Here is a 45,131-nt window from a genome sequence, read left to right as displayed (position 1 = left end):
GGCGTATTTCTGAACACCAAAATGGATATGAAAGAACGACAAAACCCTATCGACCTTTTAAACTTATCTATTATGAGTCTTTTCCAGATCGGAAGGAGGCACGAAATCGCGAGAAGTATCTAAAATCGGCAGCGGGGAAAAGATTTCTAAAATCGATGTAAAGGTAAGTGTTGGTTCGACCCTGCCTGACTGCATCTCGATTGATGATTATCAATGATTATGAAGTAAAGTTAAGTTTTTGATTGAGAACAAGTTGGGAACGGCAGGCAGGTCCAGTCCAGGGTATAATAATCCTTTTAAGTCATTGATTTGCAATGCTTTAAAATTTGGATACAAACCCAAGTGTAAACATTTCCCTTTCTAAAAAATTGCTTTGAAGTGTCTGGTATTCTTTTGTCGAACTTATTGATTAAAGAGGTAAGACTTATTGTGAGAAGAGCTGAGAGATTTGAAACAAATCAAACAAAATTAAGGACATTCATCTGATTTTGCAGCAATTGTCCAGGTATCATTTTTGATCCAGCCTTCTCTTGAATCAACTCGAATTTTAAACCAGCCTTGACTCTGAACGGGATTCTCCTCTACGGTATATTCTGTGGGTTCATATTCACCCTCCGTTACATTTATGATCTCACTGCCAAAAGTATCCGGTTCACTCATCAGGGGTACCAATGGGTTGTCAATTGTCAGTATGCATCCGGATAACTGGTCGATATTGTTGGGTTCAGAGCTGTTGGTTGAAGGTTCATTATCATTTGTAGGTTCGGGTTCAGATGTAGATTGGTGATTACTTGTAGTTTCCCGACCATTCGCAGTTTGTGAATCAGATGGTGAATAGGTATCTGACGGGGAATTTAGGTATGTATATGTTGGAATTGCTATTAATGCAAAACCTAAAAGAAAAGCGATGATTCGAACAGGTTTATTCGTTGTTTTTGCGGATACTTCAGCCCCAAAAAGCTTGAAACGTCCGCCTAACAAAGCTAAAAACAGAAGAATAGCTCCAAAAACAAAAAAGGCTATGTCGAGACTTGCTGGCATAATTACTTTCCGTATTTATGGCATATTCGGTTCTGAAAACATAGGATAGAGAAGAGTACTTATCAAAAATATTTACATTTAGCAGCATATATATGATTATGGAGGGTATAAGACTGATGATTGGAATGGTTTTAACAATTTCAACAGTCGAATCATCTTTACGGACTGAAGATTTATAGATTAGGGCATATTTTATGTCAATTAATTTTCAATGCATATACGAGAAGAAGTAAATAATTTCACATGAATAGCGAGGAGTTTATCAGTGATTGTGTAGGGAATTGTTTTAAAGCTATTCAGAATGCTCCAAATAGCTTGCGAAAAGCTGATCCTATCAACATTCCCGACAAATCTGTGCTAATAGGAATAGATGGGAAGAAAGTAAAAATCCTGAAGAAGGATGATACAATTCAAAAAAAGCGATTAAATATATTCTTAAAATTTTTGCAAGAGATCTTATCGAAATACAACCTGCAATTTCACTTCCGGTTCATCCTCAATACATTCGATGAGGACAAAGAAAGCGAATATCCTTTGTTTCAATTCTCCAGGCGGTACAGTTCCCGCAATCATTTGGTGATTCCCGATCCGCACCTTGTTTCTAAATATCTTGGTATGAGAGTAAATAACCTGCAAAGTTTCGAGGAGAAAATTCCTAAAATCGTGTTTCGCGGTTCTGATACCGGGACTTTCCCTGATGTTACCTCCAATGAACGAATATATTTCTGCAAATTATTCAAAGAGGATGACAATTATGATTTTAAAATCTCACGATTCTTTGCCTATACGCCGGATCTCCTGACGCGTCATAATATTGACATCAATGATATCAGGGGAAATTATATGTCTCAAGAAGAGCAATCCGGGTACAGGTACATCGGTGATATCGACGGGAATACTATTGCGTGGGACCGCAATTGCTGGGCACTTCCGCTAAACTCCGTATTGATTAAGTTTCAAAGAGAGAAAGAGCAAAAATATGAAACGTGGTATTCAAACTATCTTTATAAAAAACAGATCGTGCCGGTTTGCAGTGATAAGCGAGAAGTTGATGCGTTACGTGGCAGGGAACATGAGATTATCAGTAGACAGAAAGAGTTTTCAGAATTTCTTCTATCCGGGGATATAAGCCGGGAGTATTTTAAGAGAGTTTTATGCTTATACAATGAAAAGTATCATTCATAAATCGAAACTTGAACAATCTTAACACCCGGTGAATCCTATCAAAGCCAGTGGCCTATTGTTTACACCATGTTTGATGATAAGGACTGGAATGGCTTTTTGTTGTTTTACTTAGGGTTAAGAGACAAACTCTTCGTTTGTACGATATTCTGTTTTCCACTTCATCTTCTCTTCTTTTTCCTGGAGCTCTTTCATCTGTTCACGCCTGTTGAAAATAATACCAATGATCAACAGGAGAGTCACAACAGCACCTGAAATTAAAATCAAAATTTCCATTCCTACCTCTTATTCTAGGATATAATTTTTAAATCAATACATATTTTAAATGATAACTTATTCCAAAACTCAAAGGCAGTTTGAATAGTTTCGAAAGAATAAGGGAGCTGCTGAATGCGTCAGGTACCATCTCCTCGATTTCTGAGCTCATTCCGCCTCATCGGCATTTGGTCAATTCTGCCAAACAGGTCTTCATTCGATAAGAATTTACTCTGTCTGAGTTTTACTCCACCGTCAAGGCCTATCAAAAGAATTTCAAAAGATCCCTCACTCTTCTTGTATTTTGAGTATAAATTACCGGATTGAATCCATCCACTGTTTTCAATGTCATTACGCTTGATTTGATTTGGTAATATGGTATAGATGACGAGTTTTCGGTCCTCCAGCCCCTCTTGGTCAGAATGGAGTTCCTCAATCTGCTTTTGATAAATGTTGCTGCTTGTATCGTCCGTTAAAATCAAAATCAGGCGATCTTCCCATTGATGAGATGAGAGATCCTGTGAATGGGCATTCATAGTTATGGCAAAGATAGTGATAAAAAGTAGAAGTAGTGTTTTCATACTTCTTCTACAAAATATTCAATGCGAACGTTTCTGGTTAGTCATATGGGGAGGAGAGTAACTGGTGAATGAGGTCTGCCGTGGTGACCTGGTAAAATTCGTTGTCTGCCTGATTTATTGTCGTTAATTCTCCCTCTGATGTCACGGCTGTAGAATCTCCTTCCTACACAACTTTTCCATTGGTTGTATCCCACAAAAGTCCATAAATGCGGACATTTTTTCTTCAGACGTATACACACATCAATCAATATAGTTGGTTTCGGTATCGACTTCACAGTTCAGGTTTCCCATATGAATTTTTAGTATGTAGCGAGTTTCAATAGATTCACCAATCTTTTTCAATTGTGTATTATCTGCTATTTCGCTTGTGTTATAATTGTTCATAACCTCCTGGTACTCACGGATCAAACCATGGTTATTAAGATCATTAGATACCTGCCGATCAGACCGATAACAAGTATACAGATGAAATTCGTTTTCATGATGACAGTTTTGATTTTTGATTCAATCCCAACTCAATAGAAAGGTCTGCGGATTTTAGAGAGTTTTCAAGCACATGTTTGTGTGAGGAGGATCTACAGCCAGTCGGTTAATGTCAATTTTTAATACAGGCTGTTGGACTAAGGATTTACTTATTCTAATAAAACGTCATATATTAGATTATAATTTTGTGTAATCCAATGGGTTGGAATATGGAAAGAATCAATCATTATAAATTACCAGTATTACCTCCCGAGGAAGAAATTTCTCCTCCTTTAAAACTAATCACCGATGCTTATCACGCTCTGGGAGAGCTCAAAGGGAGAATGTTTCAGGATGTTATTAATCCAACCTTAATTGTAGGTCCTCTTTTAAATAAAGAAGCAGTTGCGAGTTCAAAAATTGAGGGCACACAAACCACAGTAGAAGAGGTGTTAAGGTATGAAGCAGAAGAAAAAAAACAGGAAGATTCTGACATACGAGAAGTTTTAAATTATAGAGAGGCAATCTATCAATCTGTTGATTTTCTTGAAAAGAAACCTACAGGAGAACATCTTATAAAAGAATTGCACAAGGCTTTATTGACTTCAGTGAGAGGAAAAGAAAAAGATCCAGGACATTTTCGCCGAACATCTGTCCATCTTGGCAAACCTGGCAGTACTGCAGAAGAAGCTTTTTATATACCACCAAAACCAGATGAGATAACTGGACTAATGAAGAATTGGATAGAGTTTCTTCATAATAAAAGCTGGGATGTAATGGTAAAAGTTGCAATAACACACTACCAATTTGAAGCTATTCATCCATTTATGGATGGAAATGGTCGGGTTGGCCGACTTTTGATTCCTATTATACTTTATGAGCAAAATGTAATACCCTATCCATATTTTTATATAAGTGAATATTTTGAACAGCATCGCGATGATTATTATGATGCACTTAGACTGGTTGATCAAAAAAGAGACTGGAACTCATGGATTCAATTTTTTTTGATTGCTGTTCGTGAGACGGCCATTCAAATACAGAAAAAAGTTGTCAGTATGTATGAATTGTATTCAAACGTGAAAGAGCAGAGTACGAAGATGAACTCCCAGTATGCACAACTATTTGTTGATTTATTATTTGAACGGCCAATTATTTCTTCGAAGGATATCACGAGAAAATTAGATCAACCGAGTAAACAGACGATTTACAATTTGATCGATAAATTTGAAGAAGCGGAGATTATTTCAGAAATAACAGGCAATAAAAGAAATAAAGTTTATGCCTTTGCTAAATTGTTGGATATTGTTAAGTAATTGATTTAATTTCAGTTATTGGGTAAAATCTATGATCCGCGAAGTCTCCAAAAGACGTTGAGGACCTCTTGTAAAATCAAATCATTCAACCAACCACCTCTCCACCAAATCAAACAAACCCTGAACCAAGAGTGCCAACAGTGCAGCAGGAATCGCACCTTCTAAAATCAGGGGGACACTATCCAAGCGAATTCCTGTCAGAATGGGCTGACCATACCCGCCTGCGCCAATTAATGCACCAAGTGTAGCTGTCCCAACATTAATTACAGCGGAGGTTTTGATGCCGGCCAGGATGGAGGGAACCGCCATCGGAAGTTCAATTTTTCGAAGGATGAGTGAATCAGGCAAGCCCAATGCTTTAGCGGATTCTCGAATCGGTTCAGAGATCGTTTTAATTCCTGAATGTGTGTTCCGGACAATAGGGAGGAGGCTATACAAAAATAAAGCAGCGATGGCTGGAAAGGCACCAATTCCAAAAAGTGGAATCATAAAGACCAGCAGTGCCAGGGATGGAATGGTTTGCAAAATTCCAACCGCACCCAACACGGCTGTTTCCAATACCTGGACTTTCACGGCTAATACGCCAATTGGAATGGCTATGATGATGGCGAGGCCAAGTGAAATGCCCACGAGATAAAGATGGTCGAGAGTATGCCGCCATAAACGGTCCCAAAAACCTTCCACGGATATTTGCGATTTAATCTGGCTGGTTTCAGCTAAAAAACGGGAAGCAACAACAGCATCATCCATACCATCCAATTTAACCTCACCGTTCATTTGAACCATCTCGTCTCTTGAAATCTCTCCCTCGAAACGGGTGATAGACGGTACTACCTCTTTATCTATATCTGACCGGTAGAGAAAAACGGCTTCATATTCAGGGAAGAAACTTTTGTCATCCTCCAGGACTTTCAGATCGTAATAATCAATTTCAGCATCAGTAGAGTAGAGGTCAATTACGTCGATATTCCCGGCATCGAGTCCGCGGTAGGCGAGGTCGTGATCGAGTCCCCTCACTTGCTGCGGCTGAAGCTGGTACACCTGCTGAAGTCCAATCCAGCCGTCTTCACGATCCATGAATTCGTTACTGAACCCAAATGACAGTTCGGGATGGTTCTGCAAATCTGAAATGGATTCTATGTCCAACTTTTCAGCCTGTTCCTGTTTCATGCCAAGGGCATAGGTATTGTTGAATCCAAACGGTTCACTCATTTTAATTCCAAACTCGTTCAAAACAGCAATCAGGTCTTCACGGTTTTCAATCTCCCTTTCGCCCAGGATCTCTTCAATGATCGTTCCGGTATAATCCGGGTAAACATCGATTTCATTACCTACCAGAGCATTCCATAAAATTCGCGTTCCCCCAAGCTGTTTATAGATCGCGGTTTCATATCCGTCGGATTCGATCGACTGTTTGAGGATTTCGCCGAGAATTACGGACTCTGTAAATGTTTTTGTACCAATTCTTACCGGCTCGTCGGTTTGAACACGGCCAAAACTGGAATTAGTGAATATGCAAAATGAAAGAAGCAGAAGAATCAGAAAGCGCATCTTAATACTCCTCCAGCGGACTTCGTTGTGCCTGCACAAACTGTTTTACAAACTCATTTGCCGGATGTTCGATAATCTCTTTGATAGATCCCGTCTGAATGATTTCCCCTGCTTTCATGAGTGCAATTTCATCGCCAAGGAATGCGGCTTCGCCCAGGTCGTGGGTAACCAGGAGCACGGTTTTGTTGAGCTCCCTGAAGATCGAGCGTAGATCGTTTTGCAACTCATACCGTACCAACGGGTCGATGGACCCGAGCGGTTCGTCCATCAGCAGAATGGGCGGATCGAGCATAAGGGCTCGCATCAGGCTGATTCGTTGTGCCTGTCCGCCTGATAAATTCTCAGGTTTACGATTTAGCATCGATGGATTCATATTGGTGAGCTCTGAAAGCTCTTGGATACGCTCATTTTCTTTCGCCTTATCCCAGCCAAGGTAATGAGTAACCAACGTGAGATTTTCCCTTGCGGTTAGATGCGGAAAAAGTCCCCCGCTTTGAATTACGTATCCCATTTTTCTTCGGAGTGCCAGTGCATTCTTGCTAGCCATTACTTTGCCATCAATTTGTATCTCACCTGAATCGGGTTGAATCAATCCCATGATAATTCGAAGAAACGTGGATTTCCCACATCCACTGGGGCCGATCAACGAAACGGTTTTTCCTTTCTCGATGGAGAGAGAGACATCATCCAGTACTTTTTGGTCGTAGGATTTAGAAATGTAGCGAGTTTGAATCATGCATGGAATGTACAAGATCCGCGAAGTTTCCAAAACTTCGCGGATCTATTTAAAGCTTCAAATTCAGTATTGATTGTAAGGAAATTGTGAAATGCGGTTCATATAAGTAGAGAATAAACACATTTACGGCTAACATCACAAAATGGAGGGAAAAGTAATTCCTTTTATACGCAATCAAATCTATCATGTATATCATCATGCAAACGGAGATGATTTACTTTTTAGAGAGGCAGAGAACTGCAATTATTTTCTTGGAAAAATTGAGAAGTACATTTATCCGATATCCAAAATTTACGCATACTGTTTGATGCCCAATCATTTTCATTTTTTATTGAGGATTAAAACCAGGGAGGAGTTAAAGGACTTCTTTTTCGAAAGCAAAAAAACGCGAAGTTCAGGTAGACTTCGCGGATCTCTTCGTTAATAATCAAAGGCGGAGCGGAAAGTCAGAAACTCGTTGATATTGTTCATATCCATAACTCCAACCACTTCTCCGTTCTCAAGCACGGGAAAGAAGTTCCGATTTCTGCGGTTTAGCTTCTGATAGGCACTCGATAATTCGGCATTGGCCTCGAGGGTTACAACTGAGGTGTCCATCACGTTTTGAATAGATGTTTGCTCACCGGTTTTTTGTAGGGCGTTGGAGAGATCATCCATATATAAAATACCTACAATCTCATCATCATCATCAACCACCAGGAAGTCCTGCTCGGTACTGGCAAGAATTTTATCCACAGCCGATTTTAAAGTATCATCGGGCTTCAGTAAAGAGTATTCGGTGATCATAGCATCACGAATTTTGTAACCTCTCATCAATTCGATTTGCTGAATCATAATGTTTTCTGAATGCGCACCAAACCAGATAAAAACGGCTATCACAGCCATCAGTATTCCATAAAAAAGTCCATACAAAAAGAATAGCAGAGCCAGGAATTTTCCAACTGAGGCGGCAATCTGTGTGGCTTTGATTCTCCCGATTTTCATAGTGAGCAGGGCACGAAAAATTCTTCCGCCGTCCATCGGAAAAGCGGGAATCAGGTTGAACAGAACCAGCGCAATATTGGCTGTTAACAGATAGAAAAGAAAATTGCCCGGGGTAATCATTGAGAGCTCTTCCTGTAACGTCTCCGGGTCCATCGAGGTAAATGTTTCGGTGGGGACAAAAATCGCCAAAATAATTGCAATTACAACATTTACCGCGGGGCCCGCTATAGCAACCAGGAACTCTTCTTTGGGATTTTCAGGGATTTTTTTGAGGCTGGCCAACCCCCCGATGGGTAACAACGTAATGCTGCGAGTGGGTATGCCGAATTTTCGGGCGGTAAGTGCATGCCCAAATTCATGCAGGACTACACACAAAAACAGCCCTATGATAAACAGTGAATACCAGAAAAGGTCAACTAAGGTGCCGTCTCTTGAGAATACTAGGAATCCAATAAATAAGAAAAGAAGCCAAAATGTCCAGTGGACCTGAACCTGGATTCCTGCAAATCGTCCGATTTTTAATGATGAACTCATATCACATTCCTACTTTTCTAAGTTCTATGATAAAGTCTATAAATAACAAGACCTTCTTTAAAATAGTAAATTTTCAGGCTGATTATGGAATGTACACTACAGTTCTGCTCATTAAGAGATATTTTTATCTTTTTTTAAAGATCACTGTCACCTCTCTTTTTGAATGCTTATCTTTATTTAGAATAGATTTAAATAAAATAGAGACTATGTTTCCGCTTACAACTACAAAGCCCGGCGAAAAAGTGCACATTTGTTCACTGTCTTGCAGCATGGAAGAGGCAAAACGGTTGCGCGAATTAGGATGTGTAGAGGGAATTTGTGCTGCTATTGTTTCTAATCAGTCAAATGTTATTCTCCAGGTGGGGGAAACAAAATTGGCAATCAACGGGAATTTGGCACGAACAATTTTGGTAAAGACTACTTAGAAATCGATGAAAACACTTTCAGATGTAAAAAAGAAAAGCTCTGCAATAGTCAAGGGAGTAAAGGGATCTGATACATTACGATTGCTCGAGATGGGATTTACACCCGGTTCGAAAGTGGAAGTTGTACGAGCAGCACCATTAGGGTTTCCCATTGAAGTGAAAGTGAGAGGATACCTCGTATCACTGCGGAAATCAGAGGCGGAGTGCATTGAAATTAAATAGACTATATAAGTGAGTAGGGAAAAGACGATTGCATTAGTTGGAAATCCCAATACGGGTAAATCTACACTATTTAACGGGTTAACAGGGCTCAAACAGAAAATTGCGAACTATCCCGGTGTAACAGTTGAAAGGAAGGTTGGTTATGCCAAAATTGGCGGAGAGAAGTACAGGATCGTTGATCTTCCGGGTTCATACAGTCTGAACCCTAAGCAGATTGATGAACGAATTACTTACCAGGTTTTAGCCGGTACATACGAGCATGAGCCTGCACCGGATCTTATTGTTGTATTAGTCGATGCCAGTAACCTCGATCGAAATCTGTACCTAACATCACAGGTTATGGATTTGGGAATCCCCGTGATTGTGGTGCTGAGTATGATAGATGTGGCTCAAGATCGCGGAATTAATGTAGATGCCGATCGTATTTCGAAAGTGCTCGGAGTTCCCGTAATACCGATGGTAGCCAAAGAGGAGAGAGAGGTTCAAAAACTCCGTGATTATATTTCAGGTCATAAAGTTGATCCCCCGAAACCGCTACAGTGGAGTCCCTCAGAGCCGCTTCAAAAGGCGATTGAAACCCTTATTAATAAATGGATCAAGCCAAACACTAATCTGCCCGAGCGGGTGTGGACCATAGAAGCTCTTCGATTTATCGGGGATGACCAGGCAATCAATTTGATTAACGACATAAAAAAGCAGCATCAACTTCGTGAGATCGTTGAAGAAGCGCGTAGATTGCTTGAAGAATCCGGAAAAAACTATGCCGCCGAGGAGGTGCTGAGCCGTTACGACTACATTGAGAAGTGTACCAGTGGTTCAGTTACAGAATCGAGTGAGAAAATTGAAACAATATCCGATAAAATTGACGCGGTTGTTACCCATAAAATATTTGGGCCAATCATATTTGTAATGATTTTGCTGTTGATGTTTCAGTCGATTTTTTCGTGGGCTGAACCGTTTATGAATCTCATAGACCTCCTTTTCATTGAAACGGGAACATGGGTATCTAAAACACTTCCGGAGGGTATTTTGAATGATCTTTTGGTGGAGGGAGTGATTGCCGGCTTGGGCGGTGTTGTGATATTTCTGCCTCAAATTATGTTCCTGTTTTTCTTTATTTCCATACTTGAAGGTACAGGTTATATGGCACGCGCTGCATTTGTGATGGATGGATTTATGACCCGGATAGGTCTGCATGGGCGATCTGTTGTCCCGTTAATGTCTGGCTTTGCCTGTGCCATTCCGGGGATAATGGCTACGCGCACCATTGAAAACTGGCGAGACCGAATCATTACAATTATGGTCCTTCCCTTTATGGCATGTTCAGCGAGGCTGCCGGTTTATGCCATTATGATTGCGGCCTTTATTCCCAATGAGTCTTTTCTCGGAATTTTTACCTTGCAGGGCCTGACATTTTTTGGGCTTTATTTCTTGGGTATCGTTACGGCTATAATCGCAGCCCGTGTTATGAAGCAGATTATTAAATCTGATATACCTTCACCATTTATCATGGAGCTTCCCAGTTACAAGATGCCAAAATGGTCAGGAGTTTTTTATAACGTGTTCGATCGAGGGCGCGTGTTTGTAACGGAGGCTGGTAAGATTATTCTTGGTATCTCCATTGTACTCTGGTTCCTGGCATCATTTCCCCGGATGGAATCACAAAATAATTTTGTAGCTGAACAAAGTGTCGAAAATGTAAATGAGTATTCACCGGATCAAACTGAACAGCAGCAAGCTTCCAATAAGCTACGACAAAGTTATGCGGGGCAATTCGGACAGTTTATTGAGCCGGTTATTAAACCCCTGGGATTCGATTGGAAAATCGGTATCGGCTTAATTACCTCATTTGCGGCTCGGGAAGTTATGGTGGGCACTTTAAATACTATATACAGTGTGCAACATGAGGGCGATGAACAGATGGCACTCCGTGAAAAGCTTAGGAGTGATGTGGATAGTGAAACCGGCGAGCCAATTTATACCGTCTGGACGGCATTGTCTCTCATGGTTTTCTTTGCGCTCGCAATGCAATGTATGAGCACAATAGCCATTGTAAAAAGGGAAACAAATTCGTGGAAATGGCCCGCCGTTATGTTTACTTATATGACCGCACTGGCATACATTTGTTCTATGTTGGTATACCAGGTAGGTTCAGCAATTAGCTAAACTTTCTCTTTGCCTTCGAGTAGGTTTCTTTCAGATCCGCTGTAGCTTTTTCAAGACCCTTTTTGATGTCTTCCCAGGCATCCTCGCCGGCATCTTCCAACTCTTCCAGCTTAGCCCTGGCTTTGCTCTGTTTAACCTTTAACTCATCAAGATATTTTTGGGAATCAATTTTACCTTCAGCTTGCTTTTGTTTAATTCTGGCTCTGAGTTTGTCAGCCTCAGCTTTCCATTCATCCAATTGTGCTCTAATCTTCTCTTTATACGCTTCTTTGTTGCTCATGATTTGTTTTATTTATTTAATGTCGATTCACTATTAAATAAAACATTTTAAACATACTATACGTTCATCTGTTTGTTACTTAGAGATTTAGAGTCCCTAATTTTTCACATGTTCAATTGGTGCATATAAAAAAAGAGGACATGGAAATGAATCCATATCCTCTGAAATTGTTCGAATAAAACGGGTTCAATTCGTTTTGTTGAACTCCATTTTTAATGTCTATTACTCTATCTATTCAGGGATCGTTACATTGGTTTGAACATCTTCAATAATGGTTCTCATTGTCATTGCACCCTCTTCCAGCATTTTCTGCAGACGTTCCATTTGTGGCTTAACAGCTCTCTCCAGGATACGTTTTTGGAGGCCGGATGCATTTTCCATCTGCTCTTCAAGATCCTTCATGCTTTGTTGTGCTTCAGCCATATCCTCGGCAGACATAGATCCGGAAATTCCCTCAATCTTCATCTCCATCATGAATGGAATCAACATACCGTCTATGTTTCGAATGTCGGACATCAGCATGTCGGCTGAACCGGTATACTCTCCGTCGTAACTGATATCAAAATTCATCCGCACGGGAATGTAATCTTCAGTATCAATATACATGCGTCCGCTTTGCGGTTCCGCTTGTTCTTGCTGTTGCTGTGCTTGAGGATTGGTTACCATATCGTCATAAAGAGCTCTTACATCCTCAATGAAGAGTACGTGAGCCTCACGCCCGTTAACTGTTTCCGTTCCCTCGTAGGTAGCATTTTCGACAAGTGCATCATAGCTCTCGTGGAAATTATAATAGTTTGAAGCAGGTGTATTAGATCCTGAATCCACAGCCTCTAATGTTGGGAAACCATCTGTTTCGACTTTTCGGTAATACGTTGTGTCGGGTTCTGTTTCAAGGAATCCCTCCATGCGGGTTACCATCATCATGGTTTCAATATCTTCGATTGAGTTGGTGTACTGCTCAATCATATCATCAAGAATGTCCTGGGCAGATTGCGCAAAAAGTGAAGATGAACAGACTAAAAGAAAGATCGCTAAAATAAATTGGAACTTGATTGTTTTCATATCCTGAAAGTTTAATTAGTTGTATTAAGGCAAAAATGTTATTTCTTTTGGTGGGAAACAACAGGGCTTTATTAAATAAGCGTAATTATTATCAAAAACGGCCCAACTTGTTCATCATAAAATAATCTGAAATTCAATCTTTTGAAAAGCCATCAACTCTCAAAAAACAAAAGTTTGATTGATTTTAATTGAAACTTTAGAGCTGGCATTCTAAGCGTAAAGCAGTTGTAATCGCTTTTTTGTTACATAAATAAATAAGTTTAATTGATTAAAAATATTTACAAGAAAATTGATTTATAACGAATAACCTTAGATATTTAGTTTATGGATTGTTAATTGTATTCAGTCCGTATAACCAAAACATCTTATTTGAGGAGCACGGTAATGAGGCCTGATGCTCCTTTTTTTATTGATAACACACTTCAATCAGAAAAATTACTTTCTAAACTCTTTGTACAGTTCGAGTAGTTCGCTCATCATCATAGCTGTGGCTCCCCAAAGCGGAACTTCATGGATTGTCCAAAATGGAACATGAAAACTGGCATGAGCAAGATTCCACTCTTCTGTTTTAAAATTCTCGCCATTCATCAAATTCTGAACGGGAATTGAGAATGCTTCTTGAACTTCAGCCGGATCGGGTATTAATTCAGGTTCTTCATCCAGGAAACCCACATAGGGAGTGATCTGATTATCTGTACGGTGTAAATAAAGCGGTGTAATACTACAAGCGATCTGAACGTTGTCTCGCCCAACACCAATCTCTTCTTCGGTTTCCCGTAATGCAGTTTCTTCCGGAGTTTCTGATCCTTCTCGTCGACCCCCCGGGAAGCTGATCTGGCCGGCGTGGCGTATGCTTTTTGTCCTGAGAGTCAGAATAACGTGAAGTTGATTTTCATTGTCAGGAAAAAGCGGAATCAATACGCTGCTGGGATGAGCTGTATCGGACTTCTTCTGCGGTAGCACAACATCAGGGTCGAGCGGCTCAGGAGACATCTTCATTTGAGCCTGCCGGCCGGGAAGTTCTTGCCGGGACCGTTCAATCAGGAACTGATGAAAGGGATGGAACGCCATTTAATAATCAATTTTATCTTCTTTTTTTATCCACTTCTCAAAAACCCGAATCGCCTTCTTTCGTTCAGCAGATTTCATAGAAATGGTACGGTCATCCGGTGGAACATTCAGCTCCTCATAGATAAAGTGATCATCGAAACCGGCTTCGGCGGCATCTTCTCGTGAAGCAGCATAATAGACCTTATTTGGGCGTGCCCAGTAGATGGCACCAATGCACATTGGGCAGGGCTCACAGGAGGTGTAAATATCGCAATCCGTTAGTTGGAAATCGTTCAGTTCATCACACGCTTTTCGAATGGCTACAATTTCGGCATGTGCTGTGGGGTCATTATCTGATGTGACTCGGTTGTGCCCTTCTGCTATTATGGCTCCGTCTTTTACAATTACACAACCAAATGGACCACCGTGGTTTTGCTCCATTCCAAACTCCGCCAGTTCAATGGCCCGATCTAAAAACTTCGTTTCCATAGCTCACTACCAATACTAATCCAATGAATTATTTTCAACCTGTATAAAATAAGATTAAATGAGCAGGAACAGAATCAAAAAAGAGATATGATTGAACCGTTAAAATTTTGGGTGATAGATGAGGTTCTTGTAAGCGGAAACCATCGTCTGTTGGCGTGCTCCGGAAAAGTACATCATGAAAACGACAAGATTCGCAAAATTTACTTTCAAATATTGATTTTCATCATATTTCCTGGCTGATAACACCACATCCTTCGGGATAATTTTGAAGTGAGCCTCCCTCTGAATTTTTTGAATCAGATCGTAATCTTCCATAATCATGAAATCATCTCGAAACCCGACAATCTTTTCAAATAAATTCCGTGTGATGAACAGAGTTTGATCACCGCCGCGACACATGATCCGATCGAACCGGGTAAACCAGGAATTCGCTTTCAGCAGGAATCGATCGGAATCAAACCGAAACCGATAGCACCCGGCCCTGTACCCATTTTTTAAAGCAACAGAGAGGTCCTCGAGGTAGGTTGTGGGAGGGAAGGAGTCGGCATGAACAACGTAGAGAAGATCTCCCGAAGAATGCTGAACTCCCATATTCATTTGCGTGGCACGTCCTTTTTGTTCGGAGACAAGGCAGCACTCATTATTTTCCTGAACAATTTAAACGGTTCGGTCATTACTTCCGCCAACCACAATTATGATTTCAAGCAGTCGATCGTCTCCATACGTTTCCAAATGACTGAGAAGTTTCCCAATCGTTTTCTCTTCATTATACGTAGGTATTATCAGACTAACTTGCATAGGTATCTTGTTCCTATGTGGCTGTTTATGATCCGCATCGGGTGAATGAACAACTGGATAAAACCACTGAGAACTATTTGTCAAGGACAACAGTGTAAGACGCATCAGAAAACACAGCAAAAGTTGCAAAGTTTATGAGCTGGTTCAGGGGAGATTTTGGCGGAATGGGGGTGCCAAAGTTATCATGAAAAAGTATGAGATAATCCCACAAGATGCTGATCCCTCACTTGAATTAAGAGAATAAGACTGGACTCTGAACTTAGATAATTTCCAGGATTTATGATGAAGGAATGCCACAAAAGCACGAGAACACTAAAGTTTTTTGTGCTTTTGTGTTCTCGTGGCGAAAAAAATGAGTAACCCTATCAAAATTGAATGCTACAAAACAGTCATAAAAACTGTATTTTTTGCATTTGAATTGAATTACTCGAATTAACAGATATAAATTATGTCTCTATTAGTTGTTGGATCTGTCGCCTATGACGGAATTGAAACACCGTTTGGAAAAGTCGACAAAATTCTGGGCGGCTCCGCTACCTATATTTCACTCACCTCATCCTATTTTCAAAAGAATGTGAACCTTGTTGGTGTAGTAGGAAAAGACTTCAGTCAGGATGATATCGATCTGTTTAAAAGCAAAGATATCGATCTCCAGGGGTTACAGATGGATGAAAGCGGGAATACATTTTTTTGGAAGGGCAAGTATCATTATGATCTGAACAACCGAGATACTTTGGATACACAGCTGAATGTTTTTGAGCATTTTAACCCGAAGATTCCCGAGTCTTACAGGGATGCCAAATTCATAGCACTTGGCAATATCGAACCAAGCCTCCAGGCAAAAGTATTGGAACAGGTGAACAGCCCTGATTTGGTGGTCATGGATACCATGAATTTTTGGATTGAGGGGACCCTTGATGCACTGAAACAGACATTGAAAAATGTAGATCTTTTAGTGATAAACGATTCTGAAGCTCGAGAACTTGCCGATGAACCAAATCTCATTAAATCGGCTGATCTTATTCGGAAAATGGGCCCGGATTTTCTGATAATCAAGAAAGGAGAGCATGGAGCACTCCTATTTACAGACGATGAGATATTTTCAGCTCCAGCATATCCAATCGTTGATATTTTTGACCCAACCGGTGCCGGCGACTCATTTATGGGGGGACTCCTCGGATGGCTCTCCTATACAAACGATCTATCTCCACAGAACTTCCGCCGAGCTGTAATCTTTGGATCAGTAATGGCCAGTTTTTGTGTGGAAGAGTTTGGTCCGGATCGTTTAAGAGACCTGACTGAAAAAGAGATTTACGATCGCTACAGGGAGTTCCGTGAGTTGAGTGAGATTCCTGAAGTGGGTTAATTATGCCTCAGCTGAATACACTTTTCCTGGCCTCTGGTAATCCTCATAAAATCGGGGAGTTACAACAGATTTTAGAGCCGTTGGGTATTCATTTGAAATCGACCCTGGACTATCCGGATGCTCCGGAAGTGGAGGAAGATCAACCCGACCTGAAAGGAAATGCGCTGAAAAAAGCACGATTTTGGTATCATAAAACAGGACTTCCCTCCATTGCAGATGATACCGGGTTAGAAGTTGAAGCCCTGGATGGTGCTCCCGGAGTTTACTCTGCAAGATACGCCGGCGATAATGCCACCTACCAGGATAATGTGGATAAACTGTTGGAGGAGATGGAGGGAGAAAAAAATCGGGCGGCTCAATTCCGAACGGTTATAGCTTATATCACCAATGAGGAAGAACATCTTTTCGAAGGGGTCTGTAAAGGAATAATTCTAACCGAAGAAAAAGGCACAAAGGGATTTGGTTACGATCCTGTTTTTCAACCAGAAGGATACAATGAAACCTTCGCTGAACTTGATGCTGAAGAGAAGAACAAAATCAGCCATCGAGGAAGGGCCTTGGAGAAATTTTTAGAATTCTTAAAGTGAGAGGCTGTAGCCACGGAGGCACGGAAAAGCACAGAATTTTTTGTGTTGTAGAAGTTCTCAACGATTAGTATACGACTCTTTTTATATCGAGTTTACTTTTTCAGAAGTTCAGAATCAGTCCAACCTTGCATCCGGAGCATTTCAGATAGTTGAGAGTTTGTGCCATATCTTCATCTGCAATTCCATTCTTAGCTTTGATCTCAAGTATTACCATATCAAATACAACAAAATCGGCAAAAAATTTATGAGAAAGAATCGTGTCTTTGTAGCTTATTATGAATTCTTTTTCCCTTTCAAAATCAATTCTGTTTTTTCTGAATTCATATTCAAGTGCATCCTTGTAAACAATTTCAAGGAATCCAAAACCTAATTGTTTATGTAATTCAATGCCTTCCCAATTAGTTTATTTATCTAATAAATTTTCTGTGGCAATTCCGTGTTTCCGTGGCAAACAAAACCACTATATAGTTGTATGAACTGTTTTCCGCCAATTCCTTACAATAAATCCCTCTGCGCCTTTGTGCATTTGCGGTAAATTCCTTTTGATTCAAGAAAGGAATTCTTTTTCTTTCCTTCGCAATCGTTCAAACTGAATTGACTGATGGTATGGGATTTACGCTGATTGACGGTATTGTTATCGTTGTTTACTTGATTGTTGTTGCCGTTTTTGGGATATGGTCGGCAGGAACACAAAAAACAACGACCGATTATTTTTTAGGCGGACGTGAGATGCCTTGGTGGGCAATCCTTTTTTCTGTTGTTGCCACTGAAACAAGTACACTTACTTTTATCAGTATTCCGGCCGTTGCGTACGGCGGAAATCTCACCTTTTTACAGCTTACTTTCGGGTATATTATCGGGCGTGTCATTGTTGCGTTCTGGTTCCTGCCCGGGTACGTTCACGGAGAGCTGGCTACAGCCTATCAATATCTTGAAAAACGGTTCGGGTCCGGTATGAGAAAAGCTGCCAGTTCAACATTTATCATCACTCGGTTGCTGGCCGATGGGGTTCGTCTTTTTGCAACAGCCATTCCGCTTGCAATTATATTTCGCTTTGCCGGTGTTTTTGAGGGCTGGGGTGACATGCAGATCTACTTGCTGGCTATTTCAGTCATTGCCGTGATCACGCTTATTTATACCTTTTTGGGTGGAATAAAAGCCGTTATCTGGATGGATGTGGTCCAGATGTTCATCTATATAGGCGGAGCACTGTTCGCACTTTTTCTGTTATTCGGCAAGCTTTCAGTTCCAATGTCGGAAGCTTTTTCGATGTTGGGAGAGGCAGGTAAATTTACAATGTTCAATTTTGGTTTCGATTTGAGCTGGAGTGAATTCATCGCCGATCCCTACGTTTTTTGGGTAGCTATTATCGGTGGTGCGATTTTCTCAATCGCCTCTCACGGTACCGATCAATTAATCGTACAACGACTGCTGGCAACCGGATCGCTCAAATCGAGTCAAAAAGCTTTAATATGGAGCGGAATTGTTGCAAGCATGCAATTTGGGCTTTTCCTTTTTATTGGTTTGATATTGTTTGTTTTCTACGAAGGTCAAACAGCAATGGAGATCGGGCTGTCAACTACAGATGAAGTTTTTGCACGTTTCATTGTCGATCATATGCCGGTCGGGATTGCGGGGCTTATTGTAGCTTCCTTGTTTGCAGCCGCGATGAGTAGTTTGAGCTCTTCACTCAATGCGTTGGCTTCATCCACTACTTATGATATTATCAAACCCATTTCGGGAGCTGACTGGGATGATGCCAGGGAGCTTTGGGTCTCGCGTATGGTTACGATAGGATGGGGAGTTGTGCTTACGGGTTCGGCATTCTTATTTACATGGCTCCAATTAAGTGGAGGAGATCGGCCTGCAATAGTTGAGCTGGGACTTGGTATTGCGTCGTATACATATGGCGGGCTCTTAGGGATTTTTGTGCTCGGTAGACTTTTTCCAAAGCCCGGAAGAAAGGATGCGATGATTGGTTTCTTCACCGGGCTGATATCCCTCCTTTTTGTGGTTGAGGGAGCCCTGCAGCAATTCCTCCCGGGAGAAGGTCTTACAATTGCATGGCCACTCTATACAGCCGTTGGCGGTTTTATTGTGATCGCAGTAGCCAATTTATCTTATGTAGTGAGATCAAAATTTTTAAGTTAAAATAGGTCCTGGCGGATTAAATGAGTTCTAATCCCTTTCTTGGTTTTATTTTACTGACCCATCAAAATCCCAAACAGATTCTTCGGTTGATTGATCGGCTGAATTTTATGTTTGATCAACCGCCTATCGTTTGTCACCATGACTTCGGACAATCCAAACTGCCGTTAAGTTCCGTCCCGCAAAACCTATCTTTTGTTAGCCCGCATGTAAAAACAGAATGGGGAAAATGGTCTTTGGTCGAGGCAACTTTAAAAGCTATTAAACAACTTTATTCAGCCTATGATCCAGACTGGTTTATTCTATTGAGTGGAACTGACTACCCCATTAAGCCCGGCCGGGAGCTTCTTAGTGACCTGAGAAATACGAAATTTGATGCTCATATATCTTCAAAGAAACTTGTAAGAGAAGAGATAGACAATCCTTTAGATGCTGGACATTTTGTTCGATACAACTCATTTGTTTTTGAGTATCCTTCAATTTTTCATCTGGTTCAATCTATTCGGAAACGAAAATGGGTAACTGAAAGAGTTAGAGTTAAAAATCCAAAATTCATTCGATACCTCATTCCGTTTTCAGACACATTTCATTGCTACAAAGGCAGTCAATGGTTTTCTGCGAGCCGAAAGGCTGCAGAATATATTTTAGATTTTGATGCTTCCAGTAAGTGGGTAAAAAATTTCTACAAAGGAGTTGATTGTCCGGATGAATCCTATTTTCACATTATCCTGAATAATAATTCTGACATGAAAATCAGTACTGAAAACTGGCGGTATGAAGATTGGGAAGGTATGGGTGCTCACCCAAAAGAATTGGGAGCAGAAGATTTGCAAAAAATGATTGAATCAAACTGCCATTTTGCACGAAAGTTTAATATGCGAAAAAAACCAGATGTTCTCGACCGGCTCGACGAGATAATCGGTTACGAAGCATAGTACAAAAACGACAAGTGAACTCTATTTAATCGGCAGAAAAGATTCTATGTAAAATTTTTCTGGCGATTTCTTGTTTTGTGCCTGAATAAGATTCCTCGGTCTCTTCACTCAAGAGAAGGATTCTATTCTCATCCGATCCAAATGCAGAACTTTCTCCTGCTAAATCATTAGCACAGATCCAGTCAAGGTTCTTTTTTTGGAGCTTCTTCTGAGCATTCTGCCTGAGATTTTCTGTTTCCATTGCAAAGCCGATCAGAACCTGCCCCTCATTTTTACGATTTCCAAGCCATTCAAGGATATCCGGGTTCCGTGTTAATTTTAATTCAGTATCAGCCTGCTCTTTCTTTACTTTTTGTTGCTGAAAGGTTGAGGGTTTGAAATCAGAAACGGCTGCTGCCATGATTATTACATCCGCATTTGCATCTTCTTTGATCAGATTGAAGAGCTCATCTGCCGATACAAAGGTTTTTGATGGTATACGGTCAGGTATCTCAATAGAAATGGGACCGTGAAGAAGGGTTACATTGGCTCCGAGAACCCGGGCCGCTTCGGCCATTGCTAATCCCATTTTTCCGCTGCTGGGATTCGATATAAATCGAATCGGATCCAAAAATTCGCGCGTTGGTCCGGCACTAACTACTACTTTTTTACCTGTCAAAGGCCCCTGGATTCGGTGCTTTTTGATGATACGCTGGGATTCCTCCAGGATAGTTTCTGGTTCGGGAAGTCGCCCTTTTGATTCCATTCCACTCGCCAGGTATCCCTCCTCAGGTTCCAAAATGTAGCAACCGCGTGATTTTGCCTTGTTTAAATTCTCAGATACAGCAGGACTTTCATACATTTCACCATCCATCGTAGGACAGATCAATAATGGACACCGTGCAGCGAGTACGGTGGAAGTTAGCATGTTATCAGATTGTCCCTGCACAATTTTGGAGAGTGTATTGGCAGTACATGGAGCAATAATAAAAAGATCGGCCCAGTCCCCCCAGTGGATATGTTTTGTCCAGTCCTCACCGGGATCATCATCATTGAAAACCTCAACGGCGACAGGGTTTTGGCTGAGGGCGGCAAATGTTTCTGTACCTACAAATCGGGTGGCGGAAGGGGTCATGGTAACCCGAACTTCAGCCCCCGCTTTTTGAAATTCACGCAAAAGGTACACCGCTTTATAAGCGGCAATACCACCGGTAACGCCAAGTATAATGCGTTTACCGGTGAGCATGATTAGATCTCTTCTTTAGGATATCGGTAGGTTACTTTCCCTTCCAGCATTTCATTTACAGAGCGCTGGGTAGCGTGGGGGAGTTGTTCAAAAGCTTTCGAAATGCGTTCTTGCTCTTCGTTGAAGGTAAACTCGTCTTCATCCTCAAATCCTTCAAAATATTTGAGTTTCTCATCAAGTTCGAGTTTTTCCTGGGCGGCAACTTGCCGGGCTCTTTTCGACATCACAACGATCTTCTCGTATTTGTTGCCCTTCTTTTCACCCAGTTTCTCTAAATCCAGTGTTCTAATCGGCATATTTATGTTTGTTTTATAAAGTTGGTAACAAGTTCTTTGATTTGGCTGTATGCTTTTTCTAGATCATCATTAATAATAATATGATCGAATCGATTGGCATAAGCCATCTCTTTTTTGGCGCGTTCTAAACGGGTTTGAATGTCTTGTTGAGCATCGGTTGCCCGTTTTTGTAATCGTTCTTTCAGAATCTCAATGGATGGAGGCTGTATAAAAATTGCCAGCGCATCCTTTTCAAATATCTTCTTCACATTTAATGCGCCAAGTACATCAATGTCAAGCAAAATAAAATATCCTTTTTCCAGTTCTTTTTCAACGTTTTTGCGAAGGGTTCCGTATAGTGTTCCGTCATAGACCTCTTCCCACTCAAGGAAGTCTCCGTTATCGATCTTTTCTTTGAACTCTTCCTTTGATATATAGTGATAATTTACTCCGTCTTTTTCACCTTTTCGGGGGGGGCGTGTGGTAGCGCTGACCGAAAACCGGATCTGGTCAAAATCATCCAAGATGCGTCTTGCCATCGTTGTTTTACCTCCGCCGCTGGGAGCAACCAATACCAGGATTTTACCTTTCTTACTCAATGTTCTGAACCTGTTCCCGAATTTTTTCCAATTTTTCTTTACCAAGAACGATGTGGTGCGCAATTGTTGAATCGTTCGATTTGGCCCCAATTGTATTCAACTCCCGGTTAATCTCTTGCGAGAGGAAGTTCAACCGGCGTCCAACCGGTTCGGCATTCTCAAGAGCTTCCAGGAAAAATTTGAGGTGAGACTGCAAACGAATAATTTCCTCATTTACATCCATCTTGTCGATCAACAGGGCAACCTCCATTTCGAGGCGTTCAGGATCGATTTTTTCTTCATCAATCATTGAACTGATGCGGGTTTGTAGTTTTTCCCGAACTTCAGGCCCGCGTTTTTTTGAAAGTTCTTTAACTGTTTCAACAATTTCGGAGATTCCCTGAATCAACTCCGTCAAATCGTTTCTGAGCTCTTCACCCTCTTGTTGCCTCATTTCATTCAAAAGAATGAGTGATTTATCCAGTGCTTCTTGTGTACAGTTCCAGATATTTTCAATATGCTCCTCATCTACTTGCTGGCTCTCAAAAATGTCATCAAACCGTAACAGATCGTCGAGTTGAACCGGGCCTTCTATACCGGCCAGTGTTTTTACCTTTTTCAGCATATCGGTGTATGCTGTTATAAGTTGTGCATTGTAGGTGATATTGGGAGAGAGCTGATCCGTTTTTTCGACATTAACACTGACGTGTGCCTTTCCGCGCGACATTTTTTTCTGGATTTCCTCTTTGATGTCGAATTCATACTCCTGGATACTCTGCGGCATGCGAATTGAAATATCGAGGTAGCGACTGTTAAGGGTTTTGATCTCAACAGTAACCTGGAAGCCGTTGGAAGAGGATTCCCCGCGGCCAAAACCTGTCATTGATTTGATCATAGGGCTTGGTTAGTTGAAAAATTAGTCGTTCAAAATAAGAAAGCTTGATTACGAAACCTTATCAAAAATAAATTAGATTTTCATTGGTTGTGTTGTGAATGATTTAAAATCTCTTGGATTCATTGTTGAAAGGAGACTAAGAATTTCATCCAGATGCTGAAAATTTCTGAGTATCATTGAATCAAAGAGATTACACTCGCAGCAAGTTTTTCGGCCTCGTCTTTTGTTTTAGCTTCACTGTAAACTCTGACGATAGGCTCCGTATTCGATTTTCGGAAATGAACCCATCCTTCCTCAAAGTCAATTTTCACACCGTCGGTTCGGTTGACCTTCTCATTTTTGTAGGCTTCGGCAACTTCATTGAGTAGTTCATCAGCATCTACACCAAGATTTTTCAGCTCAATTTTTTGTTTGCTCATTTCGTAATCCGGTAGTGAGTTTCTATAACCGGATGCGCTGATCTCCCGCTCGGCAAGCAGTTGGAGAATCATTGCAGATCCCACTAATGAATCTCGTCCGGGATGGAGGTCCGGATTGATCACACCGCCATTACCTTCCCCGCTTATCACGGCACCTTCTTTCTGCATCACTTTTACAACATTAATCTCCCCAACTGCGGCACGATGGCACGTTTGATTGTATTTTTGGGTAATATCGTTAGCTGCCCGGGAGGAAGATAAATTTGTAGCGGTGTCGCCGAGATTTTTACTAAGCATAAAATCAAAGGCGGCAACCTGAGTATACTCTTCGCCAAAGAACTTGCCGTTTTCATCAACTAGTGCGAGGCGGTCGCCATCCGGGTCTGTGACGATACCAAGATCACAATTATTCTGTTTTACATACGTGCAGATGTCATGCAAATTTTCGGGAAGGGGTTCAGGATTGTGTGGAAATATTCCATTTGGTTCACAATGAATTCTTTCAACTTTTACCCCCAAAGCTTCCAGCATTTTTGGTAAAGCTATAGATGCCCCGCCATTTACGGCATCAACAGCAACTTTGTAATTGTTCTCTTTAATTTTTTCCGCATCAATGTATGGCAGGTCCAGTATTTTCTGAATATGATAATTTGTGATTTCATCATCTTTTGAGATGCTTCCGATCTTATTGTATTTCTGATATGTAAAGGTACCTTTTTTTGCGAGATCAAGAACTTGTTCGCCTTGTTCAGCATCCAGGAATTCACTTTTATGATTCAGCAATTTCAGCGCATTCCATTCCTCTGGGTTGTGGCTTGCGGTCAAAATAATTCCACCGGCTGCATTGTGCTTTAAAACGCCCATTGCTACAGTAGGAGTTGGAGTGATGCCCGCTTTCACAACATTGCAGCCCGTACTTTGGAGCGTGGCGCAAACAATATCTTCACAGATTTGCCCGGTTACCCGAGAGTCTCGGCCCACAACCACAGTACCTCCATCAAGCCAGGTTCCGTAAGCTGCTGTAAAATTGACAAGATTTTCTGGTGTCAGATGAGTCCCAAAGATACCCCGAATACCGGAGACAGAGATCATTAATGCCATTATGAGTGAGTTTTAAAATTTTTTGTTGGTAGTAAATGTTTTAAAATTTTTTTATCAGCAATCAGCAATCAGCAATCAGCAATCAGCAATCAGCAATCAGCAATCAGCAATCAGCAATCAGCAATCAGCAATCAGCAATCAGCAATCGCCAATCTACTTACTTTTCCATTGCGTCTCAGTTTCTCCGGCTTCTCGATTTTCAAACCGGGCCATCACGAAAAGAAGATCCGAAAGCCGATTCAGGTAAATGATAATTTCATCCGAAACAGGATTCTCAAGTTTTAATGCAACTGTATGGCGTTCCGCACGTCTGCAAACCGTTCGTGCCTGATGTAAAGTGGCACCTGCCGGCGCTCCCCCGGGCAGTATAAAGGCTGTAAGTTGTGGCAACTGCTCGTCCAGCTCATCAATCCAGTCTTCTAATTTTTGTATCTCTTTAGTCCCGATACGGTCAATTTTCGCTTTTTTGGAAGGCAGAGTTGCGAGGTCGGCTCCCAGCACAAAAAGCTGATTTTGCAGCTCTGTTAAAATTTCTTCTCCGCGTTTGCTGAGTGAATAGGTAAGTATAATCCCCAGAATAGAATTCAACTCATCGATGGTTCCATAGGCCTTAATCCTAAGGCTGTTTTTTCCAATGCTGGCTCCACCAAAGAGAGAGGTTGTTCCCTGGTCACCTTTTTTAGTGTAAATTTTCATAAGTAAATATTTTTTTTGAAGGTAAGAAGCTTGTCGGAGTTTATCAGTTCTTTATATGAAAAGATTCGCCGGTAATTTCAAAACGAATAAGTTGGTGTTCCTTCGATTTAAGACTCCTTTTAAATAACTCATTTTCCCCTTTAGGACAACCGATTTTAAGGTTAACAGTTTCCAGGTAGGACGATTCAAGGTCAATCCAGGTAAATTCGTTTTTCCATTTTTCAATCAACGACTGTTGCGGATAATCATATTCCAACTCATATGTTTTAATGGGTACCAGTGTATTTAACGTTGCAGATTCAATCGATTGCTGAGCTGAAGTTTGATATGCATCAATCAATCCTGCCTTTCCAAGTTTAGTTCCGCCGTAGTATCGAACCACAATTAAAATCACATTCATCAGGTTGTGAGATTTCAAAGTATTCAGAATTGGAAGTCCGGCTGTACCATTTGGTTCACCATCATCCGAAGAATATTCAATAGGTTCATTCGGATTCAACAGATAGGCATAACAATGGTGGGTTGCTGTAGGATGCTCTTTTTTGATTGAGTCTAAGTATTCCTCCGCTTCAGTAATGGTAGCGGCGGGGCACAAAAAACCCAAAAATTTTGAACTTTTTATACGATAATCTGAAGAAAATTTTGATAGTACAGTATTCAAATGAAGGGTGTTTGAAAGTGAATGTACGCTAATAATTTAGACCTTTTCTGAATAGGCTCGAAATAGATTTCCAATCATAATTATCTTGCCTTTTACGGCAAAACAAACGAATTTACATACAATGATTTGGAACTGAAATAATGTTCATCTTGTTTTTTCCAACGATTTAAAGAAATCTTCAGACACTAATCAATTCTATATATGCCATCTTTTATTGAAGCGCTAAAATCACAAGTTGGCCGAAAGTTTCTAACAGGGATTACCGGACTATTGCTCGTCTTTTTTATCATTTTTCATCTGATGGGAAATCTTGCCATTTTTGGTGAACCAAATGCAATGAACGAGTACTCTAAATTCTTGCACAGTTTAGGGCCACTCCTATGGGTTGCAAGAGCTGGGCTTATCATAGCTTTTATACTCCATGCGTGGATTGGTATCTCAATATGGTGGAATAAAAGAAAAGCACGGCCTCAAAAATATAAAGTATACAGCAGTAAAGGAGGTCCGAGTAAACAAAGCTTAAGTTCGCGAAGTATGGCGTTTACAGGAATTGTTTTGCTGGTTTTTGTTGTCATACATGTAAACACTTTTGCACTGGGTGATACTGAAACAATTACTGTTGCCGGTGAGCAATATTCCGATTTAAAACAGTTGGTTATTGACACATTTGCAAATAGTGCTCTCTATACATTTGGATATACAATTGTTATGATATTGCTTGGCACTCATCTTGGCCATGGCATTTGGAGCGCGTTTGTATCTTTAACAATGCGAAGTAAAAAGACGTCAGCTATTGTTTATACTGTTGGAGCTATTTTTGCAGTTCTTCTGGCTGTCGGTTTCCTGTTCATTCCTCTGTATATTTACTTTGCCGGGGGATGTGAAGCAGCACTCATTAGTTGTAATTAAGATTGTAACGATCATATAAAACTCATTATGAAGTTAGATTCACAAGAACCTTCGGGTCCATTAGAAGATAAATGGAACAACCATCTGCAAGATATCAAGCTTGTATCACCGAATAATAAGCGTAAATACAATATCATCGTAGTTGGGACCGGCCTCGCCGGTGCATCGGCTGCGGCGAGCCTTGCAGAACTCGGGTACAACGTAAAATCGTTTTGCATACTGGATTCAGCCCGACGTGCCCACAGTATTGCAGCACAGGGCGGAATAAATGCTGCGAAGAACTATCCAAATGACGGCGACAGTGTTTGGAGACTCTTTTATGATACCATTAAAGGCGGTGACTATCGAAGCCGTGAATCTAATGTCTATCGCCTGGCTCAAAATTCAAACGAAATTATCGACCAGGCCGTAGCCCAGGGAGTTCCATTTGCAAGAGAATACGGCGGATTGCTTGACAATAGGTCCTTTGGTGGGGCACAGGTCTCCAGGACATTTTATGCCCGGGGGCAAACTGGACAGCAGCTTCTGATGGGTGCTTACCAGGCGATGATGAAAGAAGTTCACTCAGGCAAAATCGAGTACTACCCAAGGCACGAAATGCTGGACCTCGTAATGATTGACGGGAAAGCGAGAGGAATTATTACACGCGATCTTGTAAAAGGGGAGATCAATAAATTTGAAGCCGACGCTGTTGTACTCTGCACAGGCGGTTACGGCAATGTTTTCTATCTCTCAACAAATGCAAAAAACTCAAATGTAACGGCAGCATGGCGTTGTCATAAACGAGGTGCGGCTTTTGCAAATCCCTGCTATGTTCAGATCCACCCAACCTGTATTCCGGTATCCGGCGATTATCAATCGAAATTAACATTGATGAGCGAAAGTTTGAGAAACGATGGCCGGGTTTGGGTTCCAAGAAAGAAAGGGGATGATCGCCCGCCAAATGAGATCCCGGAAGATGAAAGATATTATTACCTGGAGGAGAAGTATCCAAGTTTTGGTAACCTCGTACCACGTGATGTTGCATCCAGGAACGCAAAACTTGTAACCGATGATGGAATGGGAGTCGGAGAAACCGGCAAAGCGGTTTACCTGGATTTCCGGGATGCGATAAAGCGAGATGGTATTGATACCATTCGCTCGAAGTACGGTAACTTGTTCGATATGTATGAAAATATCATGGACGAGAATCCCTACGAAGTGCCAATGAAGATCTTCCCTGCAGTTCACTACACAATGGGCGGCCTTTGGGTTGATTACAACCTGATGAGCAATGTGCCCGGACTTTTTGTAGCCGGTGAAGCGAATTTTTCCGATCACGGAGCCAACCGACTTGGTGCAAGTGCATTGATGCAGGGGCTTTCTGACGGCTATTTTATCATTCCATACACAATTGGAAATTACCTGGCCGATCATCAACCCGATGATCTTACAACTGACCACGAAGCTTTTTCTGAAGCAGCCAAAACATCTGAAGATCAGCTTCAAAAATTACTCTCAATCCAGGGTGATAAGACCATTATCGAGTTCCACAGAGAGCTTGGTAAGATTATGTGGGATAAAGTTGGTATCTCTCGCAGTAAAGAAGGCCTCGAAGAGGCGATTGAACAGATCAGAGAACTTCGAGAAGAGTTCTGGACAAATGTTCGGGTGCCCGGAGAGATGACTTACTACAATAAATATCTGGAATTTGCCCTGAGGGTAGCGGATTATTTTGAACTGGCCGAGCTGATGGCGATAGACGCCCTTGACAGAGAAGAGTCCTGTGGTTGTCATCTCCGCGATGAATATCAGAGCGACGAGGGTGAAGCCCTTCGAAACGACGAGGATTATTCATTCGTGTCCGCTTGGGAGTATCAGGGAGTTAATGGAAAACTTAAAACCAAGCTTCATAAAGAGAACCTGGAGTTTGAGTTTGTGGAATTGAAACAAAGAAGTTATAAATAACAGGTTTTTATGAGTACAATGACAATTCACCTGAAAATCTGGCGTCAGAAAAACGCCAATGATCCTGGTCATTTTGAGGATTATACGCTGGATGAGGTAAGCGAACATATGTCTTTCCTTGAGATGTTGGACGTTCTCAACGAAAACCTGATAAAGGAAGGCACCGAACCTGTTGAATTCGATTATGATTGTCGCGAGGGAATTTGCGGGTCATGTAATCTTGTTATCAATGGTCGGGCTCATGGTCCAAAACATAAAACAGCTGTCTGTCAACTCCATATGAGAAATTACAGTGATGGAGATACGATTGTGATTGAACCCCCAAGAGCGGCCGCATTTCCTGTAATTAAGGATTTGGTTGTTGATCGCTCCGCGTTTGATCGGATTATTGAGGCAGGAGGTTACGTATCTGTTAAAACGGGCTCTGCACCGGAGGCAAATTTAATTCCCATCGCACAGGATGTTTCGAATGAATCTTTTGATTACGCCACCTGTATTGGATGTGGTGCTTGTGTGGCTGCTTGTCCAAACTCTTCAGCAGCATTATTTACCGGAGCTAAGCTCGCTCATTTGAACCTGTTGCCTCAGGGACAGCCTGAAAGAGAGAAACGCACCATTGCGATGGTTGATCAGATGGACAAAGAAGGATTTGGTGATTGTTCAAATCATGGAGAGTGCGAAGCTGTATGTCCTGTTGGTATCAGCATCTCAGCAATTGCTGAAATGAGAAAAGATTATTTGAAGGCAGTTATTTAATCGATCGCTTAGCAAATGTGATCTGAGTGATCTTAACGACAGCACTTATAGTTATACAAATTAAATTTCAAAGCCCTGATTTTTCAGGGCTTTTTTAATAAAAAAGAGAAACCTGAAAATCTGCCAATCGTATACGGTCGGGTGAAATGTAATGGGAGGCTTATCCTCTCATTAAAAGAACGCTTCGCAAAGCAATAATAACTAACGGGAAAAAATTTATGAAGAGATTTTTTGCACTTATTCCAATTCTTTTTTTTGGGTTTTCTCTCAATTCTTATTCTCAAGAAATACAAGCGCAACTGGATTTTGGTGTTGGTATTCCTCAGGGTGACTTCAGGCAGCAGTCCGATCACATTGGTGGTGGACTGAATATTATGGGAGGTTATAGATTCCCCAACTCACCGGTCATGCTGGGACTGGAGTTTGGTTTTATGAACTTCGGGACAGATACTCGAGAGGAAGCCCTAAGTTCAACGATACCCGATTTGCGTGTAGAAGTTGAAAACAGTTACAATCTTGCTCATGGAGATATATTGCTTCGTTTAATTGCACCGCCGTCTCAAATCCGTCCCTATGTAGATGGACTCTTTGGATTTAATTACTTCTTTACGGAGACTGTTATTAGAGACAGGGATGATTTCTTTGACGAAGAAAAGCTCAGTGATACCAACTTCGAGGATACGGCCTTAAGTTACGGTTTTGGTGCCGGATTGCAGATTCGTGTTTGGCGAAATCGGGGGGAGGTAACGCGTTCACCTGAGGATATTGAACCATCATCAGTTTACATCAACCTGCGTGGACGATATATGTTTGGAAGGGAAGCTGAATACCTGCAAAAAGGATCAATAAGTACGGATAATGGTCGGGTTACTTATGATGTAACCCAATCAACAACGAACTTACTCCATATAAAAATCGGTGTGGGGGTAAACTTTTAAAATCAGGTTGGGTTTTGTAATGTTGTTACTATAGTCATTGCGAGCGAAGCAATCTTATGGCAAAATTCAGAATTGCTTTATTTGCTCGAAAATGACCCATTTAATTTTCTCTTCGGGACTTCGCACCACTCGCAATGACCCGACTTATCCGAGCAAGTTTGCCTCGAAACGTTGGGGTGCGAAAACTTACTCGCGCAAGTTTTCAACTTGTGCGAAATGTATAGCAGTAGGGGTACAAGTTACCTCGAAGAGATCCCTTGCGGGGCAAACTTGCACCAGTTTCGGAGTGGTACTTTCGGAGCTCGGAATTGGATAAATTCACTTAACAATACATAAGATTACAAAAAACTTGGTTTTGCCTGAAGAACAACCAATCGAAAAAGCACGGGAGGCACTCAATTCCTATTGGGGATTTTCTTCATTCAGGAGCGGACAGGAAGAAGCGATTCGATCTGTTTTAGAGGGTAATGATACACTTGTATTGTTTCCAACAGGAGGGGGGAAGTCTTTATGTTACCAGGTACCCGCTGTTGTACAGGATGGGTTGACGGTTGTTATTTCTCCACTTATTGCGCTGATGCAAGACCAGGTACAACAACTCAATAAAGCAGGAATTCGGGCTACATTTCTTAATAGTACAATTCCATCATATGAGGTGGAACAGCGATTGGTAAATGCCCGAAACGGTATGTATAAGTTACTATATATTGCCCCTGAGCGATTATCAACAGAGTTGTGGAAATCGGAACAGCCTAACCTGGATATTCAACTCGTAGCAATTGATGAAGCACACTGTATTTCTGAATGGGGACATGATTTTCGTCCCTCTTACAGAGAGATAAGAACGGCACTTGAAGATCTTCCCCAAACAACAAAGTGGATTGCTCTTACTGCTACCGCCACGCCGGAGGTGAAGAAAGATATTCTCGAAAACCTGGAATTTGAAGAACCAGTTGTGGTTACAGGTGGTTTCAAAAGAGAAAATCTACATTGGTGGGTTTCCAAGACGGAGAAGAAACGGACATTACTTAAGAAATCAGTTAAGAAAGCTGCAGATTTGGGAAGCGGCATTGTGTATGCTTCAACCCGAAGAGATTGCGAAGAATGGGCAGGCTATTTTGATAAAAATGGTATCTCAGCCAAACCCTATCACGCAGGACTGGATACGGCAACTCGCAATGAAATTCAGCAGGATTGGATTGATGGAGATCTATCACTTGTAGTTGCTACTAATGCATTTGGGATGGGTATCGACAAGGCGGATTGCCGATATGTAATTCATTATACAATTCCATTTTCGCTTGAAGCTTATTACCAGGAAGCCGGACGTGCCGGAAGGGACGGGGAGATCAGCTACCCGATTCTCATTTTTAAAGAGAGTGATGTGCAATACCTGAGGAACAGGGTGGAACAGAATTACCCCGACCGAGAGATTCTTCAGAAAGTATATGATGGACTTTGCGATGAACTGGACTTAGCTGTCGGGAGTGAGCAGGATTCCCCGGAAGAAGTATTCTTCGATAATATTGCAAAGAGAACGAAACTTACAGTCTCAAAGGTTTCAAATGCCGTAAATCTTTTGCAAAGACTGGATTTTTTGATCCAGATCGACTTGAGAGAACCGAGGGTAGGAGTCCATTTCATTGTAAACAGTGACTATTTAGTTGAGTTTATTTATGATTCGGATCCGGGTAAGGGAGATTTCCTGGATGGGCTCTTTCGCCAATTTGGGCCCCAAGTGTTCTCAGAAATGCAATACCTGGATATCGAATATCTCATACAAAAGTTGGAAACTAGTTCTAATCAACTCTACAAAGCATTACGGGTGTTTGCCGAACACGATCAGATTCTAAAATTTAAATGGCAGGAAGAATCAAAGTTAATTAAGGTTAAAGGGGCAAGGCAAAAAAAGCTTCGAATAGAATCGGATCAGGCCTACAACTATCGGGATATTTTGTTGAAGAAGATAGAATATATGGCCCGATACGCCACCACAAATGCATGCAGGGAGGTATTTTTAAGACACTATTTTGGTGAAACGAATTGCAAACCATGCGGCCATTGCGATAACTGCAGATCAGGTGAGAAAGAGCAGTTACTTGTGAGCAGGGAGGATATCCGGAAAGTTACCCAGGTTCTGGAAAGCGGTGAGAAATCTTTCAGTGAAATTACGAAGAGTGCCAGTTGGGATCGCAAAAAAACAAAGAAGGTTCTCTCGTTTATGGTCAGGGAAAATTATGCAGAGAGCGATCAATCAGGAGACCTCTATTCACTGTTACGTAAGGCTTGACGCAGACTGTCAGCCTGCTCCGGGGTGGTTACCCTTCCATATTTGCGTTCAATAACTACAAGAGAGTCGCGCTCTTCTCGAAGTATATCGGACATATCACGGACACGTTCCAACTGTTCTTCAACATTTTGTTCATAATATTCGTGAGAAATCCTGAATTCCTCTTCTGTTACATCGTAATGCTCATACACCAACTGTCTTAACTCTTCCTGGGATCTATCCTCCAAAATTCGTTTATCCAACTGATTGATAATGGCAAACTCCATAAATATTTGCTCATAAGTTTGCTCATCAATCAATTCATCCGGCGGATTAGACTCTGAACTACAACCAGGAAGTACTATCAACAGGATAAGTACGAAAAGCAGTTTTTTCACTTCTCGTTAGGATTTTTAGGATTTAACGGCCGAAGTGTAATTTCATTGACCAGGAAATTGTCCGGAGTTTCCAACAGGTGGATTAATGTATCAGCTACGTCATCCGGTTGGAGCATATTGGAATGTGTTTCATTACCCACTCTGTCGAAAAAGTGAGTTGAAATGGAGCCCGGAAACATGGCGGTTACTTTAATTTTGTCATACCGGAGTTCTTTGAATAAAGCCTCGCTAAAACCACGCACACCATACTTTGTGGCGTTGTAGCCAGTAAGCTGAGGATTTCCAAGTAATCCAGCAATGGATGATATATTTATGATATGATGGTATTCATCCGAATCTTTCATAAATGGTACTAATTCGTGAGTGAGGTAAAATACACCATTCAGGTTCGTCTCAACCATGGTTTTCCAGTCGTCAATAGATAGTTTTTCAACATTCCCAAAAATTCCAAGACCGGCGTTGTTAATAAGTATGTGAGGCAGGTTATCCTCAGAAAAAGTTTCTGTAGCCCACTGTTGTATATCATTTGGTTTGGTGATATCCATTTTAACAGGAATAAACGAGTCTCCAAGTTCAGCACCTACCTCAGTAAGTTTATTCAGTCTTCGGGCAAGTCCATATACTTTGGCACCTTTTTCAATTAATTTTTTACTGAAAGAGATGCCGATTCCGCTGCTTGCACCGGTTACAATGGCGTTTTTACCTGATAAATTCATAGTTAATCTGTTTAAAATCCATGTACATTAATTGCTAAGTAACATCAAACTATAACAACAAACAATTTAGTGCATTCAGTTGATGAATGAGACCCAATTTATTTGGTATGTTATTGTTCTTTTAATGAACGCTTATATTAGTGAAAACTAACAAAATGAATCCACTTTATCTTGATATCGGAAACTCTTTTCTAAAACTGGCTGCTCGAAACGGATCTGACTGGCAGATACTTTTTGATGGTAAACATGATAGAATTGATGAAATGATCAGTTATTTGGCTTCAAAAGGAGATAAGGGAAAAATTATTCTGTCATCAGTACGGCAAGATATTTCTGAGAAACTGAGAGCTGAGCTGTCAGATAGAAATTTCATCGAGTATCGCTCGTCGCATATTCCATCAAATAGATTGGACTACAAAACACCGCAAACACTTGGGTTGGATCGGTTCTTAGTTTGTCTCGCAGCATGGATTGAATCAGATGAAAGAAATGTAATTGTGATTGATGCGGGCAGTGCCTGCACCGTTGATCTTATGACAACCAAGGGAGTATTCAGAGGGGGAATTATTATGCCCGGATTACAGATCATAAAAAGTTCAATGAGAGATCATCTTCCCGAACTTCCGAAAGCACCTGAATCTATCCCTGAAGAGTGGCCCGGAAAATCAACGGTTGAGTGTATTGAGTGGGGCGTAAATGGCGGTTTCTTGCTTGCGGTTCAAGGGTTCATTGAACGGTATCGTTCCATGGTTGAAGATCCAGTAATTTACATTACCGGCGGGAATGCTGTACAGATTATGAATTGGATGAGCGAAGAAGCCTCTTTGAATTACAGGAAATACCTGATTTGGGAAGGGTTAGAGCAGTTTGAAAAGATTATCCGTGAATAAAAAGATAGTTATACGATCTCGTTTAGTTTATCCTTGATGAGTGCGCTGACCATTTGCAACGCCACCCGGTTTTCTCCTCCTCTCGGAATAATAATATCTGAATAGCGTTTACTCGGTTCTACAAACTCCAGGTGCATCGGACGAACAAATTTTTCATATTGATTCAGAACGCCATCCAAGTCACGCCCGCGTTCAGAAATATCACGTTTTAACCGCCGCAAGAGCCGAACATCATCATCTGTATCGACAAAAATTTTGATGTCCATCCGTTCTCTTAAATTCGGCTCGCTAAAGATTAGTATCCCGTCTATGAGAATAATTTTTTTGGGTGATGCACTGATACTCTTATCAGATCGAGTGTGTGCTACAAAATCATATACTGGGATTTCGATTTTGTATCCTTTTTTCAGTGCATCGAGGTGACGGATCATCAACTCTGTTTCAAGCGCGGATGGATGATCAAAATTATGTTTCTTTCGCTCCTCCAACGATAAATGGCTCAGGTCTCGATAGTAAGAATCGTGTTCAATCAGCAAAACATCCTCTCTGCCAATGCTCCTTACTATTTTGCTCACTACAGTGGTTTTACCTGAACCGCTTCCGCCGGCAACTCCTATGATAAGTGGATAATCACTCATTACTGGCAGTATTGGCTTGATCGATGCTACGGTCGTACTCAACCTTGAAATCCCGAATTGCTCGGAAGATAGCGGAGGCCAAAATAGTCTGACCATATTCACTGTTCATGTAGCGGGCTTCATTGGGATTGGACAGGAATCCAAGCTCAACAAGAATTGCAGGTGTTGATGCATGCCATAAAACCATCAAACCGGCCTGTTTTACGCCTCTTGACCGGCGTTGTGCACGATTACGAAATTGTTGCTCAACCATTGCAGCAATACGCTCACTGACTGCGATATTTCCGGCATTGGCGAGCTCATAAATTAACAGTTCCTCTTCACTGAGTTGCTGTTGCCCTCCATTTTCCTCAAGGTTTACCACACTGTTTTCACGTTTCATAATTTCAAGGGCAGATTCACTCCGGTGCATTCCCAGGAAAAACACTTCCGATCCGTAGGCCCTCGAATCTCTGACAGCATTCAGGTGAATAGATAGAAAAAGGTCCGCTTTAGCCCGGGTTGCTATAAGCCCTCTTTTATCCAGAGGTACAAATGTGTCATCTTCACGTGTATAAATCACCTCCATATCGGGAATGTGCTCTTTTATATAGTCTCCAACCCGAATGGCCACTTCAAGTGCTATATCTTTCTCCTGTAGGCCAAGACGCCGGTTCATTGAGCCGGGATCGTGCCCACCGTGTCCGGCATCAATGACAATGGTGTTAAACTCCCTGCCGTCTCGAATCGGCACGAACGTATCATCTTGGCTATTGACGAGTTCTGTTGTCGGTTCTTCACGGTATTCATGCCAATAGATAAAATCCGTTTCATCGGCAATTTTTGTTATTTCTTCTTTGGATGTGTATTCCAAAGCAACCAGCATATCATTGCTGTTACGGTCGGGATAGGCAGCCGTTTTCACGAACATATCCTTATCAAGAAAAATATCGAACCCGAATCCTTCCGAATTCTTGTGATAGTCAATATGATCGTATGCCGTTGATTCTTCAGGGTGTATAAAATCGAGGGTATCTAACCCGGGGGAGTGGAGCATGACCTGGATGAGATCCGGGGCCGGTTGGGATACGGAAAATGAGTCAGCCGCCTGATCAAGATGATACCGAAAGACATACCCCTTGCCGTCACTTCGTTCATGCACTGAAATTCTTTCGAGTTGGTTTTGTGCAGGCAACTCTTCCGGAAGCCATACAAATTGCAAGGCGAGAAAGCACAGAATGGTAAGAATCAGCGTTCTTTCCATCACGATGGGTATTATTTTATCGAAAAAATTGTCTGGATGATATTAACTAAATGTACTGAAAATTCCGAGATTAGGTAAATTTAAAGTGAGGACCAATCAGGCACTATTTCCATGAGCATTATACGAAGTATTTACAGACCGATAAGAATGGCTCATCTACTGAAATCTTTAGTCATAAGTGGATCAATTCCACGACCTTAAGGGTCGGAAAAGATAAAAATCCCCCTTACATCCTACGCCTAAGGCTTCGGTGCACAGGTCGAAGGGGGAAGCGAACCTGCCTGCGCTGAAACTTCGGAAGACAGGCCCGCCTGCGCCCAAGGCTTCGGAGCACAGGCGGAGTGAGCCGGGGAATGACCCTCTACGTTTTGAAGTTTTTTTACCCAATTTTGGGTTTAGACATCATTGATTATCCCCCATTGCCCTGACATTACCCATAAAAACCCAATTTTTGAGATTTTATCTTTATCAAGGGGTTATTGGAAAGGTTGAGGATCATTGATAAAAATAAGTGACCATCCTTAACGGTCATCTTGTTCATTTTGGCTTGATCCAAAAGAACCAAAAGATCAAGGCTGCGAAACAATTAGCGGCGGTCACTGAATCTCTGCTACCTTTTATCAATGGTCCGCCACTTTTAAAGCTTGTTAACATAGTTAAGAGCCGGTATGATAAAAGGTTTCCGCAGATATTCAGGTTCCCTTAATCCGCTAATTGTTTCGAGGCCGAAGTTGTTCTGACCCTAAAATACATCAACTCTAAACGGCCATAATATAAATGTTTAAGTACCTAGTTATTATTCGTTCAAAAAAAATTCCTAAGGATCTTTTTTTAATATATTGAAAGGATATGTTTCAAAAATATATATAACAAATTTAAGTTAAGCATTAACAATACTTTAAATAGTCTGAATTGGTCATCCCCCCATTGCCTCTTCGAAGGGGGACACTCCAAAAATAAGCCATGTATTGACAAAAATGTTATGGGTTCTTAGTTGATACCTCGTGGGCTCTGCCCCAAGGTAGTTCATTCCTCATAAGTCACGTCCGGAGATGGAACTTTAGTAAATAAATTAGAATATCTACACCTCAGCCGGAGTATATTTAAAATTTGGATCGCCAAATTTTTTCAGCGTTCGGTAATGAGAAGCAACTGCCTCGCTGAAGGTTTCATGGTGGTTGTAAGGAATTTCAAACTCATTTGCTGTTTGTTCCACTATTTTGCTAATCTCGGGGTAATGGATACTGCAAACTTTTGGAAACAGGTGGTGTTCAATCTGGAAGTTCAGCCCTCCAATGTACCAGGAGAGCGGTTTATTATCTCTTGCAAAATTATTTGTCGTTACCATTTCGTGAATTGCCCAGTGTTCATCAATCATGTTTTCCTCATTTGGCTCGGGATGATCGGTTTCTTCAACGACATGCGCCAGTTGAAAAATAATTCCAAGGATTAAACCCGCAGTGAGATGAAGTGATACAAACCCGATGAGAAGTTGTAGAATCGTTATATCAAGAACCAGGTAAGGAATTACAAGTGTATATGAGTAATACAGAATTTTAGTGACAATTAAGGTAACCCATTCGCTAACCGGATGCGATTTGTTTTCATAAGGCCCCAGGTTTTCTTTAAAGAAATACCTGTAATCCTTAATAAATACCCAGAAGAATGTTGCAAAACTGTATGCAAAAAACGCCAGGATGTGCTGAACCCGGTGCACCGGTTTATATTCTGAATGAGGGGATAGACGGATGAATCCCGCTACCTCAAGATCCTCATCATGACCGTGTATATTTGTGTAGGTGTGATGGATAATATTATGCGTAATTTTCCAGATGTATCCATTTGCTCCCATCAGGTCGAATGTATATCCAAGCAGTTTATTTACGGTGGAATTTGATGAATATGCGCCGTGAAGGGCATCGTGAGAGATGGAAAAGCCAATTCCCGCCATTCCGATTCCCATTACAAAGGAAAGAAACCACATCACCCCAAGAGAAAACTGACCAGATAAAATCATGGCGTAGGCACCGAAATAAACCGTCAATAGAATAACAGTCTTCGATACCATTTCTAAATTGGCGTGCCTGGAGAGATTGTTCTCCTCGAAATAAGAATTCACCCTTGATTTGACTGTCTTGCTGAAGTTTCTGCTAATTTTATTGTTAAAGGTTACCCTTGTAACTTGACCCATAAGAACACGATTAAACTATTGAATAATGAAAATGTAACTACAAATTAACTCATAAACTCCGAATCACCAATGAATGTTTCTTAAAGCTCAAATAATTTATTTCTATTAGAAACCGGGATTCATAATTAACAAAGTGATAAACGGATATTTAAACTTATTATTGAATCAGACTCTTTTGAGAAGGTTATCGTCCGTACTGGATTTATGTACTCTTCCTATCAACCCCTGCAACCTTCAAGCTCAGGGTAAGAATTACCCCATATGTAACGTGCATCAATATGCCAGCTAAAATGAGCAGGCCGGGAATCCATGTGTTCAAATAGAAAATTCCAAAGGTTTCGCCGGCGGCTCTTGCAAAAAGTGGAGATATGATCAGGCCGGCTACCAATGTTATCAGTATCCCATATATAATTCCCTGGATCAACCAGTTGCCCGGAATTCGTTTTTGTAAGAAAGCTACCCAGATAAGCGCCATTAAAATGCCACCAATGTTAAATGCTGCATTCCCCCAAATGAGCGAGTAAACTTCATAACCGTGTACATGATTGAAAGTTTCCTTTAAAATATGGCCGATATCGATAGCGGGTAATCCAATCCCACCCTGCAAAAAAGAAACCATAGCCATTGTAAATGTTGCTATAAATCCACTGATAACAGTTTTAATAAATGTATTTGAACTCATTGTAATCACCTATTGCTTGTTTATTCTTATTACCCCATCGCTTGTTAATAACATGGTAAACATTTTAAATAAGAATATGATTTAAAATTTAAATGGATCTCTTTCTTCTCCCAATCTTCTCTTAAATCTAATAAACGGTTCAAATTATGTGATTGTAAGTAAACAATCAGTTTACCATATTGAAATCCCTACTTATCATATCAATAAAATCAAAAAATAATGAAAAATTTAAGTGTACTCTTTATAAGTATATTGTTGGTGCTCTTGTTAACTGTTCCAATGCAGGCACAAGATGAAATGAAAGCTCTTTTTGACGGACAATTCAATTATGCATCTCGAGTTGTTCAGTTAGCCGAAGCTATGCCGGCTGATACGTACGACTGGAGCCCGGACGAGGATGTTCGGTCCGTTGGTGAGGTATTTACCCACATTGCACAGGCAAATTATATGATGTTGGGATCTTTTGGCATCAATGCACCTGTAGATGTAGAAAGCATAGGCTCACTCACAGATAAAGGTGAAATCGTGGAAGCTCTGAGAGAGTCAAATGAGTTTGTTTTGGATTCAGTAGCAAATTTAACTGACCAGCAGCTTACAGACTCCTATGAACTCTTTGGCAGATCTCTGAACGGAGAAGGAATCCTGGTGTTTATGCTGAACCACACAAGCGAGCATGTGGGGCAATCAATTGCATATGCACGAATGAATGATGTTACACCACCATGGAATGAATAAATAAATATGTTAACGCATTTACCAGTTAAGAACCTTTATTGCCCAGATCTATTGCTAACCTGCATTTCTTGGTGAGAAATGCAGGTTAAGAACCTTCATGACCAGATCTATTGCGAACTGGTAATCGCGTTATATTACTATTCCAACCCCCGGAAATATTCAGACTTCGGACCACTCAAAATACTTTCCCAGGATCCATAGGTGGGATTGCCGAAGATAAACCATTTCCGTCCCCAGTGCTCGCTGTATTCTTCAACTAACTCAGACCGCTCTTCCGGTGTGATATCATCTTTAACATCCGGGAGGAAATCTCCCAAATCATCACCAAATAACATGATGATTCGGTGATTGGAGGCCACCACTTCTCTCCGTGTTTGTTTTTCAGAAGTCCAATCAGGTTGTTCACCTTTTAAAAAAATCTGTTCGGGGTCCACGTCTACGATACCTACTTTTAGCAGGTTGTCTATTGTGTCCTCTTCCTGTGGACATTCAGGCCCGCCGACCGTTCTGGCCATACATTCCCGGTTGGTGATGTAAATGACATCCACCTGCAAATTTTCCATGCTGTTGATAAAGTCCACTGCCCCCGGTACCGCCGGTGCCGATTCCATCGCGATCCAGTCATCCCAGGTTTCGGGATTGAATTGTTCATTGTCCAACACTAACTGAGCCTGGTACTGAGAATTATCCAACACCGTTTCATCGATATCCAGGATGATGGCAGGCGGTTTCAGAGAATAGTTCGATCCCTGCTCCAACGCTGCCGTCCAGGATTTATCCCTCAGTGCCACATCAATATTGCTTTCAGCACTGTTATACGCCTGGATGGCGTTTGCTTCATACTCTGCTGCCGTTTGTACCCAAAGCGTGCTGTTAAAGTTGTTGTTCGTGATTTCGGGTTGGGTTGTAACACAGCCGGTTAAGAGGGCGGTGATTGAGAGAATCGATAAAAATGTGGATTTCAAATTCATAAAAAAAATCTTTGGTCAATTTATTCATCGTGATTTGAGCACGTCAATATGCAAGATCTGGTGATCTCTAATAATCTGAATAATATAGATGTTCTTGTCTTTGATTCGATAGAAAATTCTATAAGTTGGCAAAACAACTTCAGGGAACACTGAGTTCTTTGAGGAGTAAGCTTACTCATTCCGAAGCTCCGGCTTCGGAATGCTGGATTGAAGCTCCAGCTTCTCCTCAAAATTGTACAGGATTGGTTTTGCTGTTTACACGAATGTCGGGGAATTGGGAAAGGAAGCAGGAGCTTCGGGGGGCGTTGCGAAGGCGGACCTTCGCAACGAGTAAATAGGGGACTCTCATCCAATGTCTTTTCTGTCCATTCCTTTACACTACCCTCCTAAACCATATCCAGAACCGCCGCTACCATAGTCTGGTTTAATAATAGCTGCTTCTGAGGAAACAATGGTAATATAGATGAGTGCTATAAAAATAATAAAGTTAATGAACAGGTTAATCCAGTTGATGACCGACTCCATTTTATAGGTGGTCTGCTTTTCGTAGTAATCGGCAAGCTGGCCGGAATTTTCTTTCAAAGAACCGGATTCTGCACCCAGCCGGAAACGGCTCAATGCACTTTTTGGAAACACCTGGGTGGCCTCCAGTGCTTCTATCAGACCGGCACCGTCCTCAAGCATGCGGCGTATGGCAATATCCTTTATTTGTTTCTCGATATAGGTATTCCGGCAGGCTTCAGCAGCTATCCGAATCACCTCAATATTTTGTCCGGATCCGCTATACAGTGTGTGGAAAACTCTTGAAAAAATTTCAATACTGGTTTTATGCAATAATTCACCGATCACAGGTAGCTTTATCAAGTATTTGTCAATAATAAGGCGTCCCTTTTTATTTTTCCACATCAGAAATAAAAAGACGAAGGGAAGAATATGAGCCAGTGTAACAGCAATCCAATTTGCCTGGAGCCAATTACTGATATCGAGTGCATTTGCCGTGAGAGGAGGGAGTTGAATATCGAACTCCAAAAACATTTCGGCCGTGATGGGAAAAACATAACCGACAAAAAACAGTAGTGTAGCTAGAACAGCAAGTAGGGTAAAAGTCGGCATAAAGAGGGATCGACGTAAATTCTTTTTGAAGTCGGCGTCACGTTCTACAAATTTTGCAGTGCTTTCAAACACGCTGGCCATGTTACCACTGGTAGAGGCCACTCCAAGCATATATGCGGCAAATTTTCCAAATATATCTTTATGTTTGCCATAAACTTCAGATCCCTCCTTGCCATCCCGAAGATCTTTTTGAATAGTACGAATGACCTCTTTCATGGATCGATTCGTAGTATCTTCATAGAGGAGAGTTAGAATTTGATCAAAGGGTAAGCCCTGTCGAAGAAGATCTGCCGAGAGACGAATGAAAGTTACGATTTCATCTCTTGGAACCATTCCCTTAAAGTCAAACCATTTCTTTCGAACATAGTCAACCCGGTACCCCATTTTAACGAGAGCATGCTCTACATCTTCAGCAGAATAAGCTTGCTGTTCTCCTTCTATAGGCCCACTACCATTCTTGCGAACTTTATAGAGATAACGCTTCTTCTCGTCAATAGACTCAACTTTGAGTGAACGAGTAGTAGCTAATTTTTGAACTCTCTCTTTGGCAGATTTCTTTGAAGGGGCCTCAAATTCACGGAGGACCGTTTTGCCTTGTTTTGTTTTCCCTGTAAATCGGAATTGAGGCATATGCTATTTTTATAAATTTCAGAAGCCAATGAATTAAGAAAAGAAAATATTGTTTTTTTGTTGAACTAATTATCTCCAGGAGTCTCTTCTGATATTTCAAAATTCCAATTATTTGTCTCAGTATCTTTGCTTACTGTGATAACAATATTACTTCCTCCAATGCGAGGTTCACCAACTAATCTTAAACTTGTCTCATTTTCTATTTCAACTCTATAGGTTCCATTGTCATTAGTTACTGATTCATCACCGGTTTCGTAATTAGAAGATGAAATATTTAAGTATTGAATTATTTCTGATGTATTTAGATTTTCAAAGTTTTTTCCAGCACCATCCATCATTTCGGGTTTTTCCCAAAGAGATTGAACTTTAGATGATGCCAATGTTAAATCCTGTCGAACAGCATCACGGTTTGCGTTATCCGCACCAATACCAAGGATATTTACTGCAACAATAGTAGAAATCCCTACAATGATTACTACCAAAATAATTAATAATAGTTGTTGTTGCCCCATAAACTAAATCCGATTCATACAAAAGATTGCGGCAGCAAAATCTAATAAGCAATTGTTCTCTAATCAATAAAATAAATTAAAATTAATAAAAAAATAGGCACAAAATATTAAATATTGAGTGCCTATCTCATTTATTAAGCTATAAGCTATTCTGTATTTTAGATTAACCACATGGCGCTGGCACTTCTCCTTGTTCGATATCTATTTGCCAATTACCTTGATCATCTCTACATGTAACTGCATGTACAGTTTGCTCTTCTTCATCAGCACCACTTGCCGGTACAGCCACAATTTCTAAGCTTGATTCTTGAATTGTACCCAATCTATAAAGACCATTTTCGTTCGTTACAGTTGTTGGATCTGTGGGACTATCAAATTCACCAGGAATATTTAATTGGCGAAGAATTGTTGAAGCATCAATGTCCTCAGCATTTTCAGCACCACCAGTAAAATCTCTATTAGCACCGTCCATCATCCCTGGTCGAGCCCAAATAGCTTGGGCTTGAACGCCAGCAGCCATTAAGTCCTGTCGAACAGCATCAAGATTAGCTTGGTCGGCAGCTGTTCCAAAAATATTAATAGCAACGACAGTGGCGATACCCACGATAATCGTTACCAGTATTACGAGTAATAATTGTTGTTGACCCATTTTAAGTCACCTATTTGTTTTGTTATAAGTTTAGATCGTTGTTACGTGTTTTGTGTAAAACGTTTAGAAAGGACGGCATCAATGCTATATAATCAGTGTAGATAAGTATCCTATTCTCTGATTAATATTTCTAGATTAAAGCCAACTTTCTTTTATGAATTATATTAAAAAAAATTAATATTAAAAAATTCTTATCTGGGAGATCGCTTTTTTTTACTGAATTCTTCATTAATTTTTAAAAGAATTAAAGGTCGAAAAAACTTGAATTCAATAGCAACATTATTAAGAAGAATTAATTTCACCCGTTAAAACTATGAATAGTTTGCAGTTAGAACGGGTGGTTTTTTGTTGTACCTCTACGTTAATAAAATTTAACACTGTATCTATATGATGCACTCAACTGATAATTGTTACAAAAAAATTTTGAGTGTGATTAAACGAGTTTAAATATGCTTCATTATGCAGTACGAAATATTTATCTGGCCGGATGGGTTAGTTGGTCTTTGGCTCCTCATTTATGCTATTTCATTACAGTTAAGTCTGACTGTGTAAAAAAGTCTCCAAACCGGCGCAAATGTTCAGCAAAGAGTCAATTGCCTTGCAGGTTGCATCACCCAGAAGGAGCTTGTGGCTAAGAGTTTTTACTCATTCCGAAGCTCCAGCTTTTCCTCAAAATTGTACAGGGTTGTTTTGCTGTATACATGCCGGGGAATTGGGAAGGGAAGCAGGAGCTTCCGGGGGACGTTGCGAAGGAGGTCTACTACGCCAAACCTGTTGTACTACATTTTCACGGTCAACAACTGTTATGATCACTGAAGCTTTAATTAAAGAGACAGTGTAGCTTAGGCTTCTTTGACCGGCGACTTTTGCAAAGGGTAATAAATGTAAAAGGCTGCAATCTGTCTGGCTTTAGCTCTGGAAGGG

At 41.0% G+C, this 45,131-nt stretch carries 46 protein-coding genes and 1 pseudogene; 17 read left to right on the top strand and 30 right to left on the bottom strand.

Features of this window, described 5'->3' with window-relative positions; translation table 11 throughout:
* Nucleotides 1-5 precede the first annotated feature (5 nt).
* Nucleotides 6-161, top strand: coding sequence for a GIY-YIG nuclease family protein (locus L6773_RS21820; protein ID WP_369431597.1), 156 nt, complete (start codon nucleotides 6-8; stop codon nucleotides 159-161).
* Between the two features lie 307 nt (nucleotides 162-468).
* Here L6773_RS21820 and L6773_RS18355 read toward each other — a convergent pair whose 3' ends face one another.
* Nucleotides 469-1,041, bottom strand: coding sequence for a hypothetical protein (locus tag L6773_RS18355; protein ID WP_237855991.1), 573 nt, complete (start codon nucleotides 1,039-1,041; stop codon nucleotides 469-471).
* Nucleotides 1,042-1,284: 243 nt separating this feature from the next.
* Here L6773_RS18355 and L6773_RS18350 point away from each other — a divergent pair, with 243 nt between their 5' ends.
* Complete coding sequence (locus L6773_RS18350) at nucleotides 1,285-2,226, top strand: hypothetical protein (protein WP_237855990.1); 942 nt, start codon at nucleotides 1,285-1,287, stop codon at nucleotides 2,224-2,226.
* Between the two features lie 114 nt (nucleotides 2,227-2,340).
* On the opposite strand, the gene L6773_RS18345 is transcribed toward L6773_RS18350, so the two are convergent.
* From L6773_RS18345 to L6773_RS18335, 3 genes are all read right to left on the bottom strand, one after another.
* A complete protein-coding gene (locus L6773_RS18345; RefSeq protein WP_237855989.1) occupies nucleotides 2,341-2,499 on the bottom strand; it encodes a hypothetical protein in 159 nt (52 codons plus the stop codon).
* 119 nt (nucleotides 2,500-2,618) lie between these two features.
* A complete protein-coding gene (locus L6773_RS18340; RefSeq protein WP_237855988.1) occupies nucleotides 2,619-3,059 on the bottom strand; it encodes a DUF4174 domain-containing protein in 441 nt (146 codons plus the stop codon).
* Between the two features lie 240 nt (nucleotides 3,060-3,299).
* Nucleotides 3,300-3,443, bottom strand: coding sequence for a hypothetical protein (locus L6773_RS18335; RefSeq protein WP_237855987.1), 144 nt, complete (start codon nucleotides 3,441-3,443; stop codon nucleotides 3,300-3,302).
* Nucleotides 3,444-3,751: 308 nt separating this feature from the next.
* Between L6773_RS18335 and L6773_RS18330 the strand changes: the two genes are divergently transcribed.
* Entirely contained in the window at nucleotides 3,752-4,837 is a 1,086-nt protein-coding gene (locus L6773_RS18330) for a Fic family protein (protein WP_237855986.1), read from the top strand.
* An 81-nt stretch (nucleotides 4,838-4,918) separates the two neighbouring features.
* On the opposite strand, the gene L6773_RS18325 is transcribed toward L6773_RS18330, so the two are convergent.
* The 3 genes from L6773_RS18325 to L6773_RS18315 all read right to left on the bottom strand — a co-directional run bounded on the left by L6773_RS18325 (nucleotide 4,919) and on the right by L6773_RS18315 (nucleotide 8,642).
* Entirely contained in the window at nucleotides 4,919-6,394 is a 1,476-nt protein-coding gene (locus L6773_RS18325; protein WP_439653433.1) for a glycine betaine ABC transporter substrate-binding protein, read from the bottom strand.
* Entirely contained in the window at nucleotides 6,390-7,124 is a 735-nt protein-coding gene (locus tag L6773_RS18320; protein WP_237855984.1) for an ATP-binding cassette domain-containing protein, read from the bottom strand. Before L6773_RS18320 ends, L6773_RS18325 begins: the two co-directional genes overlap by 5 nt.
* 420 nt (nucleotides 7,125-7,544) lie before the next feature.
* Nucleotides 7,545-8,642, bottom strand: a complete 1,098-nt coding sequence (locus L6773_RS18315) for a site-2 protease family protein (protein ID WP_237855983.1) — start codon at nucleotides 8,640-8,642, stop codon at nucleotides 7,545-7,547.
* Between the two features lie 206 nt (nucleotides 8,643-8,848).
* Between L6773_RS18315 and L6773_RS18310 the strand changes: the two genes are divergently transcribed.
* Genes L6773_RS18310 through feoB form a run of 3 tightly spaced genes read left to right on the top strand, consistent with a single transcriptional unit; the run spans nucleotide 8,849 to nucleotide 11,455 of the window.
* On the top strand, nucleotides 8,849-9,067 hold the full coding sequence (locus L6773_RS18310) for a FeoA family protein (protein WP_237855982.1): 219 nt from the start codon (nucleotides 8,849-8,851) through the stop codon (nucleotides 9,065-9,067).
* Nucleotides 9,068-9,073: 6 nt separating this feature from the next.
* The gene (locus L6773_RS18305) at nucleotides 9,074-9,289 is read left to right on the top strand and encodes a FeoA family protein (protein ID WP_237855980.1); all 216 of its coding nucleotides are present in this window, start codon (nucleotides 9,074-9,076) and stop codon (nucleotides 9,287-9,289) included.
* A 9-nt stretch (nucleotides 9,290-9,298) separates the two neighbouring features.
* Nucleotides 9,299-11,455 (top strand): ferrous iron transport protein B, encoded by a 2,157-nt coding sequence (gene feoB / locus L6773_RS18300; RefSeq protein ID WP_237855979.1) that lies wholly within the window; start codon nucleotides 9,299-9,301, stop codon nucleotides 11,453-11,455.
* Here feoB and L6773_RS18295 read toward each other — a convergent pair.
* From L6773_RS18295 to L6773_RS18275, 5 genes and pseudogenes are all read right to left on the bottom strand, one after another.
* Complete coding sequence (locus L6773_RS18295) at nucleotides 11,448-11,735, bottom strand: sll1863 family stress response protein (RefSeq protein WP_237855978.1); 288 nt, start codon at nucleotides 11,733-11,735, stop codon at nucleotides 11,448-11,450. The two genes, feoB and L6773_RS18295, sit on opposite strands and share 8 nt — an antisense overlap.
* Nucleotides 11,736-11,966: 231 nt before the next feature.
* Nucleotides 11,967-12,797, bottom strand: a complete 831-nt coding sequence (locus L6773_RS18290) for an outer membrane lipoprotein-sorting protein (protein WP_237855977.1) — start codon at nucleotides 12,795-12,797, stop codon at nucleotides 11,967-11,969.
* A 435-nt stretch (nucleotides 12,798-13,232) separates the two neighbouring features.
* Nucleotides 13,233-13,868 (bottom strand): NUDIX hydrolase, encoded by a 636-nt coding sequence (locus tag L6773_RS18285; protein WP_237855976.1) that lies wholly within the window; start codon nucleotides 13,866-13,868, stop codon nucleotides 13,233-13,235.
* Nucleotides 13,869-14,336, bottom strand: coding sequence for a nucleoside deaminase (locus L6773_RS18280; protein ID WP_304622115.1), 468 nt, complete (start codon nucleotides 14,334-14,336; stop codon nucleotides 13,869-13,871).
* Between the two features lie 99 nt (nucleotides 14,337-14,435).
* A pseudogene (locus L6773_RS18275) lies at nucleotides 14,436-15,134 on the bottom strand (TIGR04283 family arsenosugar biosynthesis glycosyltransferase).
* A gap of 448 nt (nucleotides 15,135-15,582) precedes the next feature.
* Here L6773_RS18275 and L6773_RS18270 point away from each other — a divergent pair.
* Together L6773_RS18270 and rdgB are read left to right on the top strand one after the other, a co-directional pair.
* Entirely contained in the window at nucleotides 15,583-16,500 is a 918-nt protein-coding gene (locus L6773_RS18270) for a PfkB family carbohydrate kinase (protein ID WP_237855975.1), read from the top strand.
* A gap of 2 nt (nucleotides 16,501-16,502) precedes the next feature.
* Nucleotides 16,503-17,087, top strand: coding sequence for an RdgB/HAM1 family non-canonical purine NTP pyrophosphatase (gene rdgB, locus L6773_RS18265; RefSeq protein WP_237855974.1), 585 nt, complete (start codon nucleotides 16,503-16,505; stop codon nucleotides 17,085-17,087).
* Between the two features lie 100 nt (nucleotides 17,088-17,187).
* On the opposite strand, the gene L6773_RS21815 is transcribed toward rdgB, so the two are convergent.
* Complete coding sequence (locus L6773_RS21815; protein WP_369431596.1) at nucleotides 17,188-17,475, bottom strand: GxxExxY protein; 288 nt, start codon at nucleotides 17,473-17,475, stop codon at nucleotides 17,188-17,190.
* A 218-nt stretch (nucleotides 17,476-17,693) separates the two neighbouring features.
* Between L6773_RS21815 and L6773_RS18260 the strand changes: the two genes are divergently transcribed.
* Nucleotides 17,694-19,238, top strand: coding sequence for a sodium:solute symporter (locus tag L6773_RS18260; RefSeq protein ID WP_237855973.1), 1,545 nt, complete (start codon nucleotides 17,694-17,696; stop codon nucleotides 19,236-19,238).
* Between the two features lie 20 nt (nucleotides 19,239-19,258).
* Entirely contained in the window at nucleotides 19,259-20,170 is a 912-nt protein-coding gene (locus L6773_RS18255) for a beta-1,6-N-acetylglucosaminyltransferase (RefSeq protein WP_237855972.1), read from the top strand.
* A gap of 25 nt (nucleotides 20,171-20,195) precedes the next feature.
* Here L6773_RS18255 and coaBC read toward each other — a convergent pair whose 3' ends face one another.
* The 7 genes from coaBC to L6773_RS18220 form a co-directional block, all read right to left on the bottom strand.
* Nucleotides 20,196-21,395 carry a bifunctional phosphopantothenoylcysteine decarboxylase/phosphopantothenate--cysteine ligase CoaBC gene (gene coaBC / locus L6773_RS18250; RefSeq protein WP_237855971.1) on the bottom strand — a complete coding sequence of 400 codons (1,200 nt, stop codon included), beginning with the start codon at nucleotides 21,393-21,395 and terminating at the stop codon, nucleotides 20,196-20,198.
* A gap of 2 nt (nucleotides 21,396-21,397) precedes the next feature.
* Nucleotides 21,398-21,691 (bottom strand): DNA-directed RNA polymerase subunit omega, encoded by a 294-nt coding sequence (locus L6773_RS18245; RefSeq protein ID WP_237855970.1) that lies wholly within the window; start codon nucleotides 21,689-21,691, stop codon nucleotides 21,398-21,400.
* A 2-nt stretch (nucleotides 21,692-21,693) separates the two neighbouring features.
* Nucleotides 21,694-22,269, bottom strand: a complete 576-nt coding sequence (gmk, locus tag L6773_RS18240; RefSeq protein WP_237855969.1) for a guanylate kinase — start codon at nucleotides 22,267-22,269, stop codon at nucleotides 21,694-21,696.
* Nucleotides 22,262-23,143, bottom strand: a complete 882-nt coding sequence (locus tag L6773_RS18235; protein ID WP_237855968.1) for a YicC/YloC family endoribonuclease — start codon at nucleotides 23,141-23,143, stop codon at nucleotides 22,262-22,264. The genes gmk and L6773_RS18235 overlap by 8 nt, the downstream gene beginning before the upstream one ends.
* A 173-nt stretch (nucleotides 23,144-23,316) precedes the next feature.
* On the bottom strand, nucleotides 23,317-24,663 hold the full coding sequence (glmM, locus tag L6773_RS18230; protein WP_237855967.1) for a phosphoglucosamine mutase: 1,347 nt from the start codon (nucleotides 24,661-24,663) through the stop codon (nucleotides 23,317-23,319).
* Between the two features lie 153 nt (nucleotides 24,664-24,816).
* Nucleotides 24,817-25,359 carry a cob(I)yrinic acid a,c-diamide adenosyltransferase gene (locus L6773_RS18225; RefSeq protein WP_237855965.1) on the bottom strand — a complete coding sequence of 181 codons (543 nt, stop codon included), beginning with the start codon at nucleotides 25,357-25,359 and terminating at the stop codon, nucleotides 24,817-24,819.
* A gap of 43 nt (nucleotides 25,360-25,402) precedes the next feature.
* Nucleotides 25,403-26,020, bottom strand: a complete 618-nt coding sequence (locus tag L6773_RS18220; protein WP_237855964.1) for an IMPACT family protein — start codon at nucleotides 26,018-26,020, stop codon at nucleotides 25,403-25,405.
* Between the two features lie 201 nt (nucleotides 26,021-26,221).
* Between L6773_RS18220 and L6773_RS18215 the strand changes: the two genes are divergently transcribed.
* The 5 genes from L6773_RS18215 (at nucleotide 26,222) to L6773_RS18195 (ending at nucleotide 32,860) form a co-directional block, all read left to right on the top strand.
* Nucleotides 26,222-26,929, top strand: a complete 708-nt coding sequence (locus L6773_RS18215) for a succinate dehydrogenase cytochrome b subunit (RefSeq protein WP_237855963.1) — start codon at nucleotides 26,222-26,224, stop codon at nucleotides 26,927-26,929.
* A gap of 27 nt (nucleotides 26,930-26,956) precedes the next feature.
* On the top strand, nucleotides 26,957-28,876 hold the full coding sequence (locus L6773_RS18210) for a fumarate reductase/succinate dehydrogenase flavoprotein subunit (RefSeq protein ID WP_237855962.1): 1,920 nt from the start codon (nucleotides 26,957-26,959) through the stop codon (nucleotides 28,874-28,876).
* An 18-nt stretch (nucleotides 28,877-28,894) separates the two neighbouring features.
* The gene (locus L6773_RS18205; RefSeq protein WP_369431595.1) at nucleotides 28,895-29,632 is read left to right on the top strand and encodes a succinate dehydrogenase/fumarate reductase iron-sulfur subunit; all 738 of its coding nucleotides are present in this window, start codon (nucleotides 28,895-28,897) and stop codon (nucleotides 29,630-29,632) included.
* A gap of 218 nt (nucleotides 29,633-29,850) precedes the next feature.
* Complete coding sequence (locus L6773_RS18200) at nucleotides 29,851-30,570, top strand: outer membrane beta-barrel protein (protein ID WP_237855959.1); 720 nt, start codon at nucleotides 29,851-29,853, stop codon at nucleotides 30,568-30,570.
* A 355-nt stretch (nucleotides 30,571-30,925) separates the two neighbouring features.
* On the top strand, nucleotides 30,926-32,860 hold the full coding sequence (locus tag L6773_RS18195) for a RecQ family ATP-dependent DNA helicase (protein ID WP_237855958.1): 1,935 nt from the start codon (nucleotides 30,926-30,928) through the stop codon (nucleotides 32,858-32,860).
* Here the strand turns inward: L6773_RS18195 and L6773_RS18190 are convergent.
* Together L6773_RS18190 and L6773_RS18185 are read right to left on the bottom strand one after the other, a co-directional pair.
* Complete coding sequence (locus L6773_RS18190; RefSeq protein WP_237855957.1) at nucleotides 32,836-33,237, bottom strand: DUF4296 domain-containing protein; 402 nt, start codon at nucleotides 33,235-33,237, stop codon at nucleotides 32,836-32,838. The genes L6773_RS18195 and L6773_RS18190 overlap by 25 nt on opposite strands.
* The gene (locus L6773_RS18185; RefSeq protein WP_237855956.1) at nucleotides 33,234-33,953 is read right to left on the bottom strand and encodes an SDR family oxidoreductase; all 720 of its coding nucleotides are present in this window, start codon (nucleotides 33,951-33,953) and stop codon (nucleotides 33,234-33,236) included. The genes L6773_RS18190 and L6773_RS18185 overlap by 4 nt, the downstream gene beginning before the upstream one ends.
* Before the next feature lie 155 nt (nucleotides 33,954-34,108).
* Here L6773_RS18185 and L6773_RS18180 point away from each other — a divergent pair, with 155 nt between their 5' ends.
* Nucleotides 34,109-34,843, top strand: a complete 735-nt coding sequence (locus L6773_RS18180; RefSeq protein WP_237855954.1) for a type III pantothenate kinase — start codon at nucleotides 34,109-34,111, stop codon at nucleotides 34,841-34,843.
* Between the two features lie 8 nt (nucleotides 34,844-34,851).
* Here L6773_RS18180 and udk read toward each other — a convergent pair whose 3' ends face one another.
* From udk to L6773_RS18160, 4 genes are all read right to left on the bottom strand, one after another.
* The gene (gene udk / locus L6773_RS18175; RefSeq protein WP_237855952.1) at nucleotides 34,852-35,481 is read right to left on the bottom strand and encodes a uridine kinase; all 630 of its coding nucleotides are present in this window, start codon (nucleotides 35,479-35,481) and stop codon (nucleotides 34,852-34,854) included.
* Nucleotides 35,474-36,724, bottom strand: coding sequence for an N-acetylmuramoyl-L-alanine amidase family protein (locus tag L6773_RS18170; protein ID WP_237855951.1), 1,251 nt, complete (start codon nucleotides 36,722-36,724; stop codon nucleotides 35,474-35,476). Before L6773_RS18170 ends, udk begins: the two co-directional genes overlap by 8 nt.
* A gap of 1,081 nt (nucleotides 36,725-37,805) precedes the next feature.
* Nucleotides 37,806-38,843 carry a fatty acid desaturase family protein gene (locus L6773_RS18165; RefSeq protein WP_237855950.1) on the bottom strand — a complete coding sequence of 346 codons (1,038 nt, stop codon included), beginning with the start codon at nucleotides 38,841-38,843 and terminating at the stop codon, nucleotides 37,806-37,808.
* Between the two features lie 274 nt (nucleotides 38,844-39,117).
* The gene (locus L6773_RS18160) at nucleotides 39,118-39,597 is read right to left on the bottom strand and encodes a hypothetical protein (RefSeq protein ID WP_237855949.1); all 480 of its coding nucleotides are present in this window, start codon (nucleotides 39,595-39,597) and stop codon (nucleotides 39,118-39,120) included.
* A 219-nt stretch (nucleotides 39,598-39,816) separates the two neighbouring features.
* On the opposite strand from L6773_RS18160, the gene L6773_RS18155 reads away from it, so the two are divergent.
* Nucleotides 39,817-40,332, top strand: a complete 516-nt coding sequence (locus L6773_RS18155; protein ID WP_237855948.1) for a DinB family protein — start codon at nucleotides 39,817-39,819, stop codon at nucleotides 40,330-40,332.
* A gap of 137 nt (nucleotides 40,333-40,469) precedes the next feature.
* On the opposite strand, the gene L6773_RS18150 is transcribed toward L6773_RS18155, so the two are convergent.
* The 4 genes from L6773_RS18150 to L6773_RS18135 all read right to left on the bottom strand — a co-directional run bounded on the left by L6773_RS18150 (nucleotide 40,470) and on the right by L6773_RS18135 (nucleotide 44,207).
* On the bottom strand, nucleotides 40,470-41,303 hold the full coding sequence (locus L6773_RS18150; RefSeq protein WP_237855947.1) for an HAD family acid phosphatase: 834 nt from the start codon (nucleotides 41,301-41,303) through the stop codon (nucleotides 40,470-40,472).
* A gap of 378 nt (nucleotides 41,304-41,681) precedes the next feature.
* Nucleotides 41,682-43,046 (bottom strand): type II secretion system F family protein, encoded by a 1,365-nt coding sequence (locus L6773_RS18145; protein ID WP_237855946.1) that lies wholly within the window; start codon nucleotides 43,044-43,046, stop codon nucleotides 41,682-41,684.
* Nucleotides 43,047-43,111: 65 nt separating this feature from the next.
* Nucleotides 43,112-43,558 (bottom strand): hypothetical protein, encoded by a 447-nt coding sequence (locus L6773_RS18140; RefSeq protein WP_237855944.1) that lies wholly within the window; start codon nucleotides 43,556-43,558, stop codon nucleotides 43,112-43,114.
* Between the two features lie 163 nt (nucleotides 43,559-43,721).
* Nucleotides 43,722-44,207, bottom strand: coding sequence for a hypothetical protein (locus L6773_RS18135; RefSeq protein ID WP_237855942.1), 486 nt, complete (start codon nucleotides 44,205-44,207; stop codon nucleotides 43,722-43,724).
* Nucleotides 44,208-45,131 lie beyond the last annotated feature (924 nt).

The sequence above is a fragment of the Rhodohalobacter sulfatireducens genome, from assembly GCF_022012475.1.
Classification (GTDB): domain Bacteria; phylum Bacteroidota; class Rhodothermia; order Balneolales; family Balneolaceae; genus Rhodohalobacter; species Rhodohalobacter sulfatireducens.
Note: the sequence above shows the minus strand (reverse complement) of the source record. Positions and strands in the feature narration are given on the sequence as shown.

Coding starts and splice junctions, on each gene's coding strand:
- coaBC (WP_237855971.1), bottom strand. CDS start 21,395: ATGCTCACCGGTAAACGCATTATACTTGGCGTTACCGGTGGTATTGCC.
- glmM (WP_237855967.1), bottom strand. CDS start 24,663: ATGGCATTAATGATCTCTGTCTCCGGTATTCGGGGTATCTTTGGGACT.
- L6773_RS18305 (WP_237855980.1), top strand. CDS start 9,074: ATGAAAACACTTTCAGATGTAAAAAAGAAAAGCTCTGCAATAGTCAAG.
- L6773_RS18180 (WP_237855954.1), top strand. CDS start 34,109: ATGAATCCACTTTATCTTGATATCGGAAACTCTTTTCTAAAACTGGCT.
- L6773_RS18355 (WP_237855991.1), bottom strand. CDS start 1,041: ATGCCAGCAAGTCTCGACATAGCCTTTTTTGTTTTTGGAGCTATTCTT.
- L6773_RS18350 (WP_237855990.1), top strand. CDS start 1,285: ATGAATAGCGAGGAGTTTATCAGTGATTGTGTAGGGAATTGTTTTAAA.
- L6773_RS18215 (WP_237855963.1), top strand. CDS start 26,222: ATGCCATCTTTTATTGAAGCGCTAAAATCACAAGTTGGCCGAAAGTTT.
- L6773_RS18295 (WP_237855978.1), bottom strand. CDS start 11,735: ATGAGCAACAAAGAAGCGTATAAAGAGAAGATTAGAGCACAATTGGAT.
- L6773_RS18320 (WP_237855984.1), bottom strand. CDS start 7,124: ATGATTCAAACTCGCTACATTTCTAAATCCTACGACCAAAAAGTACTG.
- L6773_RS18285 (WP_237855976.1), bottom strand. CDS start 13,868: ATGGCGTTCCATCCCTTTCATCAGTTCCTGATTGAACGGTCCCGGCAA.
- L6773_RS18330 (WP_237855986.1), top strand. CDS start 3,752: ATGGAAAGAATCAATCATTATAAATTACCAGTATTACCTCCCGAGGAA.
- L6773_RS18340 (WP_237855988.1), bottom strand. CDS start 3,059: ATGAAAACACTACTTCTACTTTTTATCACTATCTTTGCCATAACTATG.
- L6773_RS18335 (WP_237855987.1), bottom strand. CDS start 3,443: ATGAACAATTATAACACAAGCGAAATAGCAGATAATACACAATTGAAA.
- L6773_RS18225 (WP_237855965.1), bottom strand. CDS start 25,359: ATGAAAATTTACACTAAAAAAGGTGACCAGGGAACAACCTCTCTCTTT.
- L6773_RS18145 (WP_237855946.1), bottom strand. CDS start 43,046: ATGCCTCAATTCCGATTTACAGGGAAAACAAAACAAGGCAAAACGGTC.
- L6773_RS18160 (WP_237855949.1), bottom strand. CDS start 39,597: ATGAGTTCAAATACATTTATTAAAACTGTTATCAGTGGATTTATAGCA.
- L6773_RS18185 (WP_237855956.1), bottom strand. CDS start 33,953: ATGAATTTATCAGGTAAAAACGCCATTGTAACCGGTGCAAGCAGCGGA.
- L6773_RS18290 (WP_237855977.1), bottom strand. CDS start 12,797: ATGAAAACAATCAAGTTCCAATTTATTTTAGCGATCTTTCTTTTAGTC.
- L6773_RS18315 (WP_237855983.1), bottom strand. CDS start 8,642: ATGAGTTCATCATTAAAAATCGGACGATTTGCAGGAATCCAGGTTCAG.
- rdgB (WP_237855974.1), top strand. CDS start 16,503: ATGCCTCAGCTGAATACACTTTTCCTGGCCTCTGGTAATCCTCATAAA.
- L6773_RS18135 (WP_237855942.1), bottom strand. CDS start 44,207: ATGGGTCAACAACAATTATTACTCGTAATACTGGTAACGATTATCGTG.
- L6773_RS18200 (WP_237855959.1), top strand. CDS start 29,851: ATGAAGAGATTTTTTGCACTTATTCCAATTCTTTTTTTTGGGTTTTCT.
- L6773_RS18140 (WP_237855944.1), bottom strand. CDS start 43,558: ATGGGGCAACAACAACTATTATTAATTATTTTGGTAGTAATCATTGTA.
- L6773_RS18245 (WP_237855970.1), bottom strand. CDS start 21,691: ATGCCGATTAGAACACTGGATTTAGAGAAACTGGGTGAAAAGAAGGGC.
- L6773_RS18255 (WP_237855972.1), top strand. CDS start 19,259: ATGAGTTCTAATCCCTTTCTTGGTTTTATTTTACTGACCCATCAAAAT.
- L6773_RS18170 (WP_237855951.1), bottom strand. CDS start 36,724: ATGGAAAGAACGCTGATTCTTACCATTCTGTGCTTTCTCGCCTTGCAA.
- L6773_RS18270 (WP_237855975.1), top strand. CDS start 15,583: ATGTCTCTATTAGTTGTTGGATCTGTCGCCTATGACGGAATTGAAACA.
- L6773_RS18260 (WP_237855973.1), top strand. CDS start 17,694: ATGGGATTTACGCTGATTGACGGTATTGTTATCGTTGTTTACTTGATT.
- udk (WP_237855952.1), bottom strand. CDS start 35,481: ATGAGTGATTATCCACTTATCATAGGAGTTGCCGGCGGAAGCGGTTCA.
- L6773_RS18150 (WP_237855947.1), bottom strand. CDS start 41,303: ATGAATTTGAAATCCACATTTTTATCGATTCTCTCAATCACCGCCCTC.
- L6773_RS18235 (WP_237855968.1), bottom strand. CDS start 23,143: ATGATCAAATCAATGACAGGTTTTGGCCGCGGGGAATCCTCTTCCAAC.
- L6773_RS18155 (WP_237855948.1), top strand. CDS start 39,817: ATGAAAAATTTAAGTGTACTCTTTATAAGTATATTGTTGGTGCTCTTG.
- L6773_RS18205 (WP_369431595.1), top strand. CDS start 28,895: ATGACAATTCACCTGAAAATCTGGCGTCAGAAAAACGCCAATGATCCT.
- L6773_RS18310 (WP_237855982.1), top strand. CDS start 8,849: ATGTTTCCGCTTACAACTACAAAGCCCGGCGAAAAAGTGCACATTTGT.
- L6773_RS18345 (WP_237855989.1), bottom strand. CDS start 2,499: ATGGAAATTTTGATTTTAATTTCAGGTGCTGTTGTGACTCTCCTGTTG.
- L6773_RS18280 (WP_304622115.1), bottom strand. CDS start 14,336: ATGGAAACGAAGTTTTTAGATCGGGCCATTGAACTGGCGGAGTTTGGA.
- L6773_RS18210 (WP_237855962.1), top strand. CDS start 26,957: ATGAAGTTAGATTCACAAGAACCTTCGGGTCCATTAGAAGATAAATGG.